The 57,111-nt window shown below is 50.7% G+C and carries 56 protein-coding genes, 7 tRNA genes, 1 rRNA gene and 1 pseudogene (1 of these 65 only partly in view); 45 read left to right on the top strand and 20 right to left on the bottom strand.

What is annotated here, in order from left to right; translation table 11 throughout:
* On the bottom strand, positions 1-891 hold the 5' portion of the coding sequence (gene dnaA, locus G5S52_RS20850; RefSeq protein ID WP_165018192.1) for a chromosomal replication initiator protein DnaA. Its footprint begins 495 nt before the window's first position; the window shows 891 of its 1,386 coding nt (coding positions 1-891); the start codon lies at positions 889-891; the stop codon falls past the left edge of the window.
* Positions 892-1,441: 550 nt separating this feature from the next.
* On the opposite strand from dnaA, the gene rpmH reads away from it, so the two are divergent.
* The 32 genes from rpmH (at position 1,442) to G5S52_RS20690 (ending at position 25,665) form a co-directional block, all read left to right on the top strand.
* Positions 1,442-1,576 carry a 50S ribosomal protein L34 gene (rpmH, locus tag G5S52_RS20845; RefSeq protein WP_002540783.1) on the top strand — a complete coding sequence of 45 codons (135 nt, stop codon included), beginning with the start codon at positions 1,442-1,444 and terminating at the stop codon, positions 1,574-1,576.
* A gap of 13 nt (positions 1,577-1,589) precedes the next feature.
* Entirely contained in the window at positions 1,590-1,949 is a 360-nt protein-coding gene (gene rnpA / locus G5S52_RS20840) for a ribonuclease P protein component (protein ID WP_039850324.1), read from the top strand.
* On the top strand, positions 1,913-2,173 hold the full coding sequence (yidD, locus tag G5S52_RS20835) for a membrane protein insertion efficiency factor YidD (protein ID WP_082111347.1): 261 nt from the start codon (positions 1,913-1,915) through the stop codon (positions 2,171-2,173). The genes rnpA and yidD overlap by 37 nt, the downstream gene beginning before the upstream one ends.
* A 2-nt stretch (positions 2,174-2,175) precedes the next feature.
* Entirely contained in the window at positions 2,176-3,795 is a 1,620-nt protein-coding gene (yidC, locus tag G5S52_RS20830) for a membrane protein insertase YidC (protein WP_165018190.1), read from the top strand.
* Between the two features lie 120 nt (positions 3,796-3,915).
* Entirely contained in the window at positions 3,916-5,280 is a 1,365-nt protein-coding gene (mnmE, locus tag G5S52_RS20825) for a tRNA uridine-5-carboxymethylaminomethyl(34) synthesis GTPase MnmE (protein ID WP_165018188.1), read from the top strand.
* The gene (locus G5S52_RS20820; RefSeq protein WP_235956451.1) at positions 5,189-6,499 is read left to right on the top strand and encodes a GGDEF domain-containing protein; all 1,311 of its coding nucleotides are present in this window, start codon (positions 5,189-5,191) and stop codon (positions 6,497-6,499) included. The genes mnmE and G5S52_RS20820 overlap by 92 nt, the downstream gene beginning before the upstream one ends.
* Positions 6,500-6,564: 65 nt before the next feature.
* Positions 6,565-7,011 carry an FMN-binding protein MioC gene (mioC, locus tag G5S52_RS20815; protein WP_165018186.1) on the top strand — a complete coding sequence of 149 codons (447 nt, stop codon included), beginning with the start codon at positions 6,565-6,567 and terminating at the stop codon, positions 7,009-7,011.
* Between the two features lie 418 nt (positions 7,012-7,429).
* Positions 7,430-9,319 (top strand): tRNA uridine-5-carboxymethylaminomethyl(34) synthesis enzyme MnmG, encoded by a 1,890-nt coding sequence (gene mnmG, locus G5S52_RS20810; RefSeq protein WP_165018184.1) that lies wholly within the window; start codon positions 7,430-7,432, stop codon positions 9,317-9,319.
* A gap of 45 nt (positions 9,320-9,364) precedes the next feature.
* A complete protein-coding gene (gene rsmG / locus G5S52_RS20805; RefSeq protein WP_205744013.1) occupies positions 9,365-9,940 on the top strand; it encodes a 16S rRNA (guanine(527)-N(7))-methyltransferase RsmG in 576 nt (191 codons plus the stop codon).
* Between the two features lie 22 nt (positions 9,941-9,962).
* A complete protein-coding gene (locus G5S52_RS20800) occupies positions 9,963-10,757 on the top strand; it encodes a ParA family protein (RefSeq protein ID WP_046303093.1) in 795 nt (264 codons plus the stop codon).
* 10 nt (positions 10,758-10,767) lie between these two features.
* Entirely contained in the window at positions 10,768-11,661 is an 894-nt protein-coding gene (locus G5S52_RS20795; protein ID WP_165018182.1) for a ParB/RepB/Spo0J family partition protein, read from the top strand.
* A 179-nt stretch (positions 11,662-11,840) separates the two neighbouring features.
* Complete coding sequence (locus G5S52_RS20790) at positions 11,841-12,230, top strand: F0F1 ATP synthase subunit I (protein ID WP_046303095.1); 390 nt, start codon at positions 11,841-11,843, stop codon at positions 12,228-12,230.
* A gap of 8 nt (positions 12,231-12,238) precedes the next feature.
* Complete coding sequence (gene atpB, locus G5S52_RS20785) at positions 12,239-13,042, top strand: F0F1 ATP synthase subunit A (RefSeq protein WP_165018180.1); 804 nt, start codon at positions 12,239-12,241, stop codon at positions 13,040-13,042.
* A gap of 74 nt (positions 13,043-13,116) precedes the next feature.
* Positions 13,117-13,371 carry a F0F1 ATP synthase subunit C gene (gene atpE, locus G5S52_RS20780; protein WP_002540812.1) on the top strand — a complete coding sequence of 85 codons (255 nt, stop codon included), beginning with the start codon at positions 13,117-13,119 and terminating at the stop codon, positions 13,369-13,371.
* 49 nt (positions 13,372-13,420) lie between these two features.
* Positions 13,421-13,891: a F0F1 ATP synthase subunit B gene (gene atpF, locus G5S52_RS20775; protein ID WP_062712229.1), complete on the top strand. Its 471-nt coding sequence runs from the start codon at positions 13,421-13,423 to the stop codon at positions 13,889-13,891.
* A gap of 15 nt (positions 13,892-13,906) precedes the next feature.
* Positions 13,907-14,440: a F0F1 ATP synthase subunit delta gene (atpH, locus tag G5S52_RS20770; RefSeq protein ID WP_062667724.1), complete on the top strand. Its 534-nt coding sequence runs from the start codon at positions 13,907-13,909 to the stop codon at positions 14,438-14,440.
* Positions 14,441-14,456: 16 nt separating this feature from the next.
* A complete protein-coding gene (gene atpA, locus G5S52_RS20765; RefSeq protein ID WP_046303096.1) occupies positions 14,457-15,998 on the top strand; it encodes a F0F1 ATP synthase subunit alpha in 1,542 nt (513 codons plus the stop codon).
* Positions 15,999-16,043: 45 nt separating this feature from the next.
* Positions 16,044-16,910, top strand: a complete 867-nt coding sequence (gene atpG / locus G5S52_RS20760) for a F0F1 ATP synthase subunit gamma (protein ID WP_046303097.1) — start codon at positions 16,044-16,046, stop codon at positions 16,908-16,910.
* A 35-nt stretch (positions 16,911-16,945) separates the two neighbouring features.
* Positions 16,946-18,349, top strand: coding sequence for a F0F1 ATP synthase subunit beta (atpD, locus tag G5S52_RS20755; protein WP_165018178.1), 1,404 nt, complete (start codon positions 16,946-16,948; stop codon positions 18,347-18,349).
* 18 nt (positions 18,350-18,367) lie between these two features.
* Positions 18,368-18,790, top strand: coding sequence for a F0F1 ATP synthase subunit epsilon (locus G5S52_RS20750; protein WP_046303098.1), 423 nt, complete (start codon positions 18,368-18,370; stop codon positions 18,788-18,790).
* Positions 18,791-19,120: 330 nt separating this feature from the next.
* On the top strand, positions 19,121-20,482 hold the full coding sequence (gene glmU, locus G5S52_RS20745; protein ID WP_165018175.1) for a bifunctional UDP-N-acetylglucosamine diphosphorylase/glucosamine-1-phosphate N-acetyltransferase GlmU: 1,362 nt from the start codon (positions 19,121-19,123) through the stop codon (positions 20,480-20,482).
* A 125-nt stretch (positions 20,483-20,607) separates the two neighbouring features.
* Positions 20,608-20,682 (top strand) — tRNA-Gln (locus G5S52_RS20740).
* 5 nt (positions 20,683-20,687) lie between these two features.
* Positions 20,688-20,764, top strand: a tRNA-Arg gene (locus G5S52_RS20735).
* Positions 20,765-20,802: 38 nt separating this feature from the next.
* Positions 20,803-20,887 (top strand) — tRNA-Leu (locus G5S52_RS20730).
* A 36-nt stretch (positions 20,888-20,923) separates the two neighbouring features.
* A tRNA-Gln gene (locus G5S52_RS20725) sits at positions 20,924-20,998 on the top strand.
* An 11-nt stretch (positions 20,999-21,009) separates the two neighbouring features.
* Positions 21,010-21,086: transfer RNA gene (locus tag G5S52_RS20720), tRNA-Met, on the top strand.
* 87 nt (positions 21,087-21,173) lie between these two features.
* Positions 21,174-21,260: transfer RNA gene (locus tag G5S52_RS20715), tRNA-Leu, on the top strand.
* 45 nt (positions 21,261-21,305) lie between these two features.
* Positions 21,306-21,390: transfer RNA gene (locus G5S52_RS20710), tRNA-Leu, on the top strand.
* 375 nt (positions 21,391-21,765) lie between these two features.
* Positions 21,766-22,530 (top strand): DeoR/GlpR family DNA-binding transcription regulator, encoded by a 765-nt coding sequence (locus G5S52_RS20705; RefSeq protein WP_165018173.1) that lies wholly within the window; start codon positions 21,766-21,768, stop codon positions 22,528-22,530.
* Between the two features lie 14 nt (positions 22,531-22,544).
* On the top strand, positions 22,545-24,380 hold the full coding sequence (gene glmS, locus G5S52_RS20700) for a glutamine--fructose-6-phosphate transaminase (isomerizing) (protein WP_165018171.1): 1,836 nt from the start codon (positions 22,545-22,547) through the stop codon (positions 24,378-24,380).
* 315 nt (positions 24,381-24,695) lie between these two features.
* Complete coding sequence (locus G5S52_RS20695; RefSeq protein ID WP_002540823.1) at positions 24,696-25,067, top strand: helix-turn-helix transcriptional regulator; 372 nt, start codon at positions 24,696-24,698, stop codon at positions 25,065-25,067.
* A 226-nt stretch (positions 25,068-25,293) separates the two neighbouring features.
* A complete protein-coding gene (locus G5S52_RS20690; RefSeq protein ID WP_002540824.1) occupies positions 25,294-25,665 on the top strand; it encodes a helix-turn-helix domain-containing protein in 372 nt (123 codons plus the stop codon).
* Between the two features lie 55 nt (positions 25,666-25,720).
* Here the strand turns inward: G5S52_RS20690 and ilvA are convergent, their stop codons facing one another.
* Genes ilvA through ilvG form a run of 5 tightly spaced genes read right to left on the bottom strand, consistent with a single transcriptional unit; the run spans position 25,721 to position 31,996 of the window.
* Positions 25,721-27,280: a threonine ammonia-lyase, biosynthetic gene (gene ilvA / locus G5S52_RS20685; RefSeq protein WP_165018169.1), complete on the bottom strand. Its 1,560-nt coding sequence runs from the start codon at positions 27,278-27,280 to the stop codon at positions 25,721-25,723.
* A gap of 2 nt (positions 27,281-27,282) precedes the next feature.
* Positions 27,283-29,124, bottom strand: a complete 1,842-nt coding sequence (gene ilvD / locus G5S52_RS20680; RefSeq protein WP_165018167.1) for a dihydroxy-acid dehydratase — start codon at positions 29,122-29,124, stop codon at positions 27,283-27,285.
* Positions 29,125-29,146: 22 nt separating this feature from the next.
* Entirely contained in the window at positions 29,147-30,082 is a 936-nt protein-coding gene (locus tag G5S52_RS20675; protein WP_046307968.1) for a branched-chain amino acid transaminase, read from the bottom strand.
* A 22-nt stretch (positions 30,083-30,104) separates the two neighbouring features.
* Positions 30,105-30,353 carry an acetolactate synthase 2 small subunit gene (gene ilvM, locus G5S52_RS20670; protein WP_046307966.1) on the bottom strand — a complete coding sequence of 83 codons (249 nt, stop codon included), beginning with the start codon at positions 30,351-30,353 and terminating at the stop codon, positions 30,105-30,107.
* Positions 30,350-31,996, bottom strand: a complete 1,647-nt coding sequence (gene ilvG / locus G5S52_RS20665; protein ID WP_165018165.1) for an acetolactate synthase 2 catalytic subunit — start codon at positions 31,994-31,996, stop codon at positions 30,350-30,352. The genes ilvM and ilvG overlap by 4 nt, the downstream gene beginning before the upstream one ends.
* Before the next feature lie 455 nt (positions 31,997-32,451).
* Here ilvG and G5S52_RS20660 point away from each other — a divergent pair, with 455 nt between their 5' ends.
* The gene (locus G5S52_RS20660) at positions 32,452-33,978 is read left to right on the top strand and encodes a YifB family Mg chelatase-like AAA ATPase (RefSeq protein ID WP_165018163.1); all 1,527 of its coding nucleotides are present in this window, start codon (positions 32,452-32,454) and stop codon (positions 33,976-33,978) included.
* Between the two features lie 110 nt (positions 33,979-34,088).
* Entirely contained in the window at positions 34,089-35,012 is a 924-nt protein-coding gene (gene yihG, locus G5S52_RS20655; RefSeq protein ID WP_497707162.1) for a 1-acylglycerol-3-phosphate O-acyltransferase, YihG family, read from the top strand.
* 73 nt (positions 35,013-35,085) lie between these two features.
* On the opposite strand, the gene G5S52_RS20650 is transcribed toward yihG, so the two are convergent.
* The 6 genes from G5S52_RS20650 to G5S52_RS20625 form a co-directional block, all read right to left on the bottom strand.
* Positions 35,086-35,688, bottom strand: coding sequence for a thiol:disulfide interchange protein DsbA/DsbL (locus G5S52_RS20650; protein ID WP_046302776.1), 603 nt, complete (start codon positions 35,686-35,688; stop codon positions 35,086-35,088).
* 35 nt (positions 35,689-35,723) lie between these two features.
* Complete coding sequence (locus tag G5S52_RS20645) at positions 35,724-36,710, bottom strand: serine/threonine protein kinase (protein WP_165018159.1); 987 nt, start codon at positions 36,708-36,710, stop codon at positions 35,724-35,726.
* Between the two features lie 104 nt (positions 36,711-36,814).
* Positions 36,815-38,242 carry a cytochrome c oxidase accessory protein CcoG gene (gene ccoG, locus G5S52_RS20640; RefSeq protein ID WP_165018157.1) on the bottom strand — a complete coding sequence of 476 codons (1,428 nt, stop codon included), beginning with the start codon at positions 38,240-38,242 and terminating at the stop codon, positions 36,815-36,817.
* A gap of 544 nt (positions 38,243-38,786) precedes the next feature.
* Complete coding sequence (locus G5S52_RS20635) at positions 38,787-39,053, bottom strand: YihD family protein (RefSeq protein WP_002540838.1); 267 nt, start codon at positions 39,051-39,053, stop codon at positions 38,787-38,789.
* 103 nt (positions 39,054-39,156) lie between these two features.
* Positions 39,157-39,348, bottom strand: coding sequence for a hypothetical protein (locus G5S52_RS20630; protein WP_165018122.1), 192 nt, complete (start codon positions 39,346-39,348; stop codon positions 39,157-39,159).
* Between the two features lie 213 nt (positions 39,349-39,561).
* The gene (locus G5S52_RS20625) at positions 39,562-40,587 is read right to left on the bottom strand and encodes a GGDEF domain-containing protein (RefSeq protein WP_165018155.1); all 1,026 of its coding nucleotides are present in this window, start codon (positions 40,585-40,587) and stop codon (positions 39,562-39,564) included.
* Between the two features lie 162 nt (positions 40,588-40,749).
* On the opposite strand from G5S52_RS20625, the gene G5S52_RS20620 reads away from it, so the two are divergent.
* Both G5S52_RS20620 and trhA read left to right on the top strand, forming a co-directional pair.
* Positions 40,750-41,538 carry a sporulation protein gene (locus G5S52_RS20620; RefSeq protein ID WP_165018153.1) on the top strand — a complete coding sequence of 263 codons (789 nt, stop codon included), beginning with the start codon at positions 40,750-40,752 and terminating at the stop codon, positions 41,536-41,538.
* Between the two features lie 83 nt (positions 41,539-41,621).
* On the top strand, positions 41,622-42,278 hold the full coding sequence (gene trhA, locus G5S52_RS20615) for a PAQR family membrane homeostasis protein TrhA (RefSeq protein WP_165018150.1): 657 nt from the start codon (positions 41,622-41,624) through the stop codon (positions 42,276-42,278).
* A gap of 14 nt (positions 42,279-42,292) precedes the next feature.
* Here trhA and G5S52_RS20610 read toward each other — a convergent pair whose 3' ends face one another.
* The 5 genes and pseudogenes from G5S52_RS20610 to def all read right to left on the bottom strand — a co-directional run bounded on the left by G5S52_RS20610 (position 42,293) and on the right by def (position 48,019).
* Positions 42,293-43,738, bottom strand: a complete 1,446-nt coding sequence (locus G5S52_RS20610; protein WP_165018148.1) for a TrkH family potassium uptake protein — start codon at positions 43,736-43,738, stop codon at positions 42,293-42,295.
* Positions 43,739-43,759: 21 nt separating this feature from the next.
* Positions 43,760-45,136 carry a Trk system potassium transporter TrkA gene (gene trkA, locus G5S52_RS20605; RefSeq protein WP_002540846.1) on the bottom strand — a complete coding sequence of 459 codons (1,377 nt, stop codon included), beginning with the start codon at positions 45,134-45,136 and terminating at the stop codon, positions 43,760-43,762.
* 72 nt (positions 45,137-45,208) lie between these two features.
* Positions 45,209-46,485 (bottom strand): annotated as a pseudogene (rsmB, locus tag G5S52_RS20600) (16S rRNA (cytosine(967)-C(5))-methyltransferase RsmB).
* A gap of 69 nt (positions 46,486-46,554) precedes the next feature.
* Positions 46,555-47,499 (bottom strand): methionyl-tRNA formyltransferase, encoded by a 945-nt coding sequence (fmt, locus tag G5S52_RS20595; RefSeq protein WP_165018146.1) that lies wholly within the window; start codon positions 47,497-47,499, stop codon positions 46,555-46,557.
* A 7-nt stretch (positions 47,500-47,506) separates the two neighbouring features.
* The gene (gene def, locus G5S52_RS20590; protein WP_165018144.1) at positions 47,507-48,019 is read right to left on the bottom strand and encodes a peptide deformylase; all 513 of its coding nucleotides are present in this window, start codon (positions 48,017-48,019) and stop codon (positions 47,507-47,509) included.
* 167 nt (positions 48,020-48,186) lie between these two features.
* On the opposite strand from def, the gene G5S52_RS20585 reads away from it, so the two are divergent.
* From G5S52_RS20585 to G5S52_RS20570, 4 genes are read left to right on the top strand one after another with little or no spacing between them, the layout of a single operon-like run.
* The gene (locus tag G5S52_RS20585; RefSeq protein WP_368737487.1) at positions 48,187-49,173 is read left to right on the top strand and encodes a LysM peptidoglycan-binding domain-containing protein; all 987 of its coding nucleotides are present in this window, start codon (positions 48,187-48,189) and stop codon (positions 49,171-49,173) included.
* Between the two features lies 1 nt (position 49,174).
* On the top strand, positions 49,175-50,272 hold the full coding sequence (gene dprA / locus G5S52_RS20580) for a DNA-processing protein DprA (protein ID WP_165018142.1): 1,098 nt from the start codon (positions 49,175-49,177) through the stop codon (positions 50,270-50,272).
* Positions 50,273-50,274: 2 nt separating this feature from the next.
* On the top strand, positions 50,275-50,751 hold the full coding sequence (locus G5S52_RS20575; RefSeq protein ID WP_165018140.1) for a DUF494 family protein: 477 nt from the start codon (positions 50,275-50,277) through the stop codon (positions 50,749-50,751).
* A gap of 17 nt (positions 50,752-50,768) precedes the next feature.
* Complete coding sequence (locus G5S52_RS20570) at positions 50,769-51,335, top strand: DNA topoisomerase family protein (protein ID WP_002540854.1); 567 nt, start codon at positions 50,769-50,771, stop codon at positions 51,333-51,335.
* Positions 51,336-51,411: 76 nt separating this feature from the next.
* Here the strand turns inward: G5S52_RS20570 and G5S52_RS20565 are convergent, their stop codons facing one another.
* Together G5S52_RS20565 and purE are read right to left on the bottom strand one after the other, a co-directional pair.
* On the bottom strand, positions 51,412-52,548 hold the full coding sequence (locus G5S52_RS20565; protein WP_165018138.1) for a 5-(carboxyamino)imidazole ribonucleotide synthase: 1,137 nt from the start codon (positions 52,546-52,548) through the stop codon (positions 51,412-51,414).
* A gap of 2 nt (positions 52,549-52,550) precedes the next feature.
* Positions 52,551-53,036, bottom strand: a complete 486-nt coding sequence (gene purE, locus G5S52_RS20560) for a 5-(carboxyamino)imidazole ribonucleotide mutase (RefSeq protein WP_046302761.1) — start codon at positions 53,034-53,036, stop codon at positions 52,551-52,553.
* 231 nt (positions 53,037-53,267) lie between these two features.
* On the opposite strand from purE, the gene tsaC reads away from it, so the two are divergent.
* The 4 genes from tsaC to G5S52_RS20540 are packed head-to-tail and all read left to right on the top strand — an operon-like array spanning position 53,268 to position 55,882.
* A complete protein-coding gene (tsaC, locus tag G5S52_RS20555; RefSeq protein ID WP_165018135.1) occupies positions 53,268-53,825 on the top strand; it encodes an L-threonylcarbamoyladenylate synthase type 1 TsaC in 558 nt (185 codons plus the stop codon).
* Positions 53,826-53,846: 21 nt separating this feature from the next.
* Complete coding sequence (hemF, locus tag G5S52_RS20550) at positions 53,847-54,770, top strand: oxygen-dependent coproporphyrinogen oxidase (RefSeq protein ID WP_165018133.1); 924 nt, start codon at positions 53,847-53,849, stop codon at positions 54,768-54,770.
* A gap of 18 nt (positions 54,771-54,788) precedes the next feature.
* Positions 54,789-55,607 (top strand): shikimate dehydrogenase, encoded by an 819-nt coding sequence (gene aroE, locus G5S52_RS20545; RefSeq protein ID WP_165018130.1) that lies wholly within the window; start codon positions 54,789-54,791, stop codon positions 55,605-55,607.
* Positions 55,608-55,618: 11 nt separating this feature from the next.
* Positions 55,619-55,882: a DUF1488 family protein gene (locus G5S52_RS20540; protein WP_165018128.1), complete on the top strand. Its 264-nt coding sequence runs from the start codon at positions 55,619-55,621 to the stop codon at positions 55,880-55,882.
* Here the strand turns inward: G5S52_RS20540 and G5S52_RS20535 are convergent.
* Positions 55,879-56,424, bottom strand: coding sequence for a gamma carbonic anhydrase family protein (locus tag G5S52_RS20535; RefSeq protein ID WP_165018125.1), 546 nt, complete (start codon positions 56,422-56,424; stop codon positions 55,879-55,881). The genes G5S52_RS20540 and G5S52_RS20535 overlap by 4 nt on opposite strands.
* Positions 56,425-57,038: 614 nt before the next feature.
* On the opposite strand from G5S52_RS20535, the gene G5S52_RS20530 reads away from it, so the two are divergent.
* A 16S ribosomal RNA gene (locus tag G5S52_RS20530) occupies positions 57,039-57,111 on the top strand; the annotation flags it as partial.

Genomic DNA, 57,111 nt, shown 5'->3' with positions numbered 1-57,111 from the left:
CACACGGGTTTCAAGCTCTGGCGGTTCAATGGCAACAGTCAAACCCCAACCAAAACGGGATTTGAGACGATCTTCCACACCGCTGATCTCTTTTGGATAACGGTCAGAGGTGAGGATGATTTGTTGGTTACCTTCCAAGAGCGCATTGAAGGTATGGAAGAACTCTTCCTGTGAGCGCTCTTTGTTGGCGAAGAATTGGATGTCATCGATAAGCAGCGCATCAACACTACGGTAGTAGCGCTTAAACTCTTCAATCTGGTTGTTCTGCAGCGCTTTAACCATGTCCTGAACAAAACGTTCAGAGTGCATGTACACCACGCGCGCATCAGTTTTACGATCAGAAATCGCATTACCTACAGCGTGCAACAAGTGGGTTTTACCCAAACCGGTGCCGCCATAAAGGAAAAGTGGGTTGTATGCCGCGCCCGGGTTATCTGCCACCTGGCGAGCTGCGGCCAATGCGAGCTGGTTCGACTTACCTTCGACGAAGTTAGTGAACTTGTGCTTGGGATTCACGTTAGAGCGGTGATTCACATCTGATTGCACAGGAGAAGGTGCAGGCTCCCAGGTACGACCAACAGGCTTAGCTGCCGGAGCGACAGGGGCTGGTGCTGCAGGCTGGCTTGGCGGCGCAGCGGCAGCGACTGGCTTGCTGCCAACTTCAAAACGCAGCAAAGGCAAGTCGTTACCGCAAAATTCATTCAGTAACTGATTGATGCTATTAAGGTATTTGTCGCGAACCCAATCCAGTACAAAACGGTTTGGCGCGAACAAAGTCAGGGTATTGTCATTTAACTCCGCCTGAAGCGGTCGAACCCACATGCTGAATTCTGTTGCAGGAAGGTCCTCTTGAAGGCGCTGAAGGCACTGCAACCAAAGCGAAGATGACACGTCTGACTCCACACTTATTTATTAATGAAAAGGGAAGTAAGTTTATACTTGTACGAGGAGGATCGCTAGCGAAGAGATCCCTTTTGCAGTGAATAAGATCTAAGTTATACACATAGATCGCACATTTAGTTTGCAGATCGGCACAACTAACACCCCACTTACTCACAGAATTATCCGATTTTGGCTCAAAAATCCGATGATCCGATCACAGTGTTGACTCCCCCACTCCACAAAACGTCACGGCTGATCGATGTTCTTAAAAAATTCATCCTGATCAAATTTACACACCCTATACTGGGTTATCCCTGACGATCGCACATGAAATGCACAAGGAAAGGTGGATAAGATCGGCAAAGGATCCTTGCGCTTGACAGGCGACCACGTATAATTGCGCGCCTTGAGAGAATCGGATTGAAACCACCTGTGGTTTTAACATTGACTATAAGTCAGTCAGTGATTACAATCCGCCCTCTTTGTTGAGAGGCGTCGGACTTTTGTCCCACGTCGGGTTAACAAACCTAAAAACTGATCAGTAATTAAGGTAGAAACCATGAAACGCACTTTTCAACCTTCAGTTCTAAAGCGTAAGCGCACTCACGGTTTCCGTGCGCGCATGGCAACTAAGAACGGTCGTAAGGTTATCGCCGCTCGCCGTGCGAAAGGCCGTAGCAAGCTTTCAAAATAATCCTTAGCGATTTGTGAATAAGCTAGCTTTTTCTCGGGAGTTACGTCTGTTAACTCCCGAACATTTCAACTTCGTCTTCCAGCAACCTCACCGCGCTGGCTCTCCACACTTAACCATTCTTGCTCGAAACAACAAACTTGGACGCCCACGTCTAGGCCAAGCTGTTCCAAAAAAACAAATCAAACTTGCCGTTGACCGAAATCGCTTTAAACGTCTGGTACGTGAAAGTTTTCGTCTCAACCAGCACTCGCTGATGGCAAAAGATTATGTTGTGATAGCAAAGAAAAGTGCGAATGAGCTCAGTAACGAAGAACTGAGTCAGCTGCTTGATAAGTTATGGCAACGTTTGTCTCGACCGCCGCGAAAAAAATAGTCACTGGACTGTTTCGCGGGTATCAACTCTTCATCAGCCCACTTCTGGGGCCCCGATGTCGCTTCACGCCGACATGCTCCCAATACGCCATAGAAGCGGTCAACCGTCACGGTGTGATAAAAGGGTGTTGGTTCGCCAGCAAACGTTTATTAAAATGCCACCCTCTTAATCATGGTGGGTACGATCCTGTACCCCCGCGTCATCCTAAAAATCGAGACAATTAACAATGGATTCTCAACGCAATATCCTGTTGATTGCCCTAATGTTTGTATCCTTCATGTTGTACCTCAACTGGACGGAAGCAACCAACCCTCAACCACAGGGCCAGGGCGTAACACAGCAAGCACAACACAGTGGTGATGTACCTGCCAGCTCAGATGCGTCTCAGCCTCTGACGCAGGACGCAGTTTCAAACAAGCTGATCACCATAAAAAGTGACGTGCTGACTTTGACCGTTGACACACAAGGCGGTGACATTCTTCGCGCTGAACTGAACAACTACGACGCAGAGTTCGACTCTGTCGACAAGTTTGTGATGCTCAAAAACCAGCCTGATCATGTATTCGTTGCTCAAAGCGGCCTGATTGGCCCTGATGGTATTGATACCCTGGATGGCCGTGCACAGTTCTCTGCAAGCGGCACCGACTTTGTAATGGCTGATGGCCAGGACGAGTTGCGTGTTCCACTGACGCTGGTAAAAGACGGCATTACCTTCACCAAAACCTTTGTACTGAAACGCGACAACTACGCGGTTGACGTTGACTACACCGTAGACAACCAAAGCGGCAAAGCAGCAACAGTACAAATGTATGCGCAGCTAAAACAAAACCTGCTGGATGACGGCGGCAGCCTGACCATGCCTACCTACCGCGGTGGTGTGTACTCGGCTGACGATGCGAAATACGAGAAATACAGCTTTGACGATATGAAGGACAGAAACCTGAACCTGACTATCGCCAATCAAGGTTGGGCAGGCATGATGCAACACTACTTTGTTGCAGCCTGGATCCCGCATTCAGAAGGTGAAGCGAACCTGTATACCCGCACCAGCAATGGCCAGGGCTTTATCGGTGTACGTTACCCAACCACCACAGTTGCAGCAGGTTCAACGGCACAACTGGACGCGACGCTGTGGGTAGGTCCTAAGCTTCAGGACAAAATGGCTGAAGTGGCACCTAACCTGAACCTGACCGTCGACTACGGCTGGCTGTGGTTTATCGCGAGCCCACTGCACTGGTTGTTGTCTACCATTCACGGTTTCGTGGGTAACTGGGGTGTGGCAATCATCATCCTGACCTTCATCGTTCGTGGTGTGATGTACCCGCTGACCAAAGCGCAGTATACCTCGATGGCGAAAATGCGCATGCTGCAGCCAAAACTGGCAGAAATGCGCGAACGCATTGGTGATGACCGCCAACGCATGAGCCAGGAAATGATGGAGTTGTATAAGAAAGAGAAAGTGAACCCGCTGGGCGGCTGTTTACCTCTGCTTCTACAAATGCCTATCTTCATCGCACTTTACTGGGCGTTGATGGAATCGGTAGAACTGCGCCACGCGCCGTTCATGCTGTGGATTCAAGACTTGTCTGCACCGGACCCATACTATGTGCTGCCACTGCTGATGGGTGCTTCTATGTTCCTCATCCAGAAGATGAGCCCAAGCACTATCACCGATCCAATGCAGCAGAAGATCATGAACTTCATGCCAGTGATGTTCACCGTGTTCTTCCTGTGGTTCCCGGCAGGTCTGGTACTGTACTGGTTGGTGTCGAACGTTGTGACCCTTATCCAGCAGACCATGATTTATCGTGCGCTGGAGAAAAAAGGCCTTCACAGCCGCACCTAATCGCACTGAATACTGACAAGGCGGCCAACTGGCCGCCTTTCTTCTTTCTGAAGACGCGACAGGCGGTCAGGTAAAATTGGTATACACTAAGCAACGTTTTCAAACCGCAGGTAAAGTTTCATGACTCATTCAGACACCATTGTTGCTCAGGCAACACCACCGGGACGCGGTGGTGTGGGCATCATCCGCGTATCAGGCCCTAAAGCCAAAGAAGTTGCCCTGGCGGTCACCGGACGTGAACTTCCGGTGCGTCGCGCCGAATACCTGCCGTTTAACGATGAACAGGGCAACGCACTTGATCAGGGGATTGCCCTGTACTTCCAGGCGCCGAATTCGTTTACCGGTGAAGATGTGCTGGAACTGCAAGGTCATGGTGGCCCAGTCATCATGGATATGCTGATCAAGCGCATTGTGGATATCGACGGTGTTCGCACTGCCCGTCCGGGCGAGTTTTCCGAACGCGCCTTTTTGAATGACAAACTCGATCTCGCGCAAGCAGAAGCGATTGCAGATTTGATTGATGCCAGCTCAGAACAAGCGGCCAAAAGCGCGCTACAAAGCCTTCAGGGCGCGTTTTCAGGCAAAGTGAATACGCTGGTGGAAGCGCTGATCCATCTGCGCATCTACGTGGAAGCGGCGATAGATTTCCCGGATGAGGAAATCGATTTTCTCTCTGACGGTAAAGTCGCCGCCGATCTCGACAACATCATCAGCTCGCTGGATGACGTGCGTAAAGCGGCCAACCAAGGCGCTATCATGCGTGAAGGCATGAAAGTGGTGATCGCCGGCCGTCCGAATGCGGGTAAATCCAGCCTGCTCAATGCCCTTTCCGGTAAAGAAAGTGCCATTGTGACCGACATCGCCGGCACCACCCGTGATGTGCTCCGCGAGCATATCCACATTGATGGCATGCCGCTGCATATCATCGACACTGCAGGCTTGCGTGACGCCTCAGACGAGGTGGAACGTATTGGTATTGAACGTGCCTGGGATGAAATCGCTCAGGCTGACCGCGTGCTCTTTATGGTGGATGGCACCACCACTGATGCGACATCACCGGAAGAAATCTGGCCGGAGTTTATCGACCGCCTGCCAGAAAATATCGGTATGACGGTTATCCGCAACAAGGCAGACATGACAGGTGAAACCCTGGGGATTTGCCATGCCAGTCAGCCTACCCTTATTCGCTTAAGCGCGAAGACAGGAGCTGGTGTTGATGCCCTGCGTGAGCACCTGAAAGCCTGTATGGGCTTCTCCGGCGCGACAGAGGGTGGCTTTATGGCCCGTCGCCGCCACTTGGAAGCGCTGGATGCAGCCGCCCGGCACCTCGATATCGGGAAAGAACAGCTTGAGGGTTACATGGCCGGAGAGATCCTCGCTGAAGAGCTCCGCATTGCCCAACAGCATCTTTCAGAGATCACCGGTGAATTCAGCTCAGACGATCTGCTTGGCCGGATCTTCAGCTCCTTCTGTATCGGTAAATAAATACATTGCCGCCTTCGGGCGGCTTGTTTCCCGCCGAAATGTCCCGCTTTTGCTACACTTGAAAACATCTTTCATAGATTCAGCCAAAGCGATGATCAACAGCCTCAACCCCATTCTTAATCTGGGGATAACACGCTGCGACAAGCTCCATGTGCATCACCTCCGAATGGTGAATTTGCTCACCTGTCTGTGTGCGAGTGGTACCTTGTTGTTCTCAGCACTTTTCTGGTTCGCCTTTGGTAGTGCTACCGCAGCCCTTTTGAACGGCCTGTTTGCCATACTGTACCTGGTCGCTTTTCTGCTGACCCGGGAAGGTGTTTTGTGGATGGCCAAGTATTGGATATTCATTACTTTCTTCCTCCAACAACTCTTCCTCCCTCTATTTGTGTTGTCCGCCAACTTTGAAACTGAATTGCTGTTGCTGGTGGTTCCCACCGCTGTTGTTCTGGTGTTTGATCCGAACGAACGCCTGCCCCGCTATGGGTTGTCACTTATCGCCATTTTTCTGCTTTTTCTGGCTAAAACGGTTCCGTCGGCCGATCCTGTACTGGCACTCACGGACACCAATGCACGGGCAGCATACCTGTGTGTCATTCTGATTCTGGTGCTTGCATCAGTCGCGTTGACCGATTTCTATATGGTGGATCTTCACAGCATTGATGAATCTTCCCGAAAACTGGTTCACGAGGATCTTTTAACTGAAACCTCCAACAGCCAAAGTCTCTATAACCAGGCCGATGAACTTTTCTTTCAAACGCAACGGCGCGGGGAGCCGCTATCGGTCGTCGCCATTAATCTCGATGACTTCCGGCAAATCAACGAGATGCATGGAAGACAAACAGGCGATCAAGTGCTTATCCATGTTGCAGAACTTCTGCGCGAACAACTCCCGCCAGCCACGCCCATTGGCCGTTTGTACGCCGACAACTTCGCTATCTTATTGAGAAATACACCTTCAAATGACGCAATGCGTGTGGCCGAACAACTGAAACTGGCCATTGGACGCAGCGTGGTTTTGCTGGATAACACCGCGGTTAAGCGCACAGCAAGCCTGGGAGTAACCACATCAAATGATGGCTGCCTTGCAGGTTTTCAGCTGATAGATACGGCAATTCATGCGGTTGCCAATGCCAAAAAGCGAGGCAAGAACAAGATACAAACCTTGTCACCCAAAGGGTTTAATGCCCTTTACCGAAGTGAGCACTACCAGCCCAACTGACTTGACGCAGCAGTGACCGTCACTCAATACTAACGGCCATTGATAAACCGTTAGAGAACAATCTTATGAGTGAACTAACCCTGATCACCGGCAGTACATTGGGCGGCGCAGAGTACGTGGGCGATCACCTCTCTGATCTTCTGGAACAAGAAGGCATCAAAGTGAATGTGATCAATGAAGCAGAGCCTGATGACGTCGCGAATGCCTCCAGCCTTCTCCTTATCACATCAACCCATGGTGCCGGAGACTATCCGGATAACCTCGCGCCAGCGATGGAAGCACTGAAAAACACGACACCTGATTTGAGTGCCCTAAAGTATGCCGTGATAGCAATCGGCGATTCAAGTTACGACACGTTTTGTGGCGCAGGTATTCAGGCAGATGAACTATTGAAAAGCCTGGGAGCACAGTCTCTGGCACCTCGATTAGAGATTGATATTCTTGAGCAGCCTTTGCCTGAAGAAGCGGCTGAAGCATGGTTATCCCAACACAAATCGGCATTTTGTGAATAAAATGACGCTTCGACCATAAAAACTTTATTCAAAAGTGTGACCTTTGTTTTGTGGATAACTATAGATCTAAACGGTGATCAACCTATAGTTATCCCAATAACAACTTTCCTCTCTTTCCCCACCTGTTGATAACATGCCATTTTGATCCCAAGAAGTACCAGACTAGATCCAAGCAAACACACAGAAAACGATCTTCCTTAAACGCATGATCATGTTGATTATTTATTAGTTATCCACAAAGATCGTCTTCCCCAATAAGAGATCAAAATAAAGATCTATATAAAGATCTTTATATATTTTAAGAGACAGACCCTAGATCAAAGATCACACTTTTGGTTCTCTCCGTTTCTGAAAAGCGGTAGAATGATCCTCTTTTGCTCAACCAACCGATCAACACATTCCTTATTGAGGTCACACCATGTTTTACAAGGATAACTTTGATGTCATCGTTGTTGGTGGTGGTCATGCAGGTACGGAAGCCGCACTGGCCGCTGCACGTATGGGTCAGCAAACCCTTCTGCTGACACACAACATCGATACATTGGGGCAAATGTCATGTAACCCTGCCATTGGGGGGATCGGAAAAGGACATCTGGTGAAAGAAGTCGACGCACTAGGTGGCCTGATGGCGCGTGCGATTGACAAAGGTGGTATTCAGTTCCGTACCCTGAATGCATCGAAAGGCCCTGCTGTCCGTGCTACCCGTGCGCAGGCCGACCGCGCACTGTACAAAGCTGCTGTGCGAGAAGCGTTGGAAAATCAGCCAAATCTGATGTTGTTCCAACAAGCAGTGACAGACCTGATCGTAGAACAGGATCAAGTCACCGGTGTGGTCACTGAAATGGGTCTCAAATTCCGCGCTCGTGCTGTCGTTCTAACGGTTGGTACCTTCCTTGGCGGAAAGATTCATATTGGCCTAGAGAACTACTCGGGTGGCCGTGCCGGCGATCCCCCTTCGATCGCGCTGGCAGATCGCCTCCGTGAATTGCCGTTTCGCGTTGACCGCCTGAAAACAGGCACACCGCCACGTATTGATGCACGCACTGTCGATTTCAGTGTGATGCAAACCCAGCATGGTGACGATCCACGTCCCGTGTTTTCTTTCATGGGTAACGTGTCTGAACATCCGCGTCAGGTGCCGTGTTACATCACTTACACCAATGAGAAAACCCATGATGTGATCCGCAACAATCTGGATCGCAGCCCAATGTATGCCGGTGTGATTGAAGGTATTGGTCCGCGTTATTGCCCGTCTATCGAAGACAAGGTGATGCGCTTTGCGGACAAAGATAAACACCAGATTTTCGTTGAGCCTGAAGGCTTGACGACCAACGAACTCTACCCTAATGGGATCTCCACCAGCCTGCCATTTGATGTGCAGATGGGGATCATCAGCTCGATCAAAGGCTTCGAGAACGCACGCGTGATCCGCCCAGGTTATGCGATCGAGTATGATTTCTTCGATCCACGCGATCTGAAGCAAACCTTTGAAACCAAATTTATCAAAGGCTTATTCTTCGCTGGTCAAATTAACGGCACCACAGGCTATGAAGAAGCGGCTGCACAAGGCTTGCTCGCAGGTACAAACGCCGCATTGTTTGCTCAGGACAAAGAGGGCTGGTGTCCTCGTCGCGATCAAGCTTACATGGGCGTGTTGATTGACGATTTGTCGACCATGGGTACCAAAGAACCGTACCGTATGTTCACTTCCCGCGCGGAATACCGCTTATTGCTTCGTGAAGACAACGCGGATATGCGTTTGACTGAAACCGGTCGCGAGCTCGGTTTGGTGGACGATGAGCGCTGGGCCCGTTTCAACCAGAAACTGGAAAACATGGAACAGGAAACACAGCGTCTTCGCTGTGCCTGGATCCACCCGACGTCAGAGCATGCTGAAGCATTGAACGCGATCCTGAAAACGCCGCTGTCCCGTGAGGCAAACGGCGAAGAACTATTGCGTCGTCCGGAAGTGACGTACAACGATCTGGTGAAAATTCCTACATTCTCGCCAGCGCACGAAGACATTCAAGCGTCTGAGCAGGTAGAAATTCAGGTCAAGTACGCAGGTTATATCGACCGCCAGAAAGACGAGATTGAAAAATCTATCCGCCACGAAAATACCCATTTGCCGATCGAGCTGGATTATTCCCAAATCAAAGGTTTGTCGAACGAGGTGGTGGCGAAACTGAAAGACAGCCGTCCAGAGACCATTGGCAAGGCGTCACGCATTTCCGGTATCACGCCTGCAGCGATCTCTATCCTGCTGGTGCATCTGAAAAAACAAGGCATGCTGAAAAAAGGGGCCTGAGTTTCTGTGAAACAACGTCTAGCACAACTGATTGAACAGGCAGGGATGAATATCCCTGCCGAGCAACAAGCCCAACTGATTGGCTATGTTGAAATGCTCCACAAGTGGAACAAAGCGTACAACCTGACATCGGTGCGCGATCCCAACGAAATGATCGTCAAACACATCATGGACAGCATCGTCGTGAGTCAGCACCTCGATGGCCAAAGTTATATCGATGTGGGGACTGGGCCTGGATTACCGGGGATCCCGCTTGCAATCATCAACCCGGAAAAATCCTTCACGTTGCTCGACAGTCTGGGTAAGCGCATTCGCTTCATCCGTCAGGTGTTGCATGAGCTGAAAATTACCAACGTCACGGCTGTGCAGAGCCGCGTCGAAGATTTCCAGCCTGAACAGGGATTTGACGGCGTATTAAGCCGAGCCTTTGCGTCCATGAGCGACATGGTGAACTGGTGTCATCACCTCCCTTCGCCACAAGGTCAGTTCCTTGCGCTCAAGGGACAAGTGGATCAAGTCGAAATTGACGAACTTCCTGCCGGATGTTCTGTGACAGATATCAAACCTTTGACTGTTCCGGGATTGGAAGGTCAACGTCATCTAGTAATCTTGGCTAGATAGGATTATTAGGCGAGGTCGTCTTGTGGGAAAAGTCATAGCTGTTGCAAACCAAAAGGGAGGCGTTGGTAAAACAACGACCTGTATCAACTTGGCTGCGTCGCTGGCAGCGACTCAGCGTAAGGTATTGGTGATTGACCTAGACCCACAGGGCAACGCAACCATGGCCAGTGGTGTGGATAAATACGATGTTCATGCCACCGCTTACGATTTGTTGGTTGAAGAGACCCCGTTTAACGATGTGGTGGTGACAGAGACCACAGGCGGTTATCACCTGATAGCGGCCAATGGCGATGTCACCGCGGCAGAAATCAAACTCATGGAAGTGTTTGCCCGCGAAGTGAGGCTGCGCAACGCATTAGCCGACATTCGTGAAAACTATGATTTCATCTTCATTGATTGTCCCCCTTCTCTTAACCTTCTTACAATCAATGCCATGACGGCGGCAAATTCCGTACTGGTGCCAATGCAGTGTGAATACTTTGCATTGGAAGGCCTGACCGCACTGATGGACACCATCAGTAAGCTTGCAAGCGTAGTGAACGCTGACTTGCATGTGGAAGGCTTGCTCAGAACCATGTACGATCCGCGAAATCGTCTGGCGACAGAAGTGTCTGAACAGATCAAAAAACACTTTGGAGACAAGGTCTACCGTACTGTTATCCCGCGAAATGTCCGTTTGGCAGAAGCGCCGAGTCACGGCAAACCAGCCATGTACTACGACAAATATTCCAGCGGTGCCAAGTCATATCTGGCATTAGCGGGTGAAATATTGCGACGGGAAGAGCAGGCCAAACAGGCCGTTGCCAACGCGTCTTAAAGGAACGTGAATGAACGCTACCAAACGTGGATTGGGTAAAGGACTCGATGCGCTATTGGCCACCAGTGCCAGAGCACAAGCGCGTGTCGATCTGAACAACGATACCCAGGAAGCCGTGAACAACAGTGAGCTGCAGCATTTGCCATTAACGGCATTGCGTCCCGGTGTGTATCAACCGCGTCAGGATATGGCGCAGGAAGCACTGGAAGAGCTGGCGGAGTCTATCCGCGCACAGGGCGTTATCCAACCTTTGGTCGTGCGTCACCTTGGTGACAATCAGTACGAAATTATCGCTGGTGAGCGCCGTTTCAGAGCGTCAAAAATCGCCGGGTTGACCCATGTCCCTTGTTTGGTCCGTGACCTAAATGACAAAGCTGCGAGCGCCATCGCACTGATTGAAAACATCCAGCGTGAAGATCTCAATGCGATGGAAGAGGCAGAAGCGCTGGATCGTCTGGTCCACGACTTCTCACTCACCCACCAACAACTGGCTGAAGCACTGGGCAAATCCCGCACCACCATCAGTAACCTTTTACGATTGAACGGCCTTGAAGCTGGCGTAAAGAAATTGCTGTCTGGACGCCAATTGGAAATGGGTCATGCACGCGCATTATTGGCATTGGAAGGTGACGCTCAGATCGAAGCTGCACTGGTCTCCGTCAACAAGAAACTCACAGTGAGACAGACCGAAGCATTGGTGAAAAAATGCCTGACGCCGGCCGTAGAAAAAACGCCGGAACCCGTGTCTCCGGAATTGACTGCTGTGCAGGATAGATTGACTGATAAATTAGGCACTTCTGTTAGCTTGTCACAAAGTAAAAGTGGCAGTGGTAAATTGGTCATCAGCTTTGATCAAAACGAAAAACTTATGCAAATTCTTGCAATTCTTGGCGAAGAAGTGTGACGTAACGCGTTGGGTTTTTGTTACATATTTTTGCTTACTGTGATCAGGTTACCCTGTTGTAAAATTTAGTCTCCCTTTTTGATGTGATGAGATTGCATTCAAAAGGGCGACCCGTATAATTTTCGCAGTTTTCCCAGCACGACATAGTGCTAAGAGGAAAGGAATCGAGGAACGAATACATGGTATCGACGCTCACGCGACCAGGTCGCAAGCTTGCGAAAAGGTTGCTGCTGTTACAGGCGTGCGTCGTGTTAGCAACGGCAATCTTGATGGTCACCACCATCAATGTCGACTGGGGAATTTCCGCACTCATAGGCGGTGGCATTTTTGTAATTGCCAACGCGGCCTTTGCATTGTGTGCATTCCTCTTTAGTGGAGCGAGAGCTGCAAAGCTCGTTGTAGCATCCTTCTACAGCGGCGAAGTGCTTAAGATTCTACTGACCGTCGCGCTGTTTTCCGTTGTTTACCTGTATGCCGAGGTGGAACTTGTTCCCCTCAAACTGACCTATTTGCTGGTACTTGGAATCAACATCCTTGCACCAGTTTTATTCATTAACAACAACAAATAGGATGAGTTATGGCTGCGCCAGGTGAAGCGCTTACACCCTCCGGTTATATCTCCCACCACTTAACCAACCTGTCTACGGACAAGCTTGGCTTGGTGGAGGAAGGTAGTTTCTGGGCGGTGCATATTGATAGCCTGTTTTTCTCTATTGCACTTGGTATTGGCTTTCTATGGCTGTTCCGTGCAGTGGCGAAAAAAGCTACAACAGGAGTTCCAGGCAAGCTTCAGTGTTTTGTGGAAATGTTGGTGGAGTTCGTTGATGAAAACGTTCGCGAAACCTTCCATGGAAAGAATCCACTGATCGCGCCTTTGGCTCTGACCATATTCGTTTGGATATTCCTGATGAATACGATGGACTTGGTTCCTATCGATTTTATTCCTTATCCAGCGGAACAGCTTGGTATTCCTTATATGAAGGTCGTACCAACAGCTGACGTAAATATCACACTGGCAATGGCGCTGGGCGTGTTCTTCTTGATGATTTACTACAGCATCAAGATTAAAGGCCTAGGTGGCTTTGCAAAAGAGCTGGCTCTTCACCCGTTCAATCACCCACTCATGATTCCGTTCAACCTGCTGCTTGAAGTGGTATCGCTGCTGGCGAAACCAATCTCACTCGGCATGCGTCTGTTCGGTAACATGTTCGCCGGTGAAGTGGTATTTATCCTGATAGCGGCTCTTCTGCCGTGGTGGGCGCAATGGTTGGGTTCATTACCGTGGGCAATCTTCCACATTCTGGTTATTACCATCCAAGCGTTCGTCTTTATGATGTTGACCATTGTGTACCTGTCTCAGGCACATGAAGACTCGCATTAATAAAAGATTTTTTAGTAAGCAACTTTGTTAGACCTTCCGGCATATAAGCCGACAACAAGAAACTGGAGATAGTGATGGAAACTTTATTGAGCTTTTCTGCAATTGCCGTTGGCATCATTGTAGGTCTTGCTTCCCTGGGTACAGCGATCGGCTTCGCACTGCTTGGCGGTAAATTCCTTGAGGGTGCTGCTCGTCAACCAGAGATGGCTCCAATGCTGCAAGTTAAGATGTTCATCATCGCTGGTCTGCTGGATGCGGTTCCAATGATCGGTATCGTAATCGCACTGCTGTTCACCTTCGCAAACCCATTCGTTGGTCAGCTGGGTTAAGTCGCCTGATTATACCTGTAGTTAACTATTGGGAGATGGAGAAGCAGTTATGAATATGAACGCTACTCTTATCGGCCAGGCGATCGCGTTTTCCATGTTTGTGTGGTTCTGCATGAAGTATGTATGGCCACCAATCATGCAAGCGATTGAAGAGCGTCAGAAAAAAATTGCTGACGGTCTTGCGGCGGCTGAGCGTGCCGCGAAAGACCTGGATTTGGCCCAGGCTAATGCTTCTGATCAATTGAAAGAAGCAAAGCGCGCTGCAACTGAGATCATCGATTCGGCGAATAAGCGTAAAGCACAAATTCTTGATGAAGCCCGCGAAGAAGCATCTGCTGAACGCGAAAACATCCTTAACCAAGGAAAGGCTGAACTGGAAGCTGAGCGCAACCGTGCCCGCGATGAACTGCGCAAACAAGTTGCAACTCTGGCCGTAATCGGTGCTGAGAAAATCCTTGAGCGTTCAATCGACGAAAATGCTCATAAAGATATTCTCGATAAAATCACTGCAGAACTTTAAGAAGGAGGGGCAGCTATGTCTGAACTGACTACCATCGCACGCCCCTACGCTAAAGCAGCCTTCGATCTGGCAGTAGAAAAAGGCGAATTGGACCAGTGGTCTGAAATGCTGGCTTTTGCTGCTGAAGTTGCCCGCAATGAAACCATCGCAGATTTTCTCGATGGCTCTTATTCAGCTGAAAAGTTGACTGAGATTTTTCTCTCAGTGTGCGGTGAGCAGCTCAATGAATTCGGCCAGAACCTGATTAAGGTGATGGCTGAAAACGGACGCCTAAAAGCGTTGCCGGAAGTAACTGTCCAGTTCATGGCACTTCGCCGTGAATTAGAAAAGCAAGTTGACGTTGAGGTCACCTCTGCTGTCGCGCTGGAACAAGCGCAACTGGACGCTATTGAAAGCAAGCTGGAAGCCCGCCTTGAGCGAAAAGTGAAGCTGAACTGTAGTGTAGACGAGACCCTGGTTGCCGGGGTTGTGATTCGAGCTGGAGACTTGATCATCGATAACTCAGTTAGCGGCCGTATGCGCCGTCTGAGCGATGCATTGCAGTCTTGATTTGGGGAATTGGAGCATGCAACTTAATTCCACGGAAATTAGCGATCTGATCAAACAGCGTATTGAAAAATTCAACGTTGTTAGTGAAGCACGCAACGAAGGTACCATCGTGTCAGTCAGCGACGGTATCATTCGCATCCATGGCCTTGCAGATGCTATGCAAGGTGAAATGATTGAACTACCTGGCAACCGTTTCGCACTGGCGCTCAACCTTGAGCGTGATTCTGTAGGTGCGGTTGTTATGGGTCCTTATGCCGACCTTCAGGAAGGCATGAAAGTAACCGGTACTGGTCGTATTCTTGAAGTTCCAGTAGGTCCTGAGCTACTGGGCCGTGTGGTTAACACCCTGGGTGAGCCAATTGACGGTAAAGGTCCTATCAACGCAGCACTGACTTCTCCTGTAGAAGTGATTGCACCTGGCGTAATCGCACGTCAGTCGGTAGACCAGCCAGTACAAACCGGTTACAAAGCAGTTGATGCAATGATCCCAATCGGCCGTGGTCAGCGTGAGCTGGTTATCGGTGACCGTCAGACCGGTAAAACGGCGCTGGCAATCGATGCGATCATTAACCAGAAGAACTCTGGTATCTACTCTATCTATGTTGCTATCGGCCAGAAAGCGTCAACCATCGCTAACGTGGTTCGCAAACTGGAAGAGCACGACGCACTGAAAAACACCATCGTTGTTGTTGCATCTGCTTCTGAAGCAGCGGCACTGCAGTACCTTGCGCCTTACGCAGGTTGTGCGATGGGTGAATACTTCCGTGACCGTGGTGAAGATGCGCTGATCGTATACGATGATCTGTCTAAGCAAGCTGTTGCTTACCGTCAGATTTCTCTGTTGCTGCGTCGTCCACCAGGCCGTGAAGCATTCCCAGGTGACGTTTTCTACCTCCACTCTCGTCTGCTGGAGCGTGCTGCGCGTGTTAACGCTGACTACGTTGCTAAGTTCACCAATGGTGAAGTGACTGGTAAAACCGGTTCTTTGACCGCACTGCCAATCATCGAAACCCAAGCGGGTGACGTATCTGCGTTCGTACCAACCAACGTTATCTCGATCACCGACGGTCAGATTTTCTTGCAATCGGAACTGTTTAACGCAGGTATCCGTCCGGCAGTTGACCCAGGTATCTCAGTATCTCGTGTAGGTGGTTCAGCACAGACCAAGATCATCAAGAAGCTGTCTGGTGGTATCCGTACCGCTCTGGCTCAGTACCGTGAACTGGCAGCATTTGCTCAGTTCTCTTCTGACCTGGACGATGCAACCAAGAAGCAGCTTGATCACGGTCAGAAAGTGACTGAACTGATGAAGCAGAAGCAATACGCACCAATGTCTGTGTTTGAGCAGGGATTGATGATTTTTGCTGCGGAAAAAGGCTACCTGGCAGACGTTGAGCTGACCAAACTGGCTGATTTCGAATCTGCTCTGCTTGCATACGCGAAAGGTACGTTTGCTGAGCTGGTTGCACAGATCGATGAGACTGGCGACTACAACGGCGACATTGAAGCGCAACTGGTTAAGCTGGTTGAAGACTTCAAAGCAACGCAAACCTGGTAATGCGTAGAAGGCCGCTCAGCGGCCTTCTAATAACGGAGAGTAACGATGGCCGGCGCAAAAGAAATTCGTAACAAGATCGGAAGTGTAAAAAGTACACAGAAGATCACCAAAGCGATGGAAATGGTTGCCGCTTCTAAAATGCGTCGTTCGCAAGACGCCATGGAAGCCTCCCGTCCATACGCGACTACTATGCGCAAAGTGATCGGTCATGTCGCACTTGGTAACCTTGAGTATCGCCATCCATATCTGGAAGAGCGTGAAGCCAAGCGCGTCGGTTACATCATCGTATCTTCAGACCGCGGTCTGTGTGGTGGCCTGAACATTAACCTGTTCAAACGTGCCATTACAGATATGCAGGCTTATAGCCAAAAGGGTGTGGAAGTTGAAACCGCACTGATTGGCGCTAAAGCAACTGCATTCTTTAACAGCTACGGCGGCAACGTATCCGCACAAGTTTCTGGTCTGGGCGACAGTCCATCACTGGAAGATTTGATCGGTACCGTCGGTGTGATGCTGAAGAAATATGATGAAGGCCAACTGGATCGCCTGTATCTGGTTTACAACCAGTTTGTAAACACCATGACGCAGGACCCAGTGATCGATCAATTGCTGCCTTTGCCTAAGTCGGAAGACGAAGAAATGCAGCGCAACCACGCTTGGGACTACATCTATGAGCCTGAGCCAAAACCACTGCTTGATACCCTGTTGGTTCGCTATGTTGAATCTCAGGTTTATCAGGGCGTGGTAGAAAACCTCGCGTGTGAACAAGCAGCGCGAATGGTTGCGATGAAGGCTGCAACAGACAATGCAGGGAATCTGATTGATGAACTGCAACTGGTGTATAACAAAGCCCGTCAGGCTGCAATTACCCAAGAGCTGTCGGAGATTGTCTCCGGTGCTGCTGCGGTGTAAGGCAAGGGCCAACGAACTATTTTAGAGGAATAACGATGGCTACAGGTAAGATCGTTCAGATCATCGGTGCGGTAGTCGACGTAGAGTTTCCACAGGAATCTGTGCCACAGGTATATGATGCCCTGAACGTGAAACGTGAAGGCGAGCGTCTGGTGCTGGAAGTTCAGCAGCAGCTTGGTGGTGGTATCGTTCGTACCATCGCAATGGGTTCGTCTGATGGTCTGCGTCGTGGACTGGAAGTAGAAAATACTGGTAGACCGATTGAAGTACCAGTAGGTACTGAGACACTGGGACGTATTATGAACGTTCTGGGTGACTCAATCGATGAGCGTGGCGAAATCGGTGAGAAAGAGCGTTACTCTATCCACCGTGAAGCGCCAAGCTACGAAGACCAATCAAATGCAACCGAACTGCTGGAAACCGGCGTTAAGGTTATCGACTTGGTTTGTCCATTCGCTAAGGGTGGTAAAATCGGTCTGTTCGGTGGTGCAGGTGTAGGTAAGACCGTTAACATGATGGAACTTATCAACAACATCGCACTGCAGCACTCTGGTCTGTCTGTATTCGCAGGTGTTGGTGAGCGTACTCGTGAAGGTAACGACTTCTACTACGAGATGCAGGAAGCGGGCGTTGTAAACGTTGAGAATCCAGCAGAATCGAAAGTAGCAATGGTTTACGGTCAGATGAACGAGCCACCGGGTAACCGTCTGCGCGTTGCACTGACTGGCCTGACAATGGCTGAGAAGTTCCGTGATGAAGGCCGTGATGTACTGCTGTTCATCGATAACATCTATCGTTACACCCTTGCAGGTACCGAAGTATCGGCACTGCTGGGTCGTATGCCATCTGCGGTAGGTTACCAGCCTACACTGGCAGAAGAGATGGGTGTTCTTCAGGAGCGTATCACCTCGACCAAGAGTGGTTCTATCACATCTGTACAGGCGGTATACGTACCTGCGGATGACTTGACTGACCCATCTCCAGCAACCACGTTCGCGCACTTGGATGCGACCGTTGTACTTTCACGTAACATCGCTGCACTGGGTCTGTACCCAGCCATCGACCCACTGGATTCGACTTCACGTCAGCTGGATCCACTGGTTATCGGTCAAGAGCACTATGATGTTGCACGTGGTGTGCAGTCTGTACTGCAACGCTACAAAGAGCTGAAAGACATCATCGCCATCCTGGGTATGGATGAACTGTCTGAAGACGACAAGCTGGCAGTAGCCCGTGCACGTAAGATTGAGCGTTTCCTGACTCAGCCTTACCACGTAGCAGAAGTCTTCACAGGCCAACCTGGTGTGTATGTTTCGCTGAAAGAAACCATCACAGGCTTCAAAGGTCTGCTGAGCGGTGAGTACGACGATATCCCTGAGCAGGCATTCCTGTACTGTGGCGGTATCGAAGAAGTACTGGAAAAAGCGAAGAACCTGTAATAGCTGGTAGGAGGCGACATGGCAGCGATGACCTTTCACCTGGATGTAGTAAGCGCAGAGAAACAACTGTTCTCTGGCCGTGCCGAAGCAATCCAGGTAACGGGTAGCGAAGGTGAATTGGGTATTTACCCAAGCCACACCCCGCTGCTGACCGCTATCACGCCGGGCATGATCCGCATTACTAAGCAACACGGCCATGAAGAGGTAATTTACCTTTCTGGCGGTATGCTAGAAGTGCAACCAAGCGCAGTGACTGTGCTGGCTGATACCGCAATTCGCGGCGTCGACCTGGATCAAGCTAAGGCAGAAGAAGCGAAGCGCCGTGCAGAGGATCGTATCCTCAATAAACATGGCGATATGGACTTTGCTCAGGCGGCCAGTGATCTGGCCAAGGCGATTGCCCAGCTACGAGTTATCGAGCTGACCAAAAAGGCACGCTAAGTACCAGGTATCACCCAAAGACTGAAAGGCGACCGATAGGTCGCCTTTTTTATGTTTGTTTTTCTCGTTTTCCAATCGTCTAATTTTTCGGTCTTTAAGCCTGGGAAGAAAAAGATATATTCAGTTTTTATGAGTTAATTATCAATTATTTGGCGTGAATTCATATGTATCTTTTCTTAAGTGAGTATCTGCGAGGTATCGCCTGAAAATTGCTACAAGATGACGGAAATTTATGAATTTCTTATAGGTTTGAATCCCGTTTTACAAAGCGAACCGTTACAATAAGCGCCATTATTTGAAGTAGACCCTCAATACCAAGGACAACTCTCCATGAATTTCAGTGCTGTGATTCTGGCTGCGGGTAAGGGAACCCGCATGTACTCCAACCTACCTAAGGTACTGCATACGCTTGCAGGAAAACCTATGGTGAAGCATGTCATCGATACCTGCTCCTCACTGGGCGCAAAAAACCTGCATCTGGTGTATGGCCATGGTGGTGATGCAATGAAAGCAGCACTGGCAGAAGAGCCAGTCAACTGGGTCCTTCAGGCAGAACAGTTAGGTACAGGCCACGCAGTGAACCAGGCAGCCCCGGAATTTTCGGATGATGAGCAGGTTCTTGTGCTTTACGGCGATGTCCCGCTGATTTCTGAGCAAACCATCGAAAACCTGTTGGATGCACAACCTGATGGCGGCATTGCATTGCTGACAGTGGTACTGGATAAGCCAGCGGGCTACGGACGTATCATTCGCCGTAACGGTCCTGTGGTGGCGATCGTGGAAGATAAAGATGCCACTCAAGAGCAAAAGCTTATCAAAGAAATCAACACTGGTGTGATGGTCGCAACCGGACGTGATCTACGCCGTTGGCTGAACGAAGTGAAAAGCGACAACGCACAGGGTGAATACTACCTGACAGATGTAATTGCAATTGCCCATGACGAAGGTCGCGCTGTTGAAGCAGTTCACCCGGAAAGTGCCATTGAGGTAGAAGGCGTGAACAACCGCATCCAACTGGCACGTCTGGAGCGCGCTTACCAAGCCGCTCAAGCCGAGAAACTATTGGAAAGCGGTGTAATGCTGCGTGACCCAGCACGTTTTGACCTTCGCGGTCAGCTTCAGTGTGGTACAGACGTCGAAATTGATGTCAACGTCGTGATTGAAGGTTCAGTCACTTTAGGCGACAACGTGGTCATCGGTGCTGGTTGTGTACTGAAAGACTGTGAAATCGACGACAACACTGTCGTCCGCCCATACAGCGTGATTGAAGGTGCTTCCGTTGGTGAAGACTGTACAGTCGGTCCGTTTGCGCGCCTGCGTCCGGGTGCTGAGCTGGTGGAAGATGCACATGTGGGTAACTTCGTTGAAGTGAAAAATGCACGTGTCGGTAAAGGCTCTAAGGCTAACCATCTTTCTTACCTTGGAGATGCGGAAATCGGTGAGCGCGTGAATATCGGTGCAGGTACTATCACCTGTAATTACGACGGCGCGAATAAACACAAGACCGTGATTGAAGATGATGTATTTGTTGGCTCTGACAGCCAGCTGGTGGCGCCCGTGACCATCAAAAAAGGGGCGACCATTGGTGCAGGTACGACATTGACCAGCAACGTCGAAGAGGGCCAACTTGTTATTACCCGAGCAAAAGCGCGTGTAATTGATGGCTGGAAGAGACCAGTTAAGCAGAAATAACACATGTTATGCATAAAAAAACATCGCAAAAGCGGTGTTTTTTTATTGAAGCGATTAAATCGTCATCAAACGAAAAATAGGGGGTTGACGCTCCTCTGAATCCGCAATATTATACGCGCCTCTGTTGGGGTATCGCCAAGCGGTAAGGCAGCGGCTTTTGATGCCGCCATTCCCTGGTTCGAATCCAGGTACCCCAGCCAACAACGCGTCCGTAGCTCAGCTGGATAGAGTACCTGGCTACGAACCAGGCGGTCGGAGGTTCGAATCCTCCCGGACGCGCCATCTCTTCCTTTCCATAGGTGAGATGAACAATTAGGTATGCGGAAGTGGCGAAATTGGTAGACGCACCAGATTTAGGTTCTGGCGCCGCAAGGTGTGAGAGTTCAAGTCTCTCCTTCCGCACCATTATTTAAAGATCATGCTTTAGGGCGTGGTTGCTGTTGGGGTATCGCCAAGCGGTAAGGCAGCGGCTTTTGATGCCGCCATTCCCTGGTTCGAATCCAGGTACCCCAGCCATATTTCAGGTTGGCTACGTAGCTCAGTTGGTTAGAGCACATCACTCATAATGATGGGGTCACAGGTTCGAATCCCGTCGTAGCCACCACTTATTTCGAAAGTCTCTGACTTTCTGCCAGATAAGACACACTGCCAGTGTCTACGGGTTATAAACTCAATATCAGGCGACAAAATTGCGATGGTGGCGGAATTGGTAGACGCGCTAGCTTCAGGTGTTAGTGTCCTTACGGACGTGAGAGTTCAAGTCTCTCCCTTCGCACCAAACATCACTTAAGCCTTCAATAAGAAGGATTAGGTACAACAATTTGCGGAAGTGGCGAAATTGGTAGACGCACCAGATTTAGGTTCTGGCGCCGCAAGGTGTGAGAGTTCAAGTCTCTCCTTCCGCACCATGATTGAAAGCAGGCTTTTTAGCCTGCTTTTTTTCTATCTGCAGTTTGCAACCCACTCTCTCACTTCAATTTCTCGCGCTTTATTGTGTAATACCAATCGTAGTAAATATCTGCTCATCCTAGCTTGTTAAAATGCTCGATAACTGCGTTGAAAAATTTAATTGTAGAATAACTACTTATCGAAATTTTTCGCCTTGTTCTCGAGCATTTTTCCTGCGCTATTTCTGATCACCTACCTACTGTGATTGGTATAACTCTCTGTATAATTCTCAATCTGTGCTGTAGATCATGCGCGAAGTGATGTGTATCGCATTTCATCCTTGATCTTTGATTTAAAGTTTATATTATCTTTCGGAACGAAAGTTTGGTGGTTACATGTCGAAACGTAATACTCAACAACGTCGCCATGCGATTGTTGCCATGCTGACTGAACAGGGTGAAGTCAGCGTAGATATGCTTTCAACTCTGTTTGAAACATCAGAGGTAACGATCCGTAAAGACCTTGCTGAGCTTGAGAAAAATGGACTCCTGCTGCGTCGTTATGGCGGAGCGGTTCCTGTTCCTCATGAAATGGTTTCGGAAAACGCAGTAAAAGTTTCGGAACAAAAGTTATCAATCGCAAAAATGGCGGCAACCCGGATCCGCGACCATAATCGAATTGTGGTGGACAGTGGTTCAACGACGGCAGCTTTGATCCCACTTCTCAATCAAAAGCGCGGATTGGTGGTGATGACCAACTCCCTGAATGTGGCGCAAGCCATTAAGGAGTTGGAAAACGAGCCGACGCTCCTGATGACAGGCGGCACCTGGGACCCGCATTCGGAAGCGTTTCAGGGGCAGGTTGCAGAACAAGCACTGCGTGCGTATGACTTTGACCAGCTGTTTATTGGCGCTGATGGCATCGATGTTAGTCGCGGTACGACAACGTTTAATGAAATTGTCGGTCTGAGCCGTGTTATGTCAGAGGTTTCCAGGGAAGTCTTGGTTTTGATTGAGTCCGATAAAATCGGCCGTAAGATCCCGAATCTTGAACTTCCCTGGGAAGTGATCACTACGGTGATCACCGACAGTAAGCTTGATGCCACCACCAAACTTGCCATTGAAAAGACGGGCACAGAGGTGATCTGCGCCCCTGACTAGATACGGGGAAAGATATGTGTGGAATTGTTGGCGCGGTTGCGCAAAGGGACGTTGCTGAAATTTTACTGGAAGGTTTACGTAGACTTGAATACCGCGGCTATGACTCTGCGGGTCTAGCGGTGACCGACAGCGAACAACAACTGCGTCGGTTGCGCCGATTGGGCAAAGTACAGAATCTGGCGGAAGCGCTAGACGAAACACCAGTTCTTGGTGGTACTGGTATTGCTCACACCCGTTGGGCAACCCATGGTGAACCAAGCGAAGCCAATGCACACCCACACATGTCAGGCGATAACATTGCCATCGTCCACAACGGCATCATTGAAAACCATGAACCGCTCCGAGAGCTGCTCAAAAGCCGTGGTTACGTTTTTACATCCCAAACTGACACTGAGGTCATTGCTCACCTTGTGGATTGGGAATTGGGCCAGGGAGGCGGCCTTATGGAAGCCTTCCAACGTACGGTCAAGCAGCTGGAAGGTGCTTACGGCACCGTGGTAATGGATAGACGTGACCCAGACCGGCTTATCGCTGCGCGTTCGGGCAGTCCGCTGGTGATTGGTCTTGGCATCGGCGAAAACTTCCTGGCATCTGATCAGCTGGCGTTGCTGAACGTAACCCGCCGTTTTATTTTCCTCGAAGAAGGCGATGTGGCCGAAATTACGCGCAGGAGCGTCAATATCGTCGACGTCCAAGGTGAAATTGTTGAGCGCCAGACTCATGAGTCATCCATTGAACATGATGCTGCTGACAAAGGCCCATACCGCCACTACATGCAAAAAGAGATTTTTGAGCAGCCTTCTGCCCTTATCAACACACTGGAAGGGCGTATCGATGGCAACAGCGTGCTGGTGGATAGTATTGGCCACGGTGCGGCGGAGATTCTGACTAAAGCCGAGCATATTCAGATAGTGGCTTGTGGTACTTCTTATAACGCAGGCATGGTGGCACGTTACTGGTTCGAAGATATTGCAGGCGTGAGCTGTGACGTGGAGATCGCTTCGGAATTCCGCTATCGCAACTTCGTCACCCGCCCTAACAGCCTGTTGATCACCCTTTCCCAGTCTGGAGAGACCGCAGATACATTGGCGGCACTGCGAAAAGCCAAAGAGCGTGGCTTTATGGGGGCAATGACCATTTGTAACGTAGCGGGCTCTTCGCTGGTTCGAGAATCCGATTTGGCGTTCATGACTCGCGCAGGAGCCGAGATAGGTGTGGCATCGACCAAAGCGTTTACCACCCAGTTGGCGACACTGTTGATGCTGGTCACCGCAGTAGGCAAGCAAAAAGGCCATGTAGATACAGCTAAAGAAAAAGCCATCGTAGAGGCATTGAACCGCTTACCAGCGACCATGGAGCAGGCACTGGCGTTCGACAAAGAGATAGAGCTGCTCGCAGAAGATTTTGCTGACAAACACCATGCTTTATTCCTCGGACGCGGAGAGTACTATCCAATTGCCATGGAAGCATCGCTAAAGCTGAAAGAAATCTCTTATATCCACGCTGAAGCCTACGCCGCTGGTGAACTCAAGCATGGCCCGCTGGCGCTAATTGATGCAGATATGCCTGTCATCGTGGTAGCGCCAAACAACGAATTGCTTGAAAAGCTCAAGTCCAACATTGAGGAAGTGCGCGCTCGGGGTGGACAGCTTTATGTGTTTGCAGATAAAGATGCGGGCTTTGAAGCCAGTGAAGGCATGACCATTGTCGCTATGCCGCATGTCGATGAAGTGTGTGCGCCTATTTTCTACACACTGCCCATGCAGCTGCTGTCTTACCATGTTGCGCTTATCAAAGGGACAGACGTAGACCAGCCTCGTAACCTCGCAAAAGCTGTGACAGTAGAATAATACAGCTTAAAAATGAGAGTCTTAAATTAAAAAGGAGCCACTAGGCTCCTTTTTGTGTCTTATTAGGCATACAGTCACTGTCTGATTTGCTTTTTGCAATTATTGAGTGGGAGTGGTTATTTGCATTTTGCAAATCATTTCGCAGTCATAACAAGACATCGAGTCCAGAAAGGCTAACAGTGTCAATTGGGGTTTATTTAACGTACTGATATTAAATGCATTATTTAATGTCTAAATAGTTGGCCTGCATTGTGCATATTGTCGATAAACAGCAAAACTATATAACAGATAGCTGTACGTCGTAGGGAGTGAAGTATGATCGACTCGAAAGCACAAGTAGCAAAACGCATTAAAGAAGCACGTGAGTGGAAAGGGATCACTCAGGTGAAAATGGCCAAACTACTCGAAGTAGCGCGCCAAACGTATCTGGACATCGAAACAGGCAAAACAGAGCCTCGCGTTCGTATGTTGTCAGAAATTGCAGAAATCACTGAGCGTCCACTGGTGTGGTTCGTTTATGGTGATGCTGACGTTGAACTGCATGATGTGCAGTACAAACAGGATGTTAACCGCTTGCTGGAGCATTTTTCCAAGCTGCCGCATGAAGCGCGCACCGCTATCCTGAACCAGAGTGTCAATATGGCATCGTTCCTGGTTAACTACTCGAAATCAGCACAACGAGGTTAAGCACTTACTTACTTGGCAAGCAGGGTCACGCCTTGCCTGCCAAAATAGGTATTGCGTATTTTCCTTGTCATCTGGCTTAGGCAACAGTAGCCCTGATTCACACTTCAACAACGCTTTACATGTGTAGAAAACAACCCTGTGCATAATGCAGGATCTAGCAGTAAAGTGCGTCACTGTGAACAGAGCGAATTAACCTGTTCCTTGGCGCCGAGTTGTGGGGCAAGCGATGTTTATTGTCAAAGCTCATGTTGCACAGCGCATTAGGGAAGCGCGGGAGTACCGGGATATCACTCAGGTGGAAATGGCGCAGCACTTAGATGTTGCCCGTCAAACCTACTTAGATATTGAGTCCGGTAAAACAGAGCCCAAAGTGTCTTCCCTGGCAATCATCGCTGATGTAACCGGCCGTCCATTAAATTGGTTTTTGTACGGTGAAAGTACGCGAAGTGACATCGCGTTTACGCACAGGGACGATCTGAACTCCCTGTTGGCACTATTCAGTCAGTTACCTGAATCAGCACGTAACCTTGTGATGGATCAGGCGTTACTGCTGGCACAGTACATGATCAATATGACAACGCCGGATAAAGACCGATAAAAAGAAAAAGCAAAAAGCCCAGCAATGCTGGGCTTTTTGTCTTTTGGGCTCGTGACTAGGACTTGGCTAAGAAGAATTTATAAGACGGATTTTCTGTCTCATCTTTCCATGCGTATCCCAGCTCACGCAGGTGCGCGGTAAATGACAGGATATCTTTATCTTCCAGTTCAAAGCCACACAGCACGCGACCGTAGTCAGAGCCGTGATTGCGATAGTTGAAGATGCTGATATTCCAATGCGTACCCAAGGTGTTGAGAAAGCGTAGCAGGGCGCCCGGATATTCCGGGAATTCAAAGCTGTACAGACGCTCTTTCATCGCTTTGGTAGGCCTTCCACCAATCATGTAGCGGATGTGGACCTTCGCCATTTCATCATCAGACAAGTCCTGCACCGGATACCCGCCTTTGCGTAGATCGGCAATGATGCCATCGAGCTCTTCCTGGCCATTTTGCAAACGCACACCGACAAAGATATTTGCCAGTGTGTCGTCGCTGTGACGGTAGTTAAACTCTGTCACCGCTCGGCCACCGAGGATTTTGCAAAACTCGAGGAATGCACCTGTACGCTCAGGAATCGTTACCGCCAACAGGCCTTCGCGCTTTTCACCCAGCTCAGCGCGCTCAGACACATATCTCAGGCTGTGGAAGTTGGTGTTCGCACCGGAAAGCACGGCGGCCATCTTCTTGCCTTTAAGTTGATGCTGCTCGGTGTATTTCTTTAGACCGGCCAGAGACAAGGCGCCAGCAGGCTCAGAAATTGCGCGGGTGTCTTCAAAAATATCTTTCACCGCGGCACAAATTTCATCACTCGACACCGTGATGATGTCATCCAGGTGCTCCTGACAAAGACGGAAGGTCTCATCACCAATGCGTTTGACCGCCACACCGTCTGCGAAGGTACCCACGTTATCGAGAGTGACCGGCTCACCGGCATCCAGCGCCGCTTTCAGGCAGGCAGAATCTTCCGCTTCTACGGCAATCAGTTTGACCTGAGGCAGCAGCTGTTTAACAAGCACAGCAACGCCCGCTGCAATACCGCCCCCACCGACAGGCAGGAACATATATTCCAGATGGCCGTTCTGCTGCAGCATTTCCATACCCATGGTGCCCTGGCCTGCAATCACCAAAGGATGATCAAAAGGCGGCACAAAGGTGTAACCATGTTCTTCTGATAGCTCTACCGCTTTGGCTTTGGCTTCGTCGAAGTTGTTGCCATGCAGCACGACGTTGCCACCAAAGCCGCGAACAGATGCTACTTTGATGTCTGGCGTGGTGCGAGGCATCACGATAGTGGCTTTGATCCCCAGCTTATTACCTGAAAGAGCCACACCCTGCGCATGGTTTCCTGCTGATGCAGCGATAACGCCGGCTTGTTTTTGCGTTTCGGTCAACTGCGACATCATGTTGTAGGCGCCGCGCAACTTGAATGAATGCACTGGCTGGCGATCTTCACGCTTGAGCTGAATGGTATTGCCCAAACGCTGCGAAATTCGCGGCATATCCTGCAACGGGCTGACAATCGCTGCCTCATACACAGGTGCGCGCAAAATATCACGCAGGTAATCGGCATTACTAAGCGGTGCAGGGTCACTGTGTTGTTGGCGTGCCTGACTCATGATTACCCCTCCAGCTTGCTTTTATCGCGCACAGCACCTTTATCGGCACTGGTTGCCATGCTGGCATACGCTTTCAGAGCAAATGACACTTCACGTACTCGGGACTCAGGCTTCCAGCCTTTCGCATCTTGCTCGGTGCGACGGGCAGAGAGCTCCGCATCATCAACTTCCAGCACGATTGAGCGGTTTGGAATGTCGATGGCGATGATATCACCTTGCTTGACCAAGCCGATGGTGCCGCCATTTGCTGCTTCTGGAGAGATATGACCAATTGACAGACCACTGGTACCGCCGGAGAAACGGCCATCAGTGATCAGAGCACACTCTTTACCAAGACCCATAGATTTAAGGTACGTGGTTGGGTACAGCATTTCCTGCATACCTGGACCACCTTTTGGACCTTCATAGCGGATAACTACCACTTCACCGGCTTTCACTGCACCGCCAAGAATGCCGTTGACCGCATCTTCCTGGCTTTCAAATACATGGGCAGGACCACGGAAGGTGAGGTTTTCCTCTGCGACACCGGCGGTTTTCACGATACAGCCGTCGATAGCAATGTTACCGCTCAGTACGGCAAGACCGCCGTCCTGGCTGTATGCATTTTCTTTGGTGCGGATACAACCTTCAGTGCGATCGTCATCCAGCGTGTCCCAACGGCAATCCTGTGAGAAGGCTTTGGTGGTGCGGATGCCAGCAGGGCCTGCGCGGTAGAAGGTTTTTACGTCTTCGTTGTCCGTCACAGTGATGTCGTACTTCGCCAGCGTATCTGCCAAGGTTTCACCCAAGACGTTTGGCACGTCGGTTTTCAGAAGACCTGCGCGATCAAGCTCACCCAGGATACCCATCACGCCACCTGCGCGGTGAACATCTTCCATATGATATTTCTGGGTGGAGGGCGCTACCTTACAAAGGTGTGGCACCTGACGGGACAGGCGGTCGATATCAGACATATCGAAATCGATGTCACCTTCCTGTGCGGCTGCAAGCAGGTGAAGGATGGTGTTAGTCGAGCCACCCATGGCGATATCCAGCGCCATGGCATTTTCCAGCGCGGTTTTGCTGGCAATGTTACGTGGCAAGGTGGATTCGTCATCTTGCTCGTAGTAACGCTTGGTCAGCTCAACGATACGCTGGCCAGCGGTGATGAACAGTTTTTCACGGTCTGCATGGGTAGCCAGCATAGAACCGTTACCCGGCTGGCTGAGACCCAGCGCTTCGGTCAGACAGTTCATGGAGTTGGCGGTGAACATACCAGAGCAAGAGCCACAGGTTGGACATGCAGAGCGTTCGATCTGCTCGCTTTGCTCGTCTGACACGTTTGGATCGGCACCCTGGATCATGGCATCCACCAGATCCAGCTTCAGGATCTGATCGGAAAGCTTGGTTTTACCTGCTTCCATTGGACCACCAGAGACGAAAATCGCTGGGATGTTGAGACGCATTGCCGCCATCAGCATTCCCGGGGTGATTTTGTCACAGTTGGAGATACACACCATGGCGTCGGCGCAGTGAGCGTTCACCATATACTCCACAGAATCCGCGATGATTTCGCGTGATGGCAGGCTGTAAAGCATACCGCCGTGGCCCATAGCGATACCATCATCAACGGCGATGGTGTTGAACTCTTTAGCGATGCCACCAGCGGCCTCGATTTCTTTCGCTACCAGCTGGCCAAGATCTTTCAGGTGCACGTGACCGGGTACAAACTGGGTGAAAGAGTTCACCACGGCGATGATAGGTTTACCAAAATCTTCATCTTTTACGCCAGTTGCACGCCAAAGGGCGCGGGCACCCGCCATATTACGGCCATGGGTGGTGGTGGCTGAACGGTACTTAGGCATTTCCTTATTCCTCTAAAACTACTTATTTGGCGTCCGGAGAGACCGGATCCAGCCATCCCCATTTGTCTTCGGTTTGGCCATTAAACAGGCCAAAGAAGGCGGTTTGTACTTTCTCTGTGACTGGGCCGCGTTTGCCTTCACCCACAGTAATTTGGTCTACGCTGCGAACCGGCACGATTTCCGCCGCTGTGCCCGTCATGAAGACTTCATCAGCCAGGTAGAGGGCTTCGCGCGCGATGTTCTCTTCACGCACCTCGTAACCCATGTCCTTGGCGATGGTCATGATGGAGTCACGGGTAATGCCAGGAAGGATAGCGCTGGTGGCTGGAGGCGTTGAAATCACGCCATTTTTCACCACGAACAGGTTCTCACCGGCACCTTCAGACAAGTAGCCATCCACACTCAAGGCAATACCTTCAGCATAGCCGTGGCGACGGGCTTCACCACCGACCAACAGGCTCGACAGGTAGTTACCACCCGCTTTAGCTGCGGTCGGGATCGTGTTCGGCGCGGCGCGGTTCCAGCTTGAAATCATGGCATCGACACCATTAGCCAGCGCATCTTCGCCGAGGTAAGTGCCCCAGCTGAAGGCTGCAATGATGAGATCCATTTTAGTGTCTGGCGGCGGACAAACGCCCAGACCAACATTTCCGACAAAACCCAGCGGGCGGATGTACGCAGAGTTCAGGTTATTGGCGCGCAGTGTTTCACGGCACGCTTCCATCAGCTCATCGACCGAATACGGGATTGGGAAGCGATAAATTTTTGCGCTGTCTTTCAGACGTTGCATGTGTTCGCGGTGACGGAAGACCACTGGGCCATTCGGGGTGTCGTAGCAACGAATCCCTTCAAAAACCGAGGTGCCATAATGCATGGCGTGGGTCAGCACGTGAACTGTGGCATCTTGCCATGGGATCAGTTCGCCGTTTGACCAAATATAATCCGCTGTGTTTGCCATTCTTATTAATCCTTATAACGCATTACTGTTGTTCTAGCGGGAGCAGACGTACGCGTGAGACATCCCATAATTTGTCTAACTGGCTCTGAAGATTAGCGATAGGACGATCGCTCTTCACTTGCAGGGTAATTTCAACCGCATTGGTGTCATCGGTATGATGCATGTCGAGGCTCGTCAGGCGGAATCCACGGTGACGGACAATGCGCAGCAGACGCTCCAGCAATTCTGGTTGGTCGTCAGCATTGATTAGCAGAGTGTGTGATTGGCTCATGTACGCTCCAACATATCCTGGTTAGCGGCACCGGGTGGAACCAGTGGCCATACGTTCTCTTCCTCTGAGATAGCAACATGCAGCAGGTAGGCTGTGTCACTTGCCAGCAATTCCTGCAGGGCAGGGATAACTTCTTCTTTCCGGGTAATGGTTTTGCCCGGAATGTTGAAGGCTGACGCCAATGTCACGAAGTCAGGGTTATCCGACAAGTTGGTCTCGCTATAGCGCTCTTCGAAGAAAAGCTGTTGCCATTGACGTACCATCCCCAAACGTTGGTTATCCAACAGTACCATTTTTACCGGAATATTGCGGCGTTTCAGGGTGCCAAGTTCCTGAATGTTCATCATAAATGAACCATCTCCAGAAACTAATACAACTTCGTCATCAGGACGGGCCATTTTGGCGCCCATGGCGGCAGGTAAACCAAAGCCCATGGTGCCAAGACCTGCAGAGGTTAACAGGTTTTCAGGACGACGCGGCTCTACGTGCTGCGCCACCCACATTTGGTGTTGGCCAACATCGGTCGCGACGACGGTGGAGTCCGGCATCATGTCAGAGAGCTGTTTAAGGAGCAGCGGCGCAAAAATTGGATCGCCAGGGTGGTCATAACGCCATCCGAAGTCCTTTTTCATGGTCAGCACGCTGTCTTGCCATGCTTGGATGTCTGAAGGCTCGCCCAACTGCGGCAACACGGTATTTAGCTCACCGCGAAGTGCGACATTGGCGCGGCGCAGTTTGTGGAATTCTGCAGCGTCGATATCGATGTGAACGACTTTGGCGTTAGGCGCGAAGGTATCCAGTTTACCAGTGACGCGATCGTCAAAACGCGCACCAATAGCAATCAATAAATCAGACTGCTGCACCGCGAGGTTAGCCGCTTTGGTGCCATGCATACCGAGCATGCCGAGATAGTAGGGATAATCTTTGTCGACCGAGCCAAGTCCTTTCAATGTGCTGGTGGCTGGGATCTGACTGTGATTTAGAAACTGGCGAAGTGTATCGGTCGCGTGGGCCAGTTGAATGCCGCCACCGACATATACCATCGGCTGCTTTGCCTCTGCGATCAGTGCATTGGCTTCCTGTAACGAAGCTTCCGACACTTCTGGAGCAGAAGGCTGATTTACAATAGCCGTAAAGGCTTCTTCGATTTGGGCAAGCTGCACGTCTTTGGCGATATCCACCAGCACGGGGCCAGGGCGTCCTTCTTTAGCAACCACAAAAGCTTCTGCCAATGTGGAAGCGAGTTTTGATGTGTCGGTCACCAGAAAACTGTGTTTGGTGCAGGCAAGGGAAAGACCGAGAACGTCAACTTCCTGGAAGGCATCGGTGCCGATTAGCGGGCTGGCAACTTGACCTGTGATAGCGACGACGGGCACAGAGTCCATCATGGCATCCGCGAGGCCAGTGATAAGGTTGGTTGCACCAGGGCCAGACGTGGCAAGACACACACCGACGCCGCCGGTGGAGCGTGCGTAGCCGATAGCGGCCATGGCTGCGCCTTGCTCGTGACGGCAAAGGACATGATCAACGCCGCCGTCATAAAGGGCATCGTAAACGGGCATGATCGCACCGCCCGGATAACCAAAGAGTGTCGTTACGCCTTGTTTTCGTAAGGCTTCAACAACCAGTTGTGCACCTGTCATTGTGGCCTCCCGTTAAATCCCGATTGGGAGGTTATTTGCTCTGCTTCCTGAGATGGTCCCATACCGCGTTTTCCTTTTTGCGTCTTGCAACCGCACGTCCAAATGTGAAAAAAGCCCCCGGACCTTTCGATGCGGGGGCTGTTGCGATGTTTGTTTGCTATGTTCTAGCCGTCGCTGCCCCTCGCGGTAGTACCACCACGATAATTGAAATAATAATGACTAGGGCGCGAGATAGATGATTCATTTTGTCTCTTTAAGCACCATTGTGTCGGCGCTGTATGTTTATGTCAACGTTTGTTTGCACAGATGTTGTTTGCTCATAGTGGTATCACAGACTTCTGTCGCATGACAAGCAAAAAGTGGCTCGAATTTCCAATTTCTGCTTCGTAATGCAGTAATACTAATGGTTTATGCAAATAACTTATTGATAGTTAAATAATTACTGATTACGCCCTATGAATCTTGCCATTATTCAAAGTCGCGCCTGTGTTGGCGTTGAAGCGCCACAGGTGACGGTCGAAGTCCATATCAGCAATGGATTACCTGCGTTTACGTTAGTTGGTCTTGCGGAAACCACGGTCAAGGAAGCGCGGGACAGGGTGCGCAGCGCCATTGTGAACTCAGGCTTTGAGTTTCCCGCAAGACGCATCACGGTCAACCTCGCCCCTGCGGATTTACCCAAAGAAGGGGGACGCTTTGATTTACCTATAGCCCTCGGTATTTTGGCCGCTTCCGGGCAAATTCCGATGACCAAACTTGATAGTCATGAATTTGCAGGAGAATTGGCTCTCTCTGGTCAGTTGCGTGCAGTAAAAGGGACTTTGCCTGCTGCCGTGGCATGCCGAGAAGCGAAGAGAAGTTTGGTGGTGCCAGATGAAAATGGCGGACAGGTTGCGCTGGTGGGGCGTGATATTCATGTGTCTGCGCCGGATCTGATTTCTGTTTGCCGCCATTTAAGCGGACAGGGCAGCCTGATGCTCAAAGAACCTGAAGATGACGAAGTCACGCCAAATACCGCTGGGCGCTGTATGCAGGACATTATCGGTCAGCAGCAGGGAAAACGGGCGCTGGAGATTGCGGCAGCAGGTTCGCACAACTTACTTTTCCTCGGCCCGCCTGGAACCGGAAAAACCATGTTGGCATCACGTATGGCCGATCTGTTGCCACCTATGAGTGACAAAGAAGCGCTCGAAACTGCGGCGATCACTTCCCTGACGGAAAAGCCACTACATGAAGGTAACTGGCGCAAACGACCTTTTCGTACCCCACACCATTCCAGTTCAATGGCTGCATTGGTGGGTGGTGGCAGCACACCAAAACCGGGCGAAATATCGCTGGCGCACAACGGCTTACTCTTTCTCGATGAGATGCCGGAATTTGAACGAAAAGTATTGGACTCACTGCGAGAACCTTTGGAGTCCGGTGAAGTGGTGATTTCCCGCGCCAACGGTAAAACCTGCTTTCCTGCGCGCTTCCAGCTTATTGGTGCACTTAACCCCAGTCCGACCGGACACTATGAAGGTCAGTTGGCGCGCTCCAATCCACAGGCGACACTTCGCTATCTCAACCGTTTATCAGGTCCGTTTCTTGACCGCTTTGATCTTTCGATTGAAATCCCCGCACTGCCGCGAGGTACGTTAACTGAAGGTGGTGATCGTGGTGAACCGACGGAAGTGATTAAAGCGCGGGTAGAAAAGGCAAGAGCGGTAATGCTCGCACGATCGGGCAAAGTAAACAGCCTGCTTTCCAGCAGGGAGATTGAAACCTACTGTCCGCTCGATAAAGCGGACGCGGATTTTCTGGAAACGGCGCTGCATCGATTAGGGCTGTCTATCCGCGCCTATCACCGGATTATTAAAGTGGCACGTACCATTGCGGATTTGTCCGGAGAGGCGAATATCCAGCGTGGTCATCTGGCCGAAGCCTTGGGTTACCGTTCGATGGATAGGCTTCTTAAACAGCTGACGGCATTGGCAAGTTAGTGTGTTCAAGGTAAGCGCAGACTGATGTGACCACTTGTAACTGAATGGTGTTTTTTATTTCTGCGTCGTATTATGACCTTTGGATGACAACTCAGTGAATATACCGCGAGATTGAGACATTGTTACTTTATCTGAACGCCTTTCTGGTGTGCTTGAATACTGCGTTTTGGTCAGTGCTGATCTGCTGTTTTGCCCTGATCAAAATGTTGTTACCCATTCCGGTTTTGCAAGGGGGGATCACCCGCCTTTGTAACGGCATGATGTGGGCATGGGCAACCGGAAACCATAAGCTTCTGAACCTGACCTCCAACGTGGAATGGGATATTCAGGGTGGTGAGACCCTGAGAAAAGATGGCTGGTATCTGCTTATCTGCAATCATCTTAGCTGGACTGACATCGTGGTGATTTTTTCGGTATTCCGAAACCGTATTCCGATGGCGAAGTTCTTCTTAAAGCAGCAGCTTTTGTACGTTCCGTTTCTTGGCATGGCTTGCTGGGCGGTAGATATGCCATTCATGAAGCGCTATTCACGTCAGTACCTGTTAAAACATCCGGAAAAGCGTGGAAGCGATCTGGAAACCACCCGTAAATCCTGTGAGCGCTTTCGCCACACCCCAACCACTGTGGTCAACTTCGTTGAAGGCACCCGCTTCACGGAAGAAAAGAAGCAGCAGACGCGATCGCCGTATAACAACCTACTGCCTCCTAAAACTGGTGGTATTGCTTACACCTTGGGTGCAATGGGGGATCAGTTCGATGCCATTATCAATGTCACGGTGGCGTATCCGGATAACCGTCATTTGCCTTTTAGGGATTTACTGAGCGGCAAAATGAAAAAGATTGTGGTGCGTATCGACACACTGCCCGTGGATGAAAACGTCAAAGGCGATTACTTCAACGACAAAGTGTTCAAGCGCCGCTTCCATCAATGGCTCAATGATGTTTGGGGAGAGAAAGATGTCAGGCTGGATGGTATTTATGGCCACACGCAGCCAGATGTCGATATCGTCGAGCGAGAGAAAACGGCGGTTTAGAAAATTAAAGCTGAAAAAGTTACAGATAACAAAAAAGGGCCTGATGGCCCTTTTTTCATGTTGCTAGGTTCTCTTACTGGGTCAGCAGGAAGTTAACCAGCGCGAAGTAATCTTCTTTGGTCTTCACGGTTTTTGGTGTCACGTGGTATTTGCCGTTCACAATCAGTGCTGGCACGCCACGAAGGCCCGAATCCTGGAAGGCTTTATCAAAGCGGTTTGCCATACCATTTGCGGCAAAGCTGTTGAAAGTGCCGTCAAACTTATCAGCGTCTACACCTTCATCGATAAACATCTGGCGCAGTTCTTCTTCATTGCGTGGTGGCTTTTGCATCAGGTGGATACGGTTAAAAATCACCGGCACCATCTTGTCTTCTACATCCAGCATCACAGCCGTCGCATAGGCTTTGCTCAGTGCTTTACCCATGTTGCCGCCCATAAAGGACACATGGTTTTTAGTGAAGCTGGCATTATCTGGGATATTCTTCTTCAGCTCCTGCATCAGCGGTTCGCTTTTAAAGCAGTGTGGGCAATAGAACGAGAAAAACTCAACCACACTTGGTGTGTCGCTCTTTGGCAGGTCGAGTACCTGATAGTCTTCCCCTGCGTTGAAGCGCGCTGCCTGCGCCGAAAAGGCCAACATTGCCGCTGCAGCTACAGCCAACATTTTTTTCAACATAACGTCTTTTCTCCCTGAGTGTTATTCATGGCTGCTTACCATTGAGGAGCCAGTGTGAGCGGTGGTTCTTCAAGGGCGGCCAATTGTTCTTTAAAGGCGAGTACCTGATTTTCCCAGTATTTTGCCTCAGCAAACCATGGAAATGCACGCGGAAATGCCGGATCTTCCCAGCGTTTTGCCAGCCATGCCATGTAATGCACCATTCTCAGACCGCGTAATGGTTCAATTAGTTGCAACTCATTGGCGGGAAAATCGTGAAATTCTGAATATGCCTCGGAAATCGTATCCAGCTGTGCGAGCTGGTCGTGTCGGTCACCGTTGAGCAGCATCCAGATATCCTGAATGGCCGGGCCATTCCTGGCATCATCCAAGTCCACAAACATAGGGCCATCGCGCCAAAGAATGTTGCTTGGGTGGCAGTCACCGTGCAAACGCAGGGTGTTCACATTGGGGGTCCAGCGCTCCTTTAATACGCTGATTAGAAGGTCCAGATCAGCAAAGAAGGCATTTTCGAGATGCATTGGGATGAAGCTTGAATTTTCCAGCGCTTTACGCGGCGCGAAGAGGTATTCATCCAGACCAATGGTCGGACGATGCACAAAGGGCTTACTGGCGCCGACTTTGTGGATACGACCTAAAAAGCGGCCCACCATTTCAAGCTGGTCCCAGTTGTCCACTTCGAACGTTCGGCCGCCGACACTTGGGAAAACCGCAAACTGGTAGCCTTCGAAGTTGAACAGCGTTTCTCCGTCGATTTTCATTGGTGCGGCGACTGGAATTTCAGCCTGCTCGAGATCATCGGCAAAGGCGTGCTCTTCGAGGATTTGCTCTCGGCTCCAGCGCTGTGGTCGGTAAAACTTAGTCACCAGTCGACGGCGTTCTTCATCCTGAAACTGATAGACTCGGTTTTCGTAGCTGTTCAATGCCAGAAGGCCTGATTCCGGGCGAATGCCAACCGACTCCAATGCATTGAGCAAGGTGTCTGGCGTGAGATGTTCATAGCTAAATTGGGCGTCGCTCATAGGGTTGGCTAGGTTAAGGTGTGTGGGTTGTGATGGTAGCAGAGTTTACCGTCGAAGATAAAAAACGGACGCTCAGCTGGCGTCCGTTTTTTCGGGAAAGTGCGCTACATCTTACTGATAAAGCGGCTTTCTGTTTCGATGATTTTCTTATCATCCCCCGATTGGCGCTCCAGCACGAAGGTGATATTGGCCACCGGCGTGCTCAGCTCATAAGGGTCAACCCCCAGGCTGATTGGTAGGGTGAAGATCTCACCGGCGGTCAGGGTCACTTCCTGCTTGCCGTACCATTCCACACCATCAAGCCCTTTCACGGTGATCGAGTAGGTTTCCGGTGATTGAGTCTTGTTGAGTATTTTCAGGGTGTAGGTATTTTCAATCAGGCCGTCGCTATTGGTCTTAAATAGCTGTGTGCGGTCACGGATAACGTCTAGTCCCATTGGTTGCACGGCAGAGAAGAGCATCACAAACAATCCCAGCATGGCCACCATCACAATCCCATAGCCAATCAGCTTAGGTCTGACGATATCGACTTTATGACCTTCGAGTTTGTGCTCGGTGGTGTAGCTGATGAGGCCTTTGGCGTAGTTCATTTTGCTCATGGTCTCGTCACAGGCATCAATACAAGCACCACAGTTGATGCACTCATATTGCAAGCCATCACGGATGTCGATGCCAGTCGGACACACCTGAACACACAGGTTACAGTCGATGCAATCGCCCAACCCTTTCTCTTTCGGGTCGACTTTGCGCGAACGTGGACCGCGCTTTTCACCGCGCTGGGTGTCGTAACCCACGATAAAGGTGTCTTTGTCGAACATAGCGGACTGGAAGCGTGCATAAGGACACATGTGAATACACATTATAGAGCGCATCCAACCAGCGTTTCCGTAAGTACAGACACTGAAAAACAGCACCCAGAAAGCAACCCAGAAGCTGCTGTTGAAGGTGAAGAAGTCGATAAAGAGTTCTTTGACAGGTACGAAGTAGCCAACGAATGTGAGGCCAGTGAGGAGTGCAACGGCAAACCAGCAAATATGTTTAGCTGTTTTTCGTAGGAATAACTCTTTCGTGATTGGCAGTGAGTCCTGCTTCTTTCGTTTGTTGGCCGGACCTTCAAGCTTTTCCTCAAACCAGATGTAGATAAAGGTCCATACCGTTTGTGGACAGAGGTACCCACACCAGACCCGTCCTAAAAAGGTAGTGATAAAGAAAAGGCCAAAGGCGGCAATCATAAACAGGGTGGCGAGCAGGGTCAGGTCCTGAGGCCAAAGGGTGGTGCCGAAGAAGTTGAACTGTTGCTTGCCGATATCAATCAGGATCGCCTGGCGGTCGCCATATGGGATCCATGGGGTCAACACGAACAACAGCATAAAGAACCAGCCCATTTTCTGGCGAAGTTTCTGGAATACCCCAGTCATCGCCCGCACATAGATGCGGTTACCTGGGTTGAAACGATCTCCACTGGTTTTATGGGTTTTTGGGTTGAACTCTTTGGGGGTAACGTCTTTGACGTCAATTTTATCCTTGCTCATGACACCTGCATTCCTTGGGTCAATCGGGATTTCCCGAACATTGCTGACACTGATACGTTGTCAGTGTCTTTCATCGATTAACACTCAACACTTTGATAGTTATCTATCACTAACATAAATGATAGACGTCAGATTATATCTGAGGAGGAAAGAGGAATTCTGTGCGTGTGGTGGGAAATTAACCGGACAATCACACTGTTGATGTGTAACAGCCTTTTGTTTTGAATATAAAAAAGCGAAGCCAGAAGCTTCGCCTTTATACCCAAACAACCTGACGATGCCGGATTCAGCGAGTTTGACTGGTGTTGTGATCGCGGCGTCCCTTTGTAGGTGTAGCCACCTCCATCAAAAAGGGACAACAAAGAGCACGACGGCAGTCAACTCGCCCGAAGGGAGGCCCTCAATACACTCACTTCATCGTTAAATTCCACGGAAATAGAACGACTATTCCTCGCGAAATTTGCCTTGAATTGAACGCATTGAGGGCCTCTGAATGCGAGCATTTTCAGGTCGTTTGGGTATATATCCGGTTTATTGCGCACTCTTAGCTGATAATGCCACGCGCACGCAAAATAGCGGTTTTGAAGTCGTTTTCACAGTCTTTTGCCAATCCTGGGATCATTTCATCTTTTTGGCTGTTACGCATTTTCAGATGATAAATCAGCACGTCATCGGTCAGATCTTCCAGCTTACCTTCGTATCCGGCTTCTTCTGCCAATTTACTGATCATTTGAAGCAGGTTCAGTTCAGGCTCTTTCTGCCACTCAGGATGAAGCAGTTCGATAAGTTCATTAACGCGATGACATTTCATTTTTGAAGACTCCAACTGGCCGGATTTTGGCCTTACTTTTTATGTGACTTATCTGTTTACAGTACCAGATTCAGACGGGCAGACCAATCACAGCAAGGGTCAATTAAGCCGCTTCACCTTCTGGCATTTCAACCACGACTGGTGTTGGACGCACCAGAGTCAGGTCTGGAGTGCCATTCAGATTCGTGTTGGTTTTGCTTTTGAATGCTGGCGCAAAAAATGTGCACGCATGCGTGATGGAGTGCGGGTAACACGTACAGGTCGAACAGTAACTGGGCGCATTTAAGGTTCTCATTGGTTGCGCATCCATGACGGGGTTCTCTTACAGAGTGACGTCAGGAATTCCAATGGCTGCTAGCCTTACTGCGTGTTCACTCTGGGGTTCGCGAAGTGCGAAATCGGGCGGATAATAACAGGAAAAAATTGCCGAAAAAAGCAGCAGTGATAAAAATAATTCGCGCAGAAAAAAAGGCGGAGTAAACCCGCCTTTACAGTGAGTATCTCGCCCTTATGTCACGGGCATGACACGGTTTCTACCCAAATTTTTGGCCTCATATAATTGGGCGTCGGCACGGCTGATGAGGTTACGGATACTTTCGCCCTTTTCATATTCCGCTACACCTATCGAGACAGAGATGTTATCGAGCTTCTTGCCGGTTTTCTTGTCCTTGATCGCTAGCTTGTCGATGGTAGCGCGTATCGTCTCGGCCACCCTGCACCCGCCACTGAGTGCACGGTTAGGCACCAGCAGTGCAAACTCTTCTCCGCCATAACGGTAAGCGTTGATTCCGTCACGACAATAGTCGGACAACCGCTTGGCAGTCAGCTTCAATACCTGATCGCCCATCAAGTGACCGTAGGTGTCGTTGAAACTCTTAAAGTGATCCAAATCGCACAGTAAAAGGGTGAAACCTTTCGGTGGTGGATTGGCGGCCAACGTTTCCAACTCAGAGTCAAAGGCGCGGCGGTTATAGATGCCTGTCAGTGCGTCGTGCAAAGCATCATCATTGGCCTGCTGGAGCGTTTCTTTGAGTCTTGAAATCTCTTTTTGCGCCTCTGCCAGCTGGTTTTTGAAGAAATTCGTGGATTGACGCAACTCGTTGGAGCCTTTCACCGCTTTTTTGACCATGGCGACGGTTTCTTCCATCGACAGGGTTTCTTCTCCGACGCGGGCGAGTTGCGAGAAGGTTTTGTCCAAGGTGTTTTGAAAGGTCGCGGTGTCTTTCAACGTGTCTTCCATGGTGTTACCCATTTCCAGCGCCAGCGCTTGAAGCCCGCGCTGGAATTCATCAACATCTTTGACCTTTTCATCCGCAACATGGTTACTGTAGAGCTCTTCGCAGAGCGTTGGACTCAGTGTCCCTGTCTCTTTGATCGATTCATCGATTCTCTTGGCGAGCTCCGCATCAGCATTTGCCACATAGGTATACCAAAGGGCGTAATTAGGGGGGGTTGCGGGAACCTGGTACTTCATCAGAAGGGGGACAACTTTCTTCAAATATCCAGAAGTTAGCGCAAAATTCTCTTTTGACATGGCTGGCTTATTCTCCGTAATTTTCCGAGGCAAAAACGCCATCGATTACCAGTCTTTTAATCTTAGACTGAATTTGACGCGTTGCTGTGACATCACAGTATTTGTTTTCTGTCTAAAATTGTTGGGCAGCTTTTAAGCGCAAGAAAATAAGGATTGAAAAACATGGGATGGTTGAAAAAAACGTTGGCGAAAGTGGGGGTTGGCAGCGCAGAAATCAGCGTTGAACTGGGCTCCACGACCTTGATACAGGGCGAACAAACCAAGGTGGTGGTGACTGTCACTGGCGGCGATGTTGGCCAACCAGTCGATGCGATTGAGCTGTCGGTTTGCTGTGACTACATGGGATGGGAAGAGCTAAGAACTCAAGGCGAACAAGGTAGAAAGAAGCAACGTCGTCGTAAATCTCATGTTTTGGCTAAGTGGTCTCTCCCGGATGCGTTTACCACTGAACCGGGTAAATCTGTGCATTTTGAATCAGCAATGACCCTTCCGCTGAATACTCCCTTGTCGATGGGTGATGGCAAGATTTGGCTTGAAGTGAACCTCGATATTCCGATGGGTAAAGACACCTCATCGAAAACCGAGTTGACGGTGAAACCGGATAACCAACTGGATGCGGCTTTCACCGCGTTTGAGAAATCAGGCTTTCGCATCGAAAAAGTGAAAAACGAGGAAGTCGAGCGACAGCCTATGCCATTTGAGCAGCAGTTCGAGTGGGCGACTGTATCGGAACCTTACCAATCTGTGTTCAGGGAGATGGCGCTTGTGGCGACAAAATCTGAAGACGCCCTTCACCTTGTGATGACCTTTGGACGACAGGGTGAAGGTATTGGGGCGGCAGTAGGGCGATTTGTCGGTGCCAACAAGCTTTCCCGCGAATTAACTGTCGCAGGAAGCGCTGAGGAAGTGGTCGCTGAGATTAAAACATTGCTGGAGCAAATCTCGCAATAATTTAAGCTTACACGTGTACGCTTAAATGTGTCATACTCGCCGCTGGACCTCTCAAATGCGTTAGCAATTAAGGAGACTGTCGCATGACAACAGCGGCTTCTGCGTCTCAATATTCGGTGAAAGAAGAAATTGCCAGCAGCGTCAGCCATGGCCTGGGTGTGATTTTTGGCATCGTGGCTTTAGTGATGCTTTTGGTGAAAGCTGTCGGTGAGCATGCCGACGCGCTCAGTATTGCCAGCTACAGTGTGTATGGTGCCAGTATCATCCTGCTTTATCTGGCATCCACGCTCTACCATGCGATTCCATTTGCCGGTGCGAAGCGCGCACTCAAAACCTTCGACCACTGCGCCATCTATCTGCTCATCGCGGGCACATACACGCCTTTTATGCTGATAAGTCTCAGAACGCCGTTGGCAAACTGGGTGATGGCATTGATTTGGGGGATTGCGCTGGTCGGGGTGATCCTGAAAATTGCCTTTGTGTACCGGTTTAAATCGCTGTCACTGGCGACGTATCTGGCGATGGGGTGGCTGTCTCTGGTGGTGGTTTATCAACTGGCGCAGGTGATGCCGACAGCCGGCATGGTATTGTTGGGCTTGGGCGGCTTGGTGTATTCGCTGGGTGTAATTTTCTACGTGAAACAAAGCATTCCATACAATCATGCTATCTGGCATCTGTTTGTGCTGGGCGGCACGTTGCTGCACTTCCTCGCTATTTACTGGTACGTGCCGCCCGTATGAGTGAGCTGGCGCGCTTAGTCGCGCCAGAAAACCGGAAACAGTAAAACCAGTACAGTCAGAATTTCCAACCGTCCCATCAACATGCCGATGCTGAGCACCCATTTGGCAGTATCAGATAATCCGGCAAAATTTCCTGTTGGCCCAATCATAGTGCCCATGCCTGGCCCTACATTTGCCACTGCTGTCATTGCTCCTGTCAGGCTGGTGATGCCATCAAGCCCGGTAGCGGCCAGCACCATCGCAACCACCAGTATGGTCATAATGTAGGTAATGGCGAATGCCACCACAGAGCGCACGATGTCTTCGTTGACCGGGCGGCCATTATAGCGCTGGATAAAAACGCCCGAAGGGTGCACCAGTTGCTGGATTTGTTTTTTCAGCAAGGCGAGCGCAATTTGGAAACGGAAGATTTTTGCGCCGCCTGAGGTTGAACCTGAACAGCCACCAGCGATCAGCATAAAAGCAAAAATCACCGACGCGAAAGGTCCCCACGCCGTAAAGTCATCCAGTCCAAAGCCGGTGGTTGTTATCACGGAGACAATGTTAAACAGCGAAACCCTCACTGCGTCCATCGCTCCATAGTCTTTGGTCAACACCAGCCAGATTGCCACCATCAGCGCCGTTGCCAGTACCAGATAGGTAAAGCCCCGCACCTGTGCATCGTTTACCAGCATGCTGGGCTCCCGTCGGCGCAGTGCGTTAATCATCAGAAGAAATGGCAGGCCACCCGCGAACATAAACAAGGTGGCGACCCAATGTGCAGCGTGGCTGAAATGGTTCATTGAGCTATCTGAGGTGGAATAGCCACCCGTCGATAACGTCGTCATGGCGTGGTTCACCGCTTCAAATGCTGTCATGCCCGTTAGCCAGTAGGCGATAAAACATAGTGCGGACAGCGAGACATACACCTTCATGATACTGATGGCGACGTTTTTGGTACGCGGACTGGATTTAGCGGACCAGTCGGAAGACTCGGTCTGGAACAGGCGCATACCACCGACATTCAGAAACGGCAGGATAGCCACGCCCATCACGATAAATCCGACGCCGCCGAGCCACTGCAGTATGGAGCGCCAAAGCAGGATCGATGGCGCCATGCTGTCGAGGCCACTCAGCACCGTAGAACCCGTGGTGGTGATACCGGACATGGTCTCAAAGTAAGCGTCAGTAAAGCTGATGTGATTGATGAAGACAAAGGGCAAGGCGGCGAAAGCACTGGCAATCAGCCATACCATGGTGGTGATAACAAACATGTCGCGGGCGTTGAGACGGAAATCCTCGGTTTTACCAAGCGTCAGACAGGCAAACGCAGCGACGTGGGTGATGATGACCGAAAGGCCGAAGTCGAGAAAACCGGCGGTACCGGTGAAAAAGGCAGTAAGGGTGGGTACATACATAAATAGGGCGATCTTGGATAAGACCAGCCCTATGACGAACAGTACCGGTTTGAAGTTAACCATACACTGTGATGCGTTTTGTCTTTAGAGGAAGAATGGACTTGGCTGGAACAGCCTTTCCACGTCCGGAATATATTTTTTATCTACCAGGAACATCACGACGTGATCGTCCTGCTGAATAACGGTTTTATCGTGGGCGATCAGGACTTCCTCTTCCCTTACGATCGCACCAATGGTGGTACCTGGTGGCAGTTTGATGTCGCCAATAGCACGTCCCACCACTTTCGACGTGTTGGAATCTCCATGAGCGATGGCTTCAATCGCTTCTGCTGCGCCGCGGCGTAGCGAAGACACGTTCACGATGTCGGCTTTACGCACGTGGGTCAGCAGCGCTGAAATAGTGGCTTGCTGCGGCGATATCGCCACATCAATCGCACCGCCCTGCACCAAGTCAACATAAGCACCGCGTTGAATCAATACCATCACCTTTTTGGCGCCAAGGCGCTTGGCCAGCATGGCTGACATGATGTTGGATTCATCTTCGTTGGTGACCGCAATGAACACGTCAATCTGGTCGATATGCTCTTCGCTCAGAAGCTCTTGATCCGCGGCATCACCACAGAAGACGATGGTGTTCTCGAGAATTTCCGAAAGCTGCTCAGCGCGTCGTGGGTTACGTTCAATCAGCTTCACGCTGTAAGAACGTTCAAGGCTTCGTGCGAGACCGGCACCGATGTTACCACCGCCGACAATCATGATGCGCTTGTACGGTTTTTCAAGGCGCTGAAGCTCACTCATCACCGAGCGGATGTGGTTGCTTGCTGCGACAAAGAAAACCTCATCATCGGCTTCGATGATGGTCGTGCCTTGCGGGCGGATAGGGCGGTCACGACGGAAAATCGCCGCCACGCGGGTATCTACATGGGGCATGTGCTCGCGAAGGGCAGACAGCGCATTACCCACCAGCGGACCACCGTAATAGGCCTTTACGGCAACCAGACCGACTCTGTTATCGGCAAAGTTCACCACCTGTAGTGCACCCGGGTATTCAATCAGACGCTGGATGTACTGAGTCACCAACTCTTCTGGTGCAATCAGATATTCAACCGGGCAAGCATCGGTCTGGAACAGTTGATCTTTGGTGGCGAGGTATTCAGGGCTTCGGATACGGGCAACACGGTTCGGTGTGTTATACAGAGTGAAGGCAACCTGACAGGCAATCATGTTGGTTTCGTCGGAGTTGGTGACCGCGACCAACATGTCAGCGTCCTGTGCGCCGGCTTCCAGTAAAGTGGAAGGGTGGCTGGCGTAGCCTTGGATGACGCGGAGATCGTATTTGTCTTGCAGTTCCCTGAGTCGCTCGGGGTCTTTATCGACGATGGTGATGTCGTTGTTTTCGCCCACCAGGTTTTCAGCCAGTGTGCCACCGACTTGTCCAGCCCCCAAGATGATGATTTTCATAACGTCTGCGTGAACCTCGGTTCAATTTTTTATTGTTATCGCGGGCAGTGGTTGCTGCCCGCGCTGACTCCATTACGCCTTTTTGATAACAGCGTAATAGAACCCATCCATGTTTTCCTGGCCGGGCAGGATTTGTCGGCCCGGTTGCTCAGGTGAGCCGGTTTCCAATGTCGCATCTGACGTGCGGGCGAGGAAAGCTTTCACCTGTTCTGCGTTTTCTTGCGGGGTGACCGAGCACGTCGCATAGACCAGCGTACCACCAGATTTCAGCTGCGCCCACATTGCATCAAGAATTTCAGACTGCAGCGACACTAACTGATCGATGTCGTCGGCGCGGCGAAGCCACTTGATATCCGGATGGCGGCGAATAACACCGGTAGCTGAACAAGGCGCGTCGAGCAGAATACGATCAAACTGCTCACCCTGCCACCACTCACCCGGAGTACGGGCATCACCACAAATCACCTGCGCGTCGAGCTTCAGGCGTTTGAGGTTTTCTTCCACACGGGTAAGACGGGTGGCGTCCACATCCATTGCAACAACCTTTGCCGTTGGCTCGTGCTCAAGGATGTGGCAGGTTTTTCCGCCCGGCGCAGCGCAGCAATCAAGGATGAGCTCGCCAGCCTGAGGCTTAAGGTAATCGACCGACAGCTGCGCAGCCGCGTCCTGCACCGAGACCCAGCCCTCTGAAAAGCCTGGCAGGGCCGTGACATCACAAGGTGTTGCCAGTTTCAGTGCATCTTCCGCTTCAGGATGGATTGCGGTCTCAATGCCTGCTTCATCCAAAAGGGCTTTGTAAGCATCGCGGGTGTGATGGGTGCGGTTTACACGCAGCCACATAGGCGCCTTTTCATGGTTGGCTTCAACCACCTGCTCCCACTCACTTGGGTAAGCTTTTTGTAGCAGCTTCAGCAACCAGCCAGGGTGACCGTATTTACCCGCGTCGTGCGCGACAGCGGCGGCATCTAAAGCTTCCTGATTGCGTTGGTAATTACGTAGCACGGCATTGATAAGGCCGCGGAGTTGGGGCTTTTTCAGTGCCTTGGTGGCATTCACGGTTTCTGCGACCGCCGCGTGGGCTGGAATGCGCATGTAGTTAAGCTGGTATAGGCCGACCAAAATCAAATGATGGAAAACGCGTTGCTTGCCTTTGAGTGGCTTGTCCATCAGAGATTGAGTGATGGATTCGAGACGCGGCAACCAGCGCAGCACCCCGTAGCAGATCTCCTGCAGCAGGGCGCCATCGCGTGGGGCGACTTTTGTTGGGCAGGCGGCAGGGCGGCTGACAGGGATTGTCCTTGGTCGACAACCTGATAAATAACCTGTGCAGCGACAGCTCTAACGTTCATGAATATACCTCAGTGTTTGCTCACGTGAATGCGAGCCACTAAAAAAGGCCAGCAAGCTGGCCTTCTCAATTACAGTTGGGTGCCAGGTTCAAACCAGTCGCGGCGGGAGTTCAGAATGTCTGCCGCGCTCATGGCTTTTTTGCCCGGTGGCTGGATGGATGTCAGGCGCAACACGCCTTCTCCGGTTGCCACTCGGATACCTTTCTTGTCGGCGGACAAAATGGTGCCCGGCGCTTTGCCGCTGTCTTCTGCTTCGACTTCGGCATCCCAGACTTTGATGTTGTTGTCCGCCACAGAGAAGTGACTCATCGGCCATGGGTTAAAGGCGCGGATGCAACGTTCAATGGCGTCGGCGCTCATGGTCCAGTCGATTTGCGCTTCTTCTTTGCTGAGCTTTTTCGCGTAGTTGGCAAGCTCATCGTCCTGCTTTTCAGCAACGGCTTTGCCAGAAGCAATATCACCCAGACATTCCACCAAGGCTTCAGGGCCCATTTCCGCCAGTCTTTCATAAAGCGTGGCACTGGTTTCTTTGGCGTCGATGTTCAGGGTTGCGATTTTCAGCATATCGCCGGTATCCAGACCCTCATCCATCTGCATGATGGTGACGCCTGTCTCTGCATCGCCCGCCCAGATTGAGCGTTGGATAGGCGCAGCGCCACGCCAGCGCGGCAGGATAGAGCCGTGAACATTGATACAGCCAAGGCGAGGTGTGTCTAGCACCACTTTAGGTAGCAGCAGGCCATAAGCCACTACGACCATGATGTCAGCACCAATGGCAGCTAGCTCTTGCTGCGCGTCTTCCGCTTTCAGGCTTGCTGGCTGATAAACAGGAATCTTGTGTTCCTGCGCCAGCAGATTGACTGGGCTGGCAGTCAATTTCTTACCACGGCCCGCCGGACGGTCAGGCTGGGTATAAACTGCTACCACCTCATGGTGTGAAGACAACAACGCCGCCAGATGACGGGCGGCGAAATCCGGCGTACCGGCAAATACGATTTTCAATGAGTCGCTCAAGGAAACCTCAGCTGGCTTTTTGGTTGGCGCGTTTGATTTTTTCCAGCTTCTGTTTGATGCGCTGTTGCTTCAGGGGCGACAGGTAATCGACAAACAGTTTGCCTTCAAGGTGGTCCAGTTCGTGCTGAACACAGATAGCCAGAAGGTCATCTGCTTCGAATTGGTATTCGTTGCCGTCGCGATCCAGTGCTCTCACTGTCACTTCAGATGCACGGGATACCAGTGCGCGTGCACCAGGGACAGACAGACAACCTTCTTCGATGCCGTCTTCACCGCGTTTATCGATGATTTCAGGGTTGATCAGCACCATAGGCTCATCGCGGGTTTCTGAAATATCAATCACAACGATGCGCTGGTGGATGTCCACCTGGGTCGCAGCAAGGCCAATGCCTTCTTCGTCGTACATGGTTTCCAGCATGTCATCAACAATGGTCTGGATCTCTGGTGTGACGCTTTCTACCGGTTTCGCCACCGTGCGTAGGCGATCGTCCGGGAAGGTCAAAACCTGTAATACACTCATAAACGTCTCTTAAATATGTTGAACTGCGCCGTATCCGGCTTCGGTAATTGGGCTAATTCTAGACATTTTGCTATTCAAATGACAGCATCCAAATCGAAAGTACGCTTTTGGAGACAAGGGATGTTTAAAAAGCTTATCATTTTTGTCTGGCGCTGGGGCTGCCAGGTGTGATAGCTGCGTCAGAAGTGCGTTTGAGCGCTGATGCGCCTGAAAACTATACCGTGAAAAAAGGTGATACCCTTTGGGATATTGCGGGCCTGTATCTTGAAAAACCTTGGCACTGGCCGACGCTTTGGCAACACAATCCGGCAATCAAAAATCCTCATCTTATCTATCCGGGCGACAAACTTCGCCTGAGCTGGCTTGATGGCAAACCTGTGCTTTCTTATACGGCAGGGGCTAACCGTACCGACTCAACCCCTATCAACAGCACTTCGCCATCGGTTCTGCGCCAGTTCCTGACCTATGACACCCTCATTCATGAGCGTGAGTATTTGCTCGCTCCGCGAGTATTGGGCACGCAGGAAGGATGGAGTTATATCTCTAAACGCACGCCGTTTTTTGTTGATAAGTCTTTAGACACAGAAGAGTGGTTTATCTATCGTACTGTGACGGATTTTCAGCGGGAAAAGGGTGATGCGGTGGTGCGCATGATAAGCCTCAAGAAAGTCGGGGAAGCCAAGCTGGTGCGCTCGATTGATGACATCGCTGAAATGACGCTGACCCGCCAAAACCAGGAAATCAAACCTAACGATATTCTATTGCCTGCACTTGGTGCGAAAACCGGAGAAATTTTCCACCCTAAACCCGCGCCTGACGGTGTTGAGGGCAGAATGGTCGGACACCTTTACGGCAGCAACTATGTTGGACACCGTCAAATCGTAGTGGTCGAGCTGGGCGAACAGGACGGCCTGAATGAAGGGCATACCCTTTCGGTGGTGGTGCCGGGTGTGGCAATGAAAGGCACTAAGGGTGAGATGCGCTACGACAGCGATATCGACAACGGTGGCGGCGATGTGGTGAAAGTCTTGCCATCAACATCGGCAGGCACTTTATTGGTTATCCGCAGCTATCCTTTCTTCAGTCTTGCCATGGTGGTGGAAGCCGATAAGCCACTGAAAGCGGATATGCCGGTTATCGCAGCGGAAGGATAAGATGTCTCGCGAGCTTGAGTGGTGGCTTAGGCTCGCCGCTGTTCCCCGCCTCGGCAGTCAGGCGGTCAGTAAGATCATCAGCCGGTACCCACCGCACAAACTGGACGAGATGGAGGACATCGAGCTAGCAGCACTTGGCTTAAAGCCCGCTCAAATTCAGGCGCTGCGACAACCTGACTTTTCCATTATCGACAAATGCCTGACCTGGGCATCAGCACCAGGCAGGCATATCATCTCGCTGACCGATTCCCGCTATCCTTACCTCTTAAAGCAAATCAGTGGTGCTCCCCCTCTTTTATTTGTCGACGGCGATCCCCATATACTGTCACTGCCGCAACTCGCGATGGTTGGCAGTCGTCATGCATCCAACGATGGCTTGTCACTGGCTCATGCTTTTGCCAAAGAGCTTGCCGCTCACGATGTCGTCGTGACCAGCGGTCTGGCCTTGGGCATTGATGGCAGGGCGCACCGTGGGGCACTCGATGGCAAAGGGAAAACCATTGCCGTGTTGGGCTCGGGGCTTGAGAAGATTTACCCTGCCAGACACCGTCAACTGTCTGACGATATCAGGGAGAATGGTGCACTGGTGTCAGAGCTTTGGCCCTGGTCGCCGCCAAAACCTGCATTTTTCCCGAGACGAAATCGTATTATCAGCGGTCTATCTACAGGAGTGCTGGTGGTGGAAGCGGCAATGAAGAGTGGTTCGCTGATCACCGCCAGGCTGGCGCTTGAACAAGGACGGGATGTCTTTGCTCTACCGGGCTCTATCCATAACCCGCATGCGAAAGGCAGTAACGGCTTGATAAAGCAGGGCGCTTTTCTGGTGGAGTCGGTGGACGAAATGTTAGAGCAGGTTGGCGCATTGGCTGGCTGTGCAATAAACCACCAGTTGGAGGTCGCTCAGGCCCAAGTTTTGCAAGAAGAATTGCCATTTCCTGAACTGTTGGCTAACGTAGGAAATGAAGCAAGGTGTGTCGATGTGCTTGCAGAAATCTGCGATGAACCCGTTCACGAAATCATGATGCAGTTGTTAGAACTTGAGCTACAGGGGCTGGTAACAGCGGTACCCGGTGGTTATGTCAGAACGAGGAGGGGATAGCCATGATGGACATCTTAATGTACCTGTTTGAAACCTATATCCACAGCGATGTTGAGTTGATGGTGGATCAGGACGAACTGGCTGATGAACTCTCCAGAGCTGGATTTCATCAAGACGATATATACAAAGCGCTGAACTGGCTTGAAAAGCTGGCGCTACTTCAAGACGCCGACAAGACCCCATACCTAACTGGCGGCGCGCTCACTTCTGTTCGTATCTATACCCCGAAAGAGATGGATCGACTGGATACCGAGAGCCGAGGTTTTCTGACTTTCCTTGAGCAAATCAGTGTACTGAGCCCTGAAACCCGTGAGATGGTGATTGACCGAGTTATGGAGCTCGATACGCAGGAATTTGTATTGGAAGATCTGAAATGGGTGATCCTGATGGTGCTGTTTAACGTGCCCGGCAACGAGGGTGCGTACGATCAAATGGAAGAGCTACTCTATAGCACAGCGGAAGATGAATACCTTCACTGATTTGAGGCTGGTCTGCTTTGGCTGGAAAAATTGACGATTCCCTGTTCAGCGCCCATGAACATGCGCTGGAAAATGAAGAGCGCTGCCCTAAATGTGGCAGCGCTCTTGTTATCAAGCACAGTAAACGCGGCCCTTTCAAAGCGTGTACTGGCTATCCGGCTTGTGATTTCATCGAGTCACTGAACCACAATGACGGACACATAGTGAAAGAGCTTGGTATGCCGTGCCCGGAATGTGGCAACGAGTTGGTGCTCCGCCAAGGACGTTTCGGCATGTTCATCGGCTGTTCGGCGTATCCGGAATGCCAACATATCGAAAAGCGCGATCAGGAACCTGAAGCGGAAACCATGGACATCAACTGTCCTGAGTGCCGCAAAGGAAAGCTGCACGAGAAGAAATCGCGTTTTGGTAAAGCCTTCTATGCGTGCGACGCTTACCCGAAATGCAAATTCGCCGTGAACCTTAAGCCCATCAAGGGCAACTGTGAGGTTTGCGGATATCCGCTGCTGCTTGAGAAAAAGCTGGCGGCGGGCATCGTGAAAGTTTGCGCGGATAAAAAATGTCAGCACAAACAGGGGCAATGACCCGAAGTAGATTTATCTGGTATGAGAAAAAGAAAAGCCGCTAGCAGCGGCTTTTCTCGTTTTGGGCTTGGCTCACTCAGCTTAATGTTTCTGCGGCACTTTGAATGGCGGGAAACTCAGTGTCGTCCAAGTGGTTGGCAACTTCCTGAAGTGCTTCACCCAATGCCTTTGCATTGTCTGCGCACAGGTTGATGTGGCCAATCTTACGGCCCGGTCGCGGCGCTTTGTCGTACCAATGCACATGCGCCAGTCCCATGACATCCGTCGGGACAGTCACCTGACCGACGATGTTGATCATCGCAGTTGGACGGATGCGTTTGGCACTGCCAAGCGGTAAGCCACAGACAGCGCGAAGGTGGTTCTCAAACTGACAGACCTCAGCACCTTGCTGTGTCCAGTGACCGGAGTTGTGTACGCGCGGCGCAATCTCGTTCACTTTGAGGTTGCCGCCGACATCAAAAAACTCAATCGCCAGTACGCCGACATAATCCAGTGTGTCTGCCACCGCTTTAAACATGGCTTCAGCCTGAGCCTGAACTGCATCATTGTCGCCAGCTGCTACCGACACGCTCAAGATACCGTTGGTGTGGATGTTCTCGGTCAGTGGGTAAATTTCCAAATCACCTTTGGCATTGCGCGCACCGATTAATGACACTTCGCGGTCAAATGGCACAAATTCTTCGGCAATCACACACTGGCGCGCACCTTGCGGAGAGGTTTTGAGGAACTGGTCGATATCCTGCCAGACTGCTTCGATGTCCGAGTCAGGCTTTAAGCGCCACTGGCCTTTGCCATCATAGCCATCTAGGGCGCTTTTCAGGATGAGAGGCAGGCCGATGTTGGCGATTGCTGAATCGTAATCTTCTCGGGATTCAATCACCTGATAACGGGCATTGGCTACACCTGCTTTATCCAGTAATGCTTTTTCCAGACGGCGGTCGCCACCGGTCAGTATGGCGGTTTCACCAGGGTAGAACTTACCGCTGGCCTGACAGACGTCCAGTACGTCCGGCGCGATGTGTTCAAACTCAGCAGTAATCACATCCGCATCGGCAATTCCGTTTTCCAGACCTTGCCCAAGAACTTCCAGCGTGACCGGGTGTACAAGGTTGCCGCTTCGCACATCGTACGCGCTAATCTTAAGATTTAGGGGGGCGCCTGCCAGCGCCATCATACGTGCCAGCTGTCCGGCACCGAGAACCAGCACATTCATGATTAATCTACCGATGGGTCAGGGTTAGCGAGAACGGTGTCTGTTTGGTTCTGACGGAAAGCGTCGACTTTCGCCATCAGCTCTGCATCATTAGTGGCTAGAATTTGTGCCGCAAGCAGACCGGCATTCGCGGCACCCGCATCACCAATCGCCAGCGTACCGACTGCCACACCTTTTGGCATTTGAACGATAGAAAGTAGCGAATCCATCCCTTTCAGCGCTTTTGACTGAACCGGTACACCCAGTACAGGAAGGCTGGTAAATGCAGCGGTCATCCCAGGTAGGTGAGCAGCACCACCAGCGCCGGCAATAATCACTTTCAGGCCACGTGAAGCAGCTTCGCTGGCATAATCTGCGAGCAGGCCAGGAGTGCGGTGGGCGGAAACCACTTTGGTCTCGTAGGCAACGCCGAAGTGATCCAGCATATCTGCTGCGTTTTTCATGGTTGGCCAGTCTGACTTAGAACCCATGATGATGCCGACTTTCATAGTAACTCCTGTAAATGCTCGTTAACCGCTGAAACATGGAAAGTGGGCGCATTATATCGGCAAAAAGCAGCAAGGAAAACGTTTGCGTCAGTCTGTTTGCTGCTGTTTGGATGCCTGATATAAACGGGGCTGATAGAAAGTCTGTTTCGATTTGTGACAAAAGTGTTGAGAACGTCGGGTAAAGTTGGTCATAGTAAGCCGAATTTTTCGGGTAGAGGCAGGAGAAGAGCATTGGCGAATGTTAAGCAATGCGTGGCAGCGTTGGCGCGCGGGGAAGTTATCGCGTATCCCACAGAAGGGGTATTTGGTGTGGGCTGCGACCCGGACAGCCCAGCCGCTGTGCAGGCGCTTTTAGATGTTAAAGAGCGTGATAAGGCCAAAGGCCTCATTCTGATCGCGGCAGAGCTTTCCCAGTTAGACGGATACATTGACTTCGATAGCCTGAGCGAAGCAGTGAAAGCAGAGGTTTTAGCAACGTGGCCGGGTCCCGTTACCTGGGTCATGCCGGCTGGCAAGAAGATCACCGACTGGGTGACTGGGCAGTTCGATACTGTCGCTGTGCGCGTTTCCGATCATCCGGATGTTCGCGAACTGTGTCTTTCTTATGGCAAACCCATCACATCAACCAGTGCAAACCTTAGCGGTGAAGAGCCGTGTCGCAGTGTGGCGGAAGTGGTAGAGCAATTGGGTAGACGTGTACCGAATGTTTTAGAAGGAAAAATTGGCGGACGTGACAAGCCTACCGAGATCCGAGATGCGCGTTCTGGTAAGGTGCTTCGTCAGGGCTAAATAAAAGTACAAGGAAATTACGTGGAGAATCAGAACCTTCCTCAGCAGGTTGATAAAGAGGCGGTTAAGCGCTTTTTGCTGTCGTTGCAGGACACTATATGTGTTGCGCTGGAAAAAGAAGACGGCGGCGCGACATTTGAGGAAGATGCCTGGGAAAGACCTGCGGGCGGCGGTGGTAAAAGCCGGGTGCTTCGCGATGGCAATGTATTTGAGCAGGCTGGCGTGAACTTCTCCCACGTGTTTGGGGACAAAATGCCAGGCTCGGCGACGGCGCACCGTCCTGAACTGGCAGGCAGAGGCTTTGAAGCCATGGGTGTGTCTTTGGTGGTGCATCCGAAAAACCCGAATGTTCCGACTTCCCACGCCAATGTCCGTTTCTTCATTGCTGAAAAAGAAGGGGAAGCCCCGGTTTGGTGGTTTGGTGGTGGCTTCGATCTCACGCCGTTCTATCCGGTAGAAGAAGATTGTGTTCATTGGCACCAAACGGCGAAGTCTATTTGTGCACCCTTTGGCGCTGATGTTTATGCTGAGCACAAAGCCTGGTGTGATCGTTATTTCTTCCTACCTCACCGTAACGAAACCCGTGGTGTCGGTGGTCTTTTCTTTGATGATTTGAACCAGTGGGGATTTGACGCGTCTTTCGATTACATTAAAGCCGTGGGTGAAGGTTACCTCGACGCTTACCTCCCGATCGTGCAGAAACGCAAAGATGTTGCTTACGGTGAACGTGAGCGCGAATTCCAACTTTATCGCCGTGGGCGTTATGTTGAGTTTAATCTTGTTTACGATCGTGGCACTCTGTTTGGTCTGCAAAGCGGCGGACGGACAGAATCAATCCTGATGTCTATGCCACCACTGGTGCGCTGGGAGTATGGATTCGAGCCTGAGCCGGGATCTGCTGAAGAGAAGCTCTACACAGAGTTTTTGAAACCAAGGGAATGGTAATTCAAGGAAAACAAAGTCGTGGATAAATATGTCGTTGTCGGCAACCCGATCTCACACAGTAAGTCCCCTTTTATACACACCTTGTTTGCGCGCCAGACTGCGCAGGCAATGAATTATGAGACACTCGAAGCGCCAATCGGTGGTTTTGAGGAAGCGGTAACTGCCTTTTTTAACAGTGGCGGCAAAGGATGTAACGTCACTGTGCCTTTTAAAGAAGAGGCGTTTAAGTTGGCCACTATGCTGACCGAGCGGGCTAAGCTCGCTGGGGCGGTGAACACACTGAAAAAGCTTGATGATGGCGGCATACTCGGCGATAACACGGACGGGGAAGGTCTGGTGCAGGATCTGCTGAGTCACCATGTCCAACTCGAAGGCGCTAAAATTTTACTGCTTGGTGCAGGTGGCGCAGCGAGGGGAGTGATTCTGCCCTTACTGGCTCACGAGCCTGCACAACTGGTGATTGCTAACCGCACTGCAAGTAAAGCCGAGATGCTGGCATCACTATTTGCGGATAATGGCAGTGTGTCGGCAACCAGCTTTGAATCGCTGGAAGGAGAGTTTGATGTGGTGGTGAATTCCACATCTGCCAGCCTTTCAGGAGAACACCCACAAATCTCAGCGACTGTGTTTGGCAGTCAAACCGTGGTTTACGACATGGTATATGGCTCAGGCGTGACCAGCAGTAACCAGTGGGCTCTGGATAACGGTGCCGCTCGTGTGATTGACGGATTGGGTATGCTGGTGGGACAAGCGGCGGAGAGTTTTACGATTTGGCGTGGTATCAGGCCGGGAACTGGACAGGTGCTGAGAGAGCTTCGCCGTAATCTTGCTGAATAGATGAAGTACAGATGAACCAGAACATCCTTTTCCCTGACCTAGAACAGGTCGATACTGAAAAAAGCGCTGTCCGCTTTGATGCGCAGCAAGCAGGCTCTCTGATTGCCTGCTTTATCTCAATAGCTGATCTGGAAAAGAGAGAGCGAGTAGCTTTGAATACAGAAGAAGCGATTCTGGCAGCGTTTGCCGAGAACCGCTTCGATCTGGAAGAGTTAGCAGAAGAAGCCATTGAAGAGGAAGACTTCAATGCGTCCGGTGAGATCTGGGTGCGTTAACCTTCGAGCTCTGCGATGTACTCATTTTTCGTGACAACATAGTTATCAGACGATTTCTGCAAAAAAGCGCGTTCTGCTTCTTTCAAAGGGCGCGCTTGTTTTACCGGACTGCCCACATAGAGAAAACCAGACTCTAAGCGTTTACCCGGCGGAACCAAACTGCCTGCACCCACCATGACTTCATCTTCTATTACAGCACCATCAAGAACAATCGCGCCCATGCCGACCAGCACTTTATTACCAATGGTGCAGCCATGTAGCATGACTTTGTGCCCGACAGTCACGTCATCACCAATGATCAGCGGATAGCCTTCCGGATTCTCTTTGTTCTTGTGGGTGACATGAAGAACAGAGCCATCCTGAATGTTAGACCGCTGACCGATACGGATATGGTTAACGTCACCGCGTGCAGCAACCAAAGGCCAAATGCTTGCGTCATCACCAAGGGTAATATCGCCAACCAATACAGAAGAAGGGTCGAGGTAAACGCGTTCACCTACTGTTGGAAAGATACCTTTATAGCTGCGAAGTACAGAAGACATAGAGAATTCCAAATAAGGATGATTGAAAACAGACTATCTTGATGCGGAAAAGAGTGCAATTCTTGTTCGTTTCAATGCACTTTAATGCCGTTTTGGGCGAAAAGTAATCGAACGCATCGTTTTTCATAAAAAACTTCAAAAAAGCCCTTGCCAGAATTTCAGACCTCCCTATAATGCCGCCTCACCGACACGGAGAGCGGCTCCCACAGCGGAAACGTTCACTCAAATCGGTACGGCGAAGGCCTCAATAATTGAGCTGAAATAAACGCTTGACGCGCTGTTTCGAATCAGTAAAATGGCCGCCCGCTTCGAAGGGAAAATCACCCCGAGAGGCAAGTCAACAAGGTGTTTTGAGGGTTGCGAAAGCAACGCTGATAAATCTCAAAATTTCTTCTTGACTTCATCGCCCGGCAGCGTAAAATTCGCAGCCCTGACGATGAGAAGCAACGCTTCTTCAAGTCAACGTTCTTTAACAATTTGACCTATGCAATCTGTGTGGGCACTCGTGATTGATAGACAAAAGATTTATCGATGTTTACTGAGTGACCAAACGAAAACTCTTCGGAGTTATCGGCACAGTCAATTTATACAGTATTTCATCGAGCCAAAAACTTTAATTGAAGAGTTTGATCATGGCTCAGATTGAACGCTGGCGGCAGGCCTAACACATGCAAGTCGAGCGGCAGC

Source organism: Grimontia sedimenti (assembly GCF_011045095.1).
Lineage (GTDB): Bacteria > Pseudomonadota > Gammaproteobacteria > Enterobacterales > Vibrionaceae > Enterovibrio > Enterovibrio sedimenti.
This window is presented reverse-complemented; position numbering and strand designations above follow the sequence as displayed.

Bases quoted from the DNA above. Each gene is read 5' to 3' on its own strand.
- rpmH (WP_002540783.1), top strand. From the start codon at position 1,442: ATGAAACGCACTTTTCAACCTTCAGTTCTAAAGCGTAAGCGCACTCAC.
- yidD (WP_082111347.1), top strand. From the start codon at position 1,913: ATGGCAACGTTTGTCTCGACCGCCGCGAAAAAAATAGTCACTGGACTG.
- yidC (WP_165018190.1), top strand. From the start codon at position 2,176: ATGGATTCTCAACGCAATATCCTGTTGATTGCCCTAATGTTTGTATCC.
- mnmE (WP_165018188.1), top strand. From the start codon at position 3,916: ATGACTCATTCAGACACCATTGTTGCTCAGGCAACACCACCGGGACGC.
- mioC (WP_165018186.1), top strand. From the start codon at position 6,565: ATGAGTGAACTAACCCTGATCACCGGCAGTACATTGGGCGGCGCAGAG.
- mnmG (WP_165018184.1), top strand. From the start codon at position 7,430: ATGTTTTACAAGGATAACTTTGATGTCATCGTTGTTGGTGGTGGTCAT.
- rsmG (WP_205744013.1), top strand. From the start codon at position 9,365: ATGAATATCCCTGCCGAGCAACAAGCCCAACTGATTGGCTATGTTGAA.
- G5S52_RS20795 (WP_165018182.1), top strand. From the start codon at position 10,768: ATGAACGCTACCAAACGTGGATTGGGTAAAGGACTCGATGCGCTATTG.
- G5S52_RS20790 (WP_046303095.1), top strand. From the start codon at position 11,841: ATGGTATCGACGCTCACGCGACCAGGTCGCAAGCTTGCGAAAAGGTTG.
- atpB (WP_165018180.1), top strand. From the start codon at position 12,239: ATGGCTGCGCCAGGTGAAGCGCTTACACCCTCCGGTTATATCTCCCAC.
- atpE (WP_002540812.1), top strand. From the start codon at position 13,117: ATGGAAACTTTATTGAGCTTTTCTGCAATTGCCGTTGGCATCATTGTA.
- atpF (WP_062712229.1), top strand. From the start codon at position 13,421: ATGAATATGAACGCTACTCTTATCGGCCAGGCGATCGCGTTTTCCATG.
- atpH (WP_062667724.1), top strand. From the start codon at position 13,907: ATGTCTGAACTGACTACCATCGCACGCCCCTACGCTAAAGCAGCCTTC.
- atpA (WP_046303096.1), top strand. From the start codon at position 14,457: ATGCAACTTAATTCCACGGAAATTAGCGATCTGATCAAACAGCGTATT.
- atpG (WP_046303097.1), top strand. From the start codon at position 16,044: ATGGCCGGCGCAAAAGAAATTCGTAACAAGATCGGAAGTGTAAAAAGT.
- atpD (WP_165018178.1), top strand. From the start codon at position 16,946: ATGGCTACAGGTAAGATCGTTCAGATCATCGGTGCGGTAGTCGACGTA.
- G5S52_RS20750 (WP_046303098.1), top strand. From the start codon at position 18,368: ATGGCAGCGATGACCTTTCACCTGGATGTAGTAAGCGCAGAGAAACAA.
- glmU (WP_165018175.1), top strand. From the start codon at position 19,121: ATGAATTTCAGTGCTGTGATTCTGGCTGCGGGTAAGGGAACCCGCATG.
- G5S52_RS20705 (WP_165018173.1), top strand. From the start codon at position 21,766: ATGTCGAAACGTAATACTCAACAACGTCGCCATGCGATTGTTGCCATG.
- glmS (WP_165018171.1), top strand. From the start codon at position 22,545: ATGTGTGGAATTGTTGGCGCGGTTGCGCAAAGGGACGTTGCTGAAATT.
- G5S52_RS20695 (WP_002540823.1), top strand. From the start codon at position 24,696: ATGATCGACTCGAAAGCACAAGTAGCAAAACGCATTAAAGAAGCACGT.
- G5S52_RS20690 (WP_002540824.1), top strand. From the start codon at position 25,294: ATGTTTATTGTCAAAGCTCATGTTGCACAGCGCATTAGGGAAGCGCGG.
- ilvA (WP_165018169.1), bottom strand. From the start codon at position 27,280: ATGAGTCAGGCACGCCAACAACACAGTGACCCTGCACCGCTTAGTAAT.
- ilvD (WP_165018167.1), bottom strand. From the start codon at position 29,124: ATGCCTAAGTACCGTTCAGCCACCACCACCCATGGCCGTAATATGGCG.
- G5S52_RS20675 (WP_046307968.1), bottom strand. From the start codon at position 30,082: ATGGCAAACACAGCGGATTATATTTGGTCAAACGGCGAACTGATCCCA.
- ilvM (WP_046307966.1), bottom strand. From the start codon at position 30,353: ATGAGCCAATCACACACTCTGCTAATCAATGCTGACGACCAACCAGAA.
- ilvG (WP_165018165.1), bottom strand. From the start codon at position 31,996: ATGACAGGTGCACAACTGGTTGTTGAAGCCTTACGAAAACAAGGCGTA.
- G5S52_RS20660 (WP_165018163.1), top strand. From the start codon at position 32,452: ATGAATCTTGCCATTATTCAAAGTCGCGCCTGTGTTGGCGTTGAAGCG.
- G5S52_RS20650 (WP_046302776.1), bottom strand. From the start codon at position 35,688: ATGTTGAAAAAAATGTTGGCTGTAGCTGCAGCGGCAATGTTGGCCTTT.
- G5S52_RS20645 (WP_165018159.1), bottom strand. From the start codon at position 36,710: ATGAGCGACGCCCAATTTAGCTATGAACATCTCACGCCAGACACCTTG.
- ccoG (WP_165018157.1), bottom strand. From the start codon at position 38,242: ATGAGCAAGGATAAAATTGACGTCAAAGACGTTACCCCCAAAGAGTTC.
- G5S52_RS20635 (WP_002540838.1), bottom strand. From the start codon at position 39,053: ATGAAATGTCATCGCGTTAATGAACTTATCGAACTGCTTCATCCTGAG.
- G5S52_RS20630 (WP_165018122.1), bottom strand. From the start codon at position 39,348: ATGAGAACCTTAAATGCGCCCAGTTACTGTTCGACCTGTACGTGTTAC.
- G5S52_RS20625 (WP_165018155.1), bottom strand. From the start codon at position 40,587: ATGTCAAAAGAGAATTTTGCGCTAACTTCTGGATATTTGAAGAAAGTT.
- G5S52_RS20620 (WP_165018153.1), top strand. From the start codon at position 40,750: ATGGGATGGTTGAAAAAAACGTTGGCGAAAGTGGGGGTTGGCAGCGCA.
- trhA (WP_165018150.1), top strand. From the start codon at position 41,622: ATGACAACAGCGGCTTCTGCGTCTCAATATTCGGTGAAAGAAGAAATT.
- G5S52_RS20610 (WP_165018148.1), bottom strand. From the start codon at position 43,738: ATGGTTAACTTCAAACCGGTACTGTTCGTCATAGGGCTGGTCTTATCC.
- trkA (WP_002540846.1), bottom strand. From the start codon at position 45,136: ATGAAAATCATCATCTTGGGGGCTGGACAAGTCGGTGGCACACTGGCT.
- def (WP_165018144.1), bottom strand. From the start codon at position 48,019: ATGAGTGTATTACAGGTTTTGACCTTCCCGGACGATCGCCTACGCACG.
- dprA (WP_165018142.1), top strand. From the start codon at position 49,175: ATGTCTCGCGAGCTTGAGTGGTGGCTTAGGCTCGCCGCTGTTCCCCGC.
- G5S52_RS20575 (WP_165018140.1), top strand. From the start codon at position 50,275: ATGATGGACATCTTAATGTACCTGTTTGAAACCTATATCCACAGCGAT.
- G5S52_RS20565 (WP_165018138.1), bottom strand. From the start codon at position 52,548: ATGAATGTGCTGGTTCTCGGTGCCGGACAGCTGGCACGTATGATGGCG.
- purE (WP_046302761.1), bottom strand. From the start codon at position 53,036: ATGAAAGTCGGCATCATCATGGGTTCTAAGTCAGACTGGCCAACCATG.
- G5S52_RS20540 (WP_165018128.1), top strand. From the start codon at position 55,619: ATGAACCAGAACATCCTTTTCCCTGACCTAGAACAGGTCGATACTGAA.
- G5S52_RS20535 (WP_165018125.1), bottom strand. From the start codon at position 56,424: ATGTCTTCTGTACTTCGCAGCTATAAAGGTATCTTTCCAACAGTAGGT.